59 protein-coding genes and 1 other annotated feature are annotated in these 57,671 nt (G+C 27.3%); of the genes, 10 read left to right on the forward strand and 49 right to left on the reverse strand.

Annotated features, from left to right (window positions below):
• Nucleotides 1–454 precede the first annotated feature (454 nt).
• The 6 genes from ACY1IQ_RS10595 to ACY1IQ_RS10620 form a co-directional block, all read right to left on the reverse strand.
• On the reverse strand, nucleotides 455–1,429 hold the full coding sequence (locus tag ACY1IQ_RS10595) for a DUF2087 domain-containing protein (protein ID WP_461613888.1): 975 nt from the start codon (nucleotides 1,427–1,429) through the stop codon (nucleotides 455–457).
• Between the two features lie 227 nt (nucleotides 1,430–1,656).
• A complete protein-coding gene (locus ACY1IQ_RS10600) occupies nucleotides 1,657–2,151 on the reverse strand; it encodes a hypothetical protein (protein ID WP_461613889.1) in 495 nt (164 codons plus the stop codon).
• Between the two features lie 1,047 nt (nucleotides 2,152–3,198).
• Nucleotides 3,199–3,456, reverse strand: a complete 258-nt coding sequence (locus tag ACY1IQ_RS10605) for a hypothetical protein (RefSeq protein ID WP_461613890.1) — start codon at nucleotides 3,454–3,456, stop codon at nucleotides 3,199–3,201.
• Between the two features lie 83 nt (nucleotides 3,457–3,539).
• Nucleotides 3,540–4,109, reverse strand: a complete 570-nt coding sequence (locus ACY1IQ_RS10610; RefSeq protein WP_461613891.1) for a hypothetical protein — start codon at nucleotides 4,107–4,109, stop codon at nucleotides 3,540–3,542.
• Between the two features lie 848 nt (nucleotides 4,110–4,957).
• Nucleotides 4,958–5,278 (reverse strand): hypothetical protein, encoded by a 321-nt coding sequence (locus ACY1IQ_RS10615; protein WP_461613892.1) that lies wholly within the window; start codon nucleotides 5,276–5,278, stop codon nucleotides 4,958–4,960.
• Nucleotides 5,279–5,551: 273 nt separating this feature from the next.
• Complete coding sequence (locus ACY1IQ_RS10620) at nucleotides 5,552–6,082, reverse strand: hypothetical protein (protein ID WP_461613893.1); 531 nt, start codon at nucleotides 6,080–6,082, stop codon at nucleotides 5,552–5,554.
• Between the two features lie 195 nt (nucleotides 6,083–6,277).
• Between ACY1IQ_RS10620 and ACY1IQ_RS10625 the strand changes: the two genes are divergently transcribed.
• Nucleotides 6,278–6,700 (forward strand): hypothetical protein, encoded by a 423-nt coding sequence (locus ACY1IQ_RS10625; protein WP_461613894.1) that lies wholly within the window; start codon nucleotides 6,278–6,280, stop codon nucleotides 6,698–6,700.
• 879 nt (nucleotides 6,701–7,579) lie between these two features.
• On the opposite strand, the gene ACY1IQ_RS10630 is transcribed toward ACY1IQ_RS10625, so the two are convergent.
• A complete protein-coding gene (locus ACY1IQ_RS10630; protein ID WP_461613895.1) occupies nucleotides 7,580–7,789 on the reverse strand; it encodes a hypothetical protein in 210 nt (69 codons plus the stop codon).
• 652 nt (nucleotides 7,790–8,441) lie between these two features.
• On the opposite strand from ACY1IQ_RS10630, the gene ACY1IQ_RS10635 reads away from it, so the two are divergent.
• Nucleotides 8,442–9,068 (forward strand): hypothetical protein, encoded by a 627-nt coding sequence (locus tag ACY1IQ_RS10635; RefSeq protein ID WP_461613896.1) that lies wholly within the window; start codon nucleotides 8,442–8,444, stop codon nucleotides 9,066–9,068.
• A 104-nt stretch (nucleotides 9,069–9,172) separates the two neighbouring features.
• Here the strand turns inward: ACY1IQ_RS10635 and ACY1IQ_RS10640 are convergent, their stop codons facing one another.
• The 10 genes from ACY1IQ_RS10640 to ACY1IQ_RS10685 all read right to left on the reverse strand — a co-directional run bounded on the left by ACY1IQ_RS10640 (nucleotide 9,173) and on the right by ACY1IQ_RS10685 (nucleotide 14,654).
• Nucleotides 9,173–9,580, reverse strand: coding sequence for a cysteine peptidase family C39 domain-containing protein (locus ACY1IQ_RS10640; RefSeq protein ID WP_461613897.1), 408 nt, complete (start codon nucleotides 9,578–9,580; stop codon nucleotides 9,173–9,175).
• Between the two features lie 62 nt (nucleotides 9,581–9,642).
• Entirely contained in the window at nucleotides 9,643–10,044 is a 402-nt protein-coding gene (locus ACY1IQ_RS10645) for a bacteriocin (protein WP_461613898.1), read from the reverse strand.
• Between the two features lie 178 nt (nucleotides 10,045–10,222).
• Nucleotides 10,223–10,447: a BhlA/UviB family holin-like peptide gene (locus ACY1IQ_RS10650; RefSeq protein ID WP_461613899.1), complete on the reverse strand. Its 225-nt coding sequence runs from the start codon at nucleotides 10,445–10,447 to the stop codon at nucleotides 10,223–10,225.
• Nucleotides 10,448–10,470: 23 nt separating this feature from the next.
• Nucleotides 10,471–10,713: a sigma factor-like helix-turn-helix DNA-binding protein gene (locus ACY1IQ_RS10655; protein WP_461614011.1), complete on the reverse strand. Its 243-nt coding sequence runs from the start codon at nucleotides 10,711–10,713 to the stop codon at nucleotides 10,471–10,473.
• A gap of 9 nt (nucleotides 10,714–10,722) precedes the next feature.
• Nucleotides 10,723–10,977 (reverse strand): hypothetical protein, encoded by a 255-nt coding sequence (locus ACY1IQ_RS10660; RefSeq protein WP_461613900.1) that lies wholly within the window; start codon nucleotides 10,975–10,977, stop codon nucleotides 10,723–10,725.
• Nucleotides 10,978–11,502: 525 nt separating this feature from the next.
• Nucleotides 11,503–11,658: a hypothetical protein gene (locus tag ACY1IQ_RS10665; RefSeq protein WP_461613901.1), complete on the reverse strand. Its 156-nt coding sequence runs from the start codon at nucleotides 11,656–11,658 to the stop codon at nucleotides 11,503–11,505.
• A 26-nt stretch (nucleotides 11,659–11,684) separates the two neighbouring features.
• Nucleotides 11,685–12,425 carry a hypothetical protein gene (locus tag ACY1IQ_RS10670; protein WP_461613902.1) on the reverse strand — a complete coding sequence of 247 codons (741 nt, stop codon included), beginning with the start codon at nucleotides 12,423–12,425 and terminating at the stop codon, nucleotides 11,685–11,687.
• A complete protein-coding gene (locus ACY1IQ_RS10675) occupies nucleotides 12,422–12,955 on the reverse strand; it encodes a helix-turn-helix domain-containing protein (protein ID WP_461613903.1) in 534 nt (177 codons plus the stop codon). Before ACY1IQ_RS10675 ends, ACY1IQ_RS10670 begins: the two co-directional genes overlap by 4 nt.
• A gap of 473 nt (nucleotides 12,956–13,428) precedes the next feature.
• Nucleotides 13,429–13,782, reverse strand: a complete 354-nt coding sequence (locus ACY1IQ_RS10680) for a group II intron maturase-specific domain-containing protein (RefSeq protein ID WP_461614012.1) — start codon at nucleotides 13,780–13,782, stop codon at nucleotides 13,429–13,431.
• A 275-nt stretch (nucleotides 13,783–14,057) separates the two neighbouring features.
• Nucleotides 14,058–14,654: an FMN-dependent NADH-azoreductase gene (locus tag ACY1IQ_RS10685; protein WP_461613904.1), complete on the reverse strand. Its 597-nt coding sequence runs from the start codon at nucleotides 14,652–14,654 to the stop codon at nucleotides 14,058–14,060.
• A gap of 286 nt (nucleotides 14,655–14,940) precedes the next feature.
• Here ACY1IQ_RS10685 and ACY1IQ_RS10690 point away from each other — a divergent pair, with 286 nt between their 5' ends.
• The gene (locus ACY1IQ_RS10690; protein WP_461613905.1) at nucleotides 14,941–15,303 is read left to right on the forward strand and encodes a hypothetical protein; all 363 of its coding nucleotides are present in this window, start codon (nucleotides 14,941–14,943) and stop codon (nucleotides 15,301–15,303) included.
• Between the two features lie 208 nt (nucleotides 15,304–15,511).
• Here the strand turns inward: ACY1IQ_RS10690 and ACY1IQ_RS10695 are convergent, their stop codons facing one another.
• The 21 genes from ACY1IQ_RS10695 to ACY1IQ_RS10795 all read right to left on the reverse strand — a co-directional run bounded on the left by ACY1IQ_RS10695 (nucleotide 15,512) and on the right by ACY1IQ_RS10795 (nucleotide 36,876).
• Complete coding sequence (locus tag ACY1IQ_RS10695) at nucleotides 15,512–16,909, reverse strand: hypothetical protein (protein ID WP_461613906.1); 1,398 nt, start codon at nucleotides 16,907–16,909, stop codon at nucleotides 15,512–15,514.
• Between the two features lie 276 nt (nucleotides 16,910–17,185).
• Nucleotides 17,186–17,431, reverse strand: a complete 246-nt coding sequence (locus ACY1IQ_RS10700) for a hypothetical protein (RefSeq protein WP_461613907.1) — start codon at nucleotides 17,429–17,431, stop codon at nucleotides 17,186–17,188.
• 461 nt (nucleotides 17,432–17,892) lie between these two features.
• Nucleotides 17,893–18,543, reverse strand: a complete 651-nt coding sequence (locus tag ACY1IQ_RS10705; protein WP_461613908.1) for an L-fuculose-phosphate aldolase — start codon at nucleotides 18,541–18,543, stop codon at nucleotides 17,893–17,895.
• A gap of 376 nt (nucleotides 18,544–18,919) precedes the next feature.
• Nucleotides 18,920–19,687: a formate/nitrite transporter family protein gene (locus ACY1IQ_RS10710; RefSeq protein WP_461613909.1), complete on the reverse strand. Its 768-nt coding sequence runs from the start codon at nucleotides 19,685–19,687 to the stop codon at nucleotides 18,920–18,922.
• A gap of 713 nt (nucleotides 19,688–20,400) precedes the next feature.
• Nucleotides 20,401–20,727 carry a DUF6054 family protein gene (locus tag ACY1IQ_RS10715; RefSeq protein ID WP_461613910.1) on the reverse strand — a complete coding sequence of 109 codons (327 nt, stop codon included), beginning with the start codon at nucleotides 20,725–20,727 and terminating at the stop codon, nucleotides 20,401–20,403.
• Between the two features lie 316 nt (nucleotides 20,728–21,043).
• Nucleotides 21,044–21,769 (reverse strand): hypothetical protein, encoded by a 726-nt coding sequence (locus tag ACY1IQ_RS10720; protein ID WP_461613911.1) that lies wholly within the window; start codon nucleotides 21,767–21,769, stop codon nucleotides 21,044–21,046.
• Nucleotides 21,770–22,001: 232 nt separating this feature from the next.
• Nucleotides 22,002–23,318 (reverse strand): D-alanyl-D-alanine carboxypeptidase family protein, encoded by a 1,317-nt coding sequence (locus ACY1IQ_RS10725; RefSeq protein WP_461613912.1) that lies wholly within the window; start codon nucleotides 23,316–23,318, stop codon nucleotides 22,002–22,004.
• A gap of 548 nt (nucleotides 23,319–23,866) precedes the next feature.
• The gene (locus ACY1IQ_RS10730; RefSeq protein WP_461613913.1) at nucleotides 23,867–24,577 is read right to left on the reverse strand and encodes a lysoplasmalogenase; all 711 of its coding nucleotides are present in this window, start codon (nucleotides 24,575–24,577) and stop codon (nucleotides 23,867–23,869) included.
• Between the two features lie 396 nt (nucleotides 24,578–24,973).
• A complete protein-coding gene (locus ACY1IQ_RS10735) occupies nucleotides 24,974–25,693 on the reverse strand; it encodes a GntR family transcriptional regulator (protein WP_461613914.1) in 720 nt (239 codons plus the stop codon).
• 79 nt (nucleotides 25,694–25,772) lie between these two features.
• On the reverse strand, nucleotides 25,773–27,326 hold the full coding sequence (gene citF, locus ACY1IQ_RS10740) for a citrate lyase subunit alpha (protein ID WP_461613915.1): 1,554 nt from the start codon (nucleotides 27,324–27,326) through the stop codon (nucleotides 25,773–25,775).
• A 12-nt stretch (nucleotides 27,327–27,338) separates the two neighbouring features.
• Nucleotides 27,339–28,217 (reverse strand): HpcH/HpaI aldolase/citrate lyase family protein, encoded by an 879-nt coding sequence (locus tag ACY1IQ_RS10745; RefSeq protein ID WP_461613916.1) that lies wholly within the window; start codon nucleotides 28,215–28,217, stop codon nucleotides 27,339–27,341.
• Nucleotides 28,210–28,491, reverse strand: coding sequence for a citrate lyase acyl carrier protein (gene citD, locus ACY1IQ_RS10750; protein ID WP_461613917.1), 282 nt, complete (start codon nucleotides 28,489–28,491; stop codon nucleotides 28,210–28,212). Before citD ends, ACY1IQ_RS10745 begins: the two co-directional genes overlap by 8 nt.
• A 79-nt stretch (nucleotides 28,492–28,570) precedes the next feature.
• Nucleotides 28,571–29,899 carry a citrate/sodium symporter CitS gene (gene citS, locus ACY1IQ_RS10755; protein ID WP_461613918.1) on the reverse strand — a complete coding sequence of 443 codons (1,329 nt, stop codon included), beginning with the start codon at nucleotides 29,897–29,899 and terminating at the stop codon, nucleotides 28,571–28,573.
• Nucleotides 29,900–30,391: 492 nt separating this feature from the next.
• Complete coding sequence (locus ACY1IQ_RS10760) at nucleotides 30,392–30,922, reverse strand: chromate transporter (RefSeq protein WP_461613919.1); 531 nt, start codon at nucleotides 30,920–30,922, stop codon at nucleotides 30,392–30,394.
• Nucleotide 30,923: 1 nt separating this feature from the next.
• Nucleotides 30,924–31,460 (reverse strand): chromate transporter, encoded by a 537-nt coding sequence (locus ACY1IQ_RS10765; protein ID WP_461613920.1) that lies wholly within the window; start codon nucleotides 31,458–31,460, stop codon nucleotides 30,924–30,926.
• Nucleotides 31,461–31,572: 112 nt separating this feature from the next.
• Nucleotides 31,573–32,457, reverse strand: a complete 885-nt coding sequence (locus tag ACY1IQ_RS10770; protein ID WP_461613921.1) for a LysR family transcriptional regulator — start codon at nucleotides 32,455–32,457, stop codon at nucleotides 31,573–31,575.
• 428 nt (nucleotides 32,458–32,885) lie between these two features.
• Complete coding sequence (locus tag ACY1IQ_RS10775; RefSeq protein ID WP_461613922.1) at nucleotides 32,886–33,671, reverse strand: MBL fold metallo-hydrolase; 786 nt, start codon at nucleotides 33,669–33,671, stop codon at nucleotides 32,886–32,888.
• A 222-nt stretch (nucleotides 33,672–33,893) separates the two neighbouring features.
• On the reverse strand, nucleotides 33,894–34,157 hold the full coding sequence (locus tag ACY1IQ_RS10780; RefSeq protein ID WP_461613923.1) for an ATP cone domain-containing protein: 264 nt from the start codon (nucleotides 34,155–34,157) through the stop codon (nucleotides 33,894–33,896).
• A 173-nt stretch (nucleotides 34,158–34,330) separates the two neighbouring features.
• On the reverse strand, nucleotides 34,331–34,687 hold the full coding sequence (locus tag ACY1IQ_RS10785) for a carboxymuconolactone decarboxylase family protein (RefSeq protein ID WP_454053002.1): 357 nt from the start codon (nucleotides 34,685–34,687) through the stop codon (nucleotides 34,331–34,333).
• A gap of 444 nt (nucleotides 34,688–35,131) precedes the next feature.
• On the reverse strand, nucleotides 35,132–35,680 hold the full coding sequence (locus tag ACY1IQ_RS10790; RefSeq protein ID WP_461613924.1) for a YcxB family protein: 549 nt from the start codon (nucleotides 35,678–35,680) through the stop codon (nucleotides 35,132–35,134).
• Nucleotides 35,681–35,874: 194 nt separating this feature from the next.
• Nucleotides 35,875–36,876 (reverse strand): M42 family metallopeptidase, encoded by a 1,002-nt coding sequence (locus ACY1IQ_RS10795; protein ID WP_461613925.1) that lies wholly within the window; start codon nucleotides 36,874–36,876, stop codon nucleotides 35,875–35,877.
• Nucleotides 36,877–37,375: 499 nt separating this feature from the next.
• Here ACY1IQ_RS10795 and ACY1IQ_RS10800 point away from each other — a divergent pair, with 499 nt between their 5' ends.
• Nucleotides 37,376–37,858, forward strand: a complete 483-nt coding sequence (locus ACY1IQ_RS10800) for a tetratricopeptide repeat protein (protein WP_461613926.1) — start codon at nucleotides 37,376–37,378, stop codon at nucleotides 37,856–37,858.
• Nucleotides 37,859–38,078: 220 nt separating this feature from the next.
• Here ACY1IQ_RS10800 and ACY1IQ_RS10805 read toward each other — a convergent pair whose 3' ends face one another.
• The 4 genes from ACY1IQ_RS10805 to ACY1IQ_RS10820 form a co-directional block, all read right to left on the reverse strand.
• Complete coding sequence (locus tag ACY1IQ_RS10805; protein ID WP_461613927.1) at nucleotides 38,079–39,158, reverse strand: M24 family metallopeptidase; 1,080 nt, start codon at nucleotides 39,156–39,158, stop codon at nucleotides 38,079–38,081.
• A gap of 131 nt (nucleotides 39,159–39,289) precedes the next feature.
• A complete protein-coding gene (locus ACY1IQ_RS10810; RefSeq protein WP_461613928.1) occupies nucleotides 39,290–40,600 on the reverse strand; it encodes an ABC transporter permease in 1,311 nt (436 codons plus the stop codon).
• Nucleotides 40,593–43,010 carry a COG1361 S-layer family protein gene (locus ACY1IQ_RS10815; RefSeq protein ID WP_461613929.1) on the reverse strand — a complete coding sequence of 806 codons (2,418 nt, stop codon included), beginning with the start codon at nucleotides 43,008–43,010 and terminating at the stop codon, nucleotides 40,593–40,595. The genes ACY1IQ_RS10810 and ACY1IQ_RS10815 overlap by 8 nt, the downstream gene beginning before the upstream one ends.
• Before the next feature lie 2 nt (nucleotides 43,011–43,012).
• Entirely contained in the window at nucleotides 43,013–43,729 is a 717-nt protein-coding gene (locus ACY1IQ_RS10820; protein ID WP_461613930.1) for an ABC transporter ATP-binding protein, read from the reverse strand.
• A 654-nt stretch (nucleotides 43,730–44,383) separates the two neighbouring features.
• Between ACY1IQ_RS10820 and ACY1IQ_RS10825 the strand changes: the two genes are divergently transcribed.
• The 4 genes from ACY1IQ_RS10825 to ACY1IQ_RS10840 all read left to right on the forward strand — a co-directional run bounded on the left by ACY1IQ_RS10825 (nucleotide 44,384) and on the right by ACY1IQ_RS10840 (nucleotide 45,940).
• The gene (locus ACY1IQ_RS10825) at nucleotides 44,384–44,623 is read left to right on the forward strand and encodes a hypothetical protein (protein ID WP_461613931.1); all 240 of its coding nucleotides are present in this window, start codon (nucleotides 44,384–44,386) and stop codon (nucleotides 44,621–44,623) included.
• Between the two features lie 15 nt (nucleotides 44,624–44,638).
• Nucleotides 44,639–44,824: a LytTR family DNA-binding domain-containing protein gene (locus tag ACY1IQ_RS10830; protein ID WP_461614013.1), complete on the forward strand. Its 186-nt coding sequence runs from the start codon at nucleotides 44,639–44,641 to the stop codon at nucleotides 44,822–44,824.
• A 215-nt stretch (nucleotides 44,825–45,039) separates the two neighbouring features.
• Nucleotides 45,040–45,327, forward strand: a complete 288-nt coding sequence (locus ACY1IQ_RS10835; RefSeq protein ID WP_461613932.1) for a DUF3021 family protein — start codon at nucleotides 45,040–45,042, stop codon at nucleotides 45,325–45,327.
• Between the two features lie 193 nt (nucleotides 45,328–45,520).
• Nucleotides 45,521–45,940 (forward strand): bis(5'-nucleosyl)-tetraphosphatase, encoded by a 420-nt coding sequence (locus tag ACY1IQ_RS10840; protein ID WP_461613933.1) that lies wholly within the window; start codon nucleotides 45,521–45,523, stop codon nucleotides 45,938–45,940.
• Between the two features lie 221 nt (nucleotides 45,941–46,161).
• On the opposite strand, the gene ACY1IQ_RS10845 is transcribed toward ACY1IQ_RS10840, so the two are convergent.
• From ACY1IQ_RS10845 to ACY1IQ_RS10855, 3 genes are all read right to left on the reverse strand, one after another.
• Complete coding sequence (locus ACY1IQ_RS10845) at nucleotides 46,162–46,812, reverse strand: Fic/DOC family protein (RefSeq protein WP_461613934.1); 651 nt, start codon at nucleotides 46,810–46,812, stop codon at nucleotides 46,162–46,164.
• A gap of 49 nt (nucleotides 46,813–46,861) precedes the next feature.
• On the reverse strand, nucleotides 46,862–47,050 hold the full coding sequence (locus ACY1IQ_RS10850) for a hypothetical protein (protein ID WP_461613935.1): 189 nt from the start codon (nucleotides 47,048–47,050) through the stop codon (nucleotides 46,862–46,864).
• Nucleotides 47,051–47,357: 307 nt separating this feature from the next.
• The gene (locus ACY1IQ_RS10855) at nucleotides 47,358–50,000 is read right to left on the reverse strand and encodes a valine--tRNA ligase (RefSeq protein WP_461613936.1); all 2,643 of its coding nucleotides are present in this window, start codon (nucleotides 49,998–50,000) and stop codon (nucleotides 47,358–47,360) included.
• A gap of 191 nt (nucleotides 50,001–50,191) precedes the next feature.
• Nucleotides 50,192–50,409 (reverse strand) — a binding site (T-box leader).
• Nucleotides 50,410–50,602: 193 nt separating this feature from the next.
• Here ACY1IQ_RS10855 and ACY1IQ_RS10860 point away from each other — a divergent pair.
• Nucleotides 50,603–50,968: a tetratricopeptide repeat protein gene (locus ACY1IQ_RS10860; RefSeq protein ID WP_039636646.1), complete on the forward strand. Its 366-nt coding sequence runs from the start codon at nucleotides 50,603–50,605 to the stop codon at nucleotides 50,966–50,968.
• A gap of 68 nt (nucleotides 50,969–51,036) precedes the next feature.
• Here the strand turns inward: ACY1IQ_RS10860 and ACY1IQ_RS10865 are convergent, their stop codons facing one another.
• The 4 genes from ACY1IQ_RS10865 to ACY1IQ_RS10880 form a co-directional block, all read right to left on the reverse strand.
• A complete protein-coding gene (locus ACY1IQ_RS10865; RefSeq protein WP_461613937.1) occupies nucleotides 51,037–51,885 on the reverse strand; it encodes a polysaccharide deacetylase family protein in 849 nt (282 codons plus the stop codon).
• Nucleotides 51,886–52,055: 170 nt separating this feature from the next.
• Nucleotides 52,056–53,231: a transglutaminase-like domain-containing protein gene (locus tag ACY1IQ_RS10870; protein ID WP_461613938.1), complete on the reverse strand. Its 1,176-nt coding sequence runs from the start codon at nucleotides 53,229–53,231 to the stop codon at nucleotides 52,056–52,058.
• 294 nt (nucleotides 53,232–53,525) lie between these two features.
• The gene (recX, locus tag ACY1IQ_RS10875; RefSeq protein WP_461613939.1) at nucleotides 53,526–54,344 is read right to left on the reverse strand and encodes a recombination regulator RecX; all 819 of its coding nucleotides are present in this window, start codon (nucleotides 54,342–54,344) and stop codon (nucleotides 53,526–53,528) included.
• Nucleotides 54,337–55,596 carry a M16 family metallopeptidase gene (locus tag ACY1IQ_RS10880; protein ID WP_461613940.1) on the reverse strand — a complete coding sequence of 420 codons (1,260 nt, stop codon included), beginning with the start codon at nucleotides 55,594–55,596 and terminating at the stop codon, nucleotides 54,337–54,339. The genes recX and ACY1IQ_RS10880 overlap by 8 nt, the downstream gene beginning before the upstream one ends.
• A 257-nt stretch (nucleotides 55,597–55,853) precedes the next feature.
• Between ACY1IQ_RS10880 and ACY1IQ_RS10885 the strand changes: the two genes are divergently transcribed.
• The gene (locus ACY1IQ_RS10885) at nucleotides 55,854–57,422 is read left to right on the forward strand and encodes a DEAD/DEAH box helicase (RefSeq protein WP_461613941.1); all 1,569 of its coding nucleotides are present in this window, start codon (nucleotides 55,854–55,856) and stop codon (nucleotides 57,420–57,422) included.
• Nucleotides 57,423–57,671 lie beyond the last annotated feature (249 nt).

Here is a 57,671-nt window from a genome sequence, read left to right on the forward strand (position 1 = left end):
TGACTTCATGGTGTACGTCTTTTCCCTTTTCTATAACACTTATAGAATTATAGTGAATATCTATATCACCATTATGCTCTTCACATGCTCTATTAAATTCACCAGCTATTTCTAGCTTATCTCCTATTTTGTCATAGCTTGTGTAGTTTACAAGTATAGACCCCTTTTCCTTTTAAAAAGTGAAATTTCTCATCTTATGTCCCGCCATTGCAAATAATACCCTAATATAACATATTTTTATTATACCTATACTGAAAATACTTCCTATATAGTTTATCCTATAACACTCTAATTTCTATTGTCACCTTATCAATTAAATATTTCAAAACGATATATCATGAGAATTTTTATTGCTTTTTTATAAAAGTTTTATGAATAATAATATTTACTAAACCAATTTAAAAAGAGTGGAAATAGATTTTATATAGTCAATCTATTTCCACTCTCTTCTTCCCTATATTTTACTATATAATTTTAAACTCTCTCCTTGACTCTCAATCCACATATGTAAAAGCTCTTTTAAATCATCTAATCTTTCTTTATCTGTAGAACCTTCATTAGGTTTTAGTTCTTCTACAACTTTAAATTCAAAAGTATTTTCTCCATAAGTATCCCAATCTTTTTGCAGCTCTTTTAATTTAAATCTTCCCATATTTAATTTAAACTTCATTCCTTCAAAAGGCTTATATAAATTAGTGCATACATCTACAAAAGAATATTCTGTAATAGTGTTATATACTTGAATTATTCCCATTTTTATTTCTTGCTGCTTATAGTTATTTATAAGTTCTTTCTTACTCATATTTTTCATAATATTCCCCTCGCAATTCTTATAATACTTACTTCCATCATTGGATCTCTTTAGATATCCGTAGTCTACTAAATATCGTCGTATAGTTGAATCATCTTCATATAGAGTTTTAATAATCTTTTTTACTTCCATTTCCGTATATTCTTTATGTGGTTCAAACAAAGCAGCAAACCTAGGCAATAAAGCCTTTCTTTTCTCTTCCCTATTAGGAAACCTTCGAAGCTTAGGTTGTGTTATTGTTGACATCTCTTCCTCAGCTAATTCCATAATAGCTAGAAATGCTCTTGCTTGCCTTGCCCTTTCCCTTAAAGCGAATCTCATATTTCTTATTGTTGATTCTGCACAAAGAAGTCTTTCAGCCATTTCCTTATCACTATTTTTATTTGATATCATTGTGAGAAACTCTTTTTGAATTTCTGTAAGTCCAGTATATTTTTTATCTAATAATAGTAACCTTTCAATAGAATTACCATGGCTTGAAATATGAATATTTATTTCATTATCATTCTCACAGGTATGCTTTCCACAGATTAAACAAACAAATTTTGTATCTTTACTACTCCATACATACCCTCTTTTAAAATCATCTATAGTTGCATTACGAATTAGCTCATCCATATCTTCACCTCATCTATTAAATTCATAGACATAATAACATTTTTTTCTTATTATAGTCAAATTTATTTTACAGTAAATAGAAAAAGGACATATCCCACAGCATATGAGTTGTGTCCTTTTTACTATTAAATTATTTTATCTTAAGCTTTGTTTTTAATAGTAGTTCCGATTTCCATACTAAATCCACACTGTCGTATGTCCAATTGATGGCTAGGTTTCTCAAAACATTATCTTATTCTTCTATAAGTTACAAAAGAAATAGCTGCTGTTACTATAAATAGCGCTAAAGATGAGTAAACCTTATATTTTTTAACCTCATGTTGCACATCTCTTCCTTTTTCTAAAACTCTTATAGAGTTATAATGAATATCTATATCACCATTATGTTCTTCACATACTCTATTAAAATTACCAACTATCTCTACCTTATCTCCTACTTTGTCATAGCGTCCTAAAGTTTCAATTATAAAAGCCTTTTCTCTCTTACCATATATTTTAATAATATTTTTACCATCACTTATATTTATCTGACAGTCTTTTCTGTTCTTTATAATTTCATCAATAGCCTCACCTTTAACTTTTATAATCTTTTTGTCAAAATCCTGCGCATTAAATATTAAGTCTGTTATTTCTATATAGCTTTCACCATAACATATTCTACTAAAAATTAAAGATGATACTAATGTCAATATTAATATTAATGCGATAAAGTTTTTCCACATATTATCTTTATTCCTCCAATAAAAAAAACAATTAGAACAAAGGTTAATAAGATTTGTAATCTATCTAAGCACATAATGATTAAATAGTAATCTTTCATTAGTAGTACTATCACATATATTGATAGTTTTAAGTTTTATGATACAAAATTAGATTGAAAAGTTAAATGAATTAATTCATATCTTTTTTCCTTTATCCATTGAAATCAATCCTAAATTTTCAGGATTTTTTCATTATGATTTATAACTACGACCTTATCATAATTATTGGATAATACCTTTGCAATACTTCCCTCTTACCATAATCTATAATTATGATATATATTTAATATCAATCAAATATATTCCTAATAGAAAAACTATTCAAACCACTAAGTGCGTTGTAAATAAATTATTGTTGATGATTTATTGAGGAGTAGAGGAATAAATTTAAAATTCTCGTCTAAACAATTTAAATATTAGATAAAATAAGCTAAAATTAAAATTCCCCCTATTTGTTAAGAAAATTTAACATAAAAAACCTAACCCTTAACATAAAAATAAGAGTTAGGTTCTAAGTATAATATCTGCAATAAACAAGAGAATTTTGAAAAGTAACGTATCTGGAATAGAAAAGTATTCTTTTTAAAAGCTTAGGGTTTAAAAAGAATCCTAGTATTAATGAATTAAGTGAGAAAATATATGACCTGATGACAAGATCAAAAGGGTTCGAATATGTTATAGGACTTGGAAAACTTACATTACTTAAAAAGCAACTTATACGATACCATATACCCATGAATAAATAAAGCCAACAGAGGAGATTCAAAAGGCTGCTGTATTAGCATTTTCGAAGTATATAATAAATAAGTTATAATATAAAAAATAGTATTGCAGAATACCTTTAGGTTCTACAACACTATTTTTGTATAAACTCAGATAACATAGTATTTTACTCAATTTTTTTATATAGACATATATTAATATAAGTATTATAGGCATAATAGGTAACGTAGATAATATAAACTCAATTATACTTCTTTCATACCACATTAAATAAAACAAATACACCTAAGGTATAAAAACGAAAATTAATCCAATCAAAACAATAAAAGAATTATATTTCTTATTTTTTTCTTTATTCTTACAGAATAAAACAGTTAAAGAAATGAGTCCTACGTCTATAATAAGAAGTGTTAATAAATCATTAAATTCTGTAGAGTAAGAACTATAAGCAACACGAAGAAGTGTAACAATTCCAAAATAAAATATATCAAGTATAAGTAATATTAAGCATAGAACTCTTAAAATTTTAAGAAATTTTTTCATAAAAACCTCCATACAAAATAATTAAAAGTATAGCATGGATATTAATAATATGTTCTTATAATAACAGATTTATTAATAAGTGTTTATTCTATTATCTCTTTCATATAATCTATGCCTACTACTATATTTTTATCTTCTGTGCCAGATTCATCAACCATATATCTATGGCATAATCCTAATACAAAATTGCCTTGACTAGATGAATATACTATATAAGTTTTTTTTACAGTCTCATCGTATTTAGTCCGTTGCTCTTTTATATCATCAGGTAATACCTTATATGCTAATTTTATTGCATCATTGTAAGATACCTTTGTTGGATTTACCTCAGCTGCATACATATATTCACTTAATATTTGTCCATATTTTTTATTGTCAACATTAGGCAATCCTGCTTCACTACTTACAAAACTGTTTTTAGTTTCATAATAGTGATAATCAGAAGATTCTATTTCATATGATAAGGTTTCTTTTTTTACTTCTTCGTATCTCTTTGAAATTTTATCATTAACTGTTTCATTTTTAGTATATGACTCAAAATTTCCTACTGCAGTTTTATCTATATCAGGTTTCTCTTTTCTGTTAGATTGGCAGCCAATTAATACGAAAAGTATTAATATCAAAATAGATAATATAAATTTAAATTTTTTCATAATAATTCTCCCTTTAATTGAAAAAATGCAATTTATCCATTTAAAAGAGTATTCTATAATAACTATAAATATCCTTCAATACGTCTTAATAGAATAATAAAATCTCTCATCTTATGGGTATGCAAGGATTAGCACCCAAGAGCAAGATTTAGGCAGCAGATAGATTCTTTAAAAGTATCAAGACTAAAAAATAATACGGAAAAAATCTATGTAATGTATTTAATATAAATAAATATTAATAACCTTAGCAGAAATAATATCTTCATCATTTTATACAAAAAGGAACTAGCACTAATTATTTAGTGCAACAGCTCCAAACAAAGTCTAGCTTTGGGATTACAGTACAAAGTTCAGGTTATTTTTATTAATATGTTGCTAATCCTTCTTGTGATAAAACTGATTCTAAAAAAGAACCATCTAGATTATGAAAAGTTGCATAAACTTTAAATCTTAGCTTTCCATCAGCACCTCTTACTATATATCTATTGAGTTCTATGTTTACGATTCTTGTTGTTTGAATAAGATTGAAAACATGATCAAATAAAAATGCTGCTATTTCTGCTCCAATAGCTTTAGCTACTTGTTTTTCAATTACTTTAATAAGTCCACCTCCACTTATTGCAGCTACAATTAAATTTAATGCAACTCCATATCCTGTTTTTTATTCTACTCCCTATAAATATTTTGTCTTATCTTGTGATACAATGTCCTCAGTTCCTTCTACTATTGGTCCTCCTGGCATATTAAATTCCTCCTATATAATTTTTTTGAATACAGTTAACTGACTCTTATACTATATAAAGAAATTTAACTTGATTTTAGCACCCTATTCTAAAAATTTTTTTATATTATTTATTTTCATTTATTTGTTTATATTTCTTTATATCTTTTACAAGTGATATAATAAATGATATTACGCCTAAAGTTGTTATAATAATTAACTTAGGTCTATCATGTGGATAATAAATTATAGCAATAATACCTGTTACTAAACATATGATTATCCAAGCTATATCTCCTACGATAATCTTTTTAGTAACCATAACATCTTTTTTTCTTTTTAAAATAACTTTATTTTCTGACCATAAGTTTCCACCAATATTTGAGCCTATTAAAAATATAAGATAGCCAATGCATAAATAAAAAATTAAATTTTTTATATATTCCATAAATACCGTTCCCTCCCTGTAAATTATAAATATACATTTGCAATACCATTTTATAATAAAATTAACTAATATTACCTAAATATATCAAATATTATATCTTTTCTATTTGAAAAGATATACCTTTGTAACCCTCATATTTTATGACATTTTTCAAATGAAATATAGACTACTGATATTTAATCAATAGTCTATATGAATTAGTTTATATATAATATAACATTAAATTAAATATTAAAATTAGAATATATAAAAAAATTTGTTATATGATTTTTTCTATATATAATCAACAATATAATTCATGTTAATTGTGATTTTGTAAGTTTTAAGATATCCCATAATTGTTGAGTAATATGCAAGATTATTCGCCATGTCGCCAAGTTTATTTATAAAAGCTTTATCTTTAGCAAGAAGTCCAACATTATTATAATCAAAGTCGTATATGTCGGTAACCTTTATATCTAAGCTTAGACTTTTACCATTATTAATCTTTTTCCCTACAACCCATGCTGAAACTCTATGCAAAGAAGCATAAAGGTCCAAATTATCACTTGATGTAAACTGCATTTCAATTGTTTTTGCAAATTGACTGTTACCTTGAATTGATCTTCTAGCCTCTGATAAAAGATTAGCAAAAGCCCTAGATTGCCTAATCTTACTTGCAACTAAAGAAGTATCAGAGTAATACTTATCTGCTCCTGAATCTACAGCATTTCTTATACATTCAGCAGTAAAACCACAATTTATAGCTTCACAAGCTGTTGCAAAAATTCTCCATGCTTGTTTTGGATCTGGATTTATTGGCATTATTCATTCCCCCTTAAGATTTTTTATTGAAATAATTAATCGATTAATTTTCCGTTACACTATATAAAAAGAATAAAGCCTTAATTTTGTAACCCTGCAAAATAAAAATTAGTAAATATTTTTAATTATTTACTAATTTTCACAAGTATGCGAAAATAATAATAGATAATAAATGAATTAAGGGGGGATGAGTTAATGAAGATAAATATTAAAAAAATTTGTATATTTATTTTAGTTATTATATTGTTAATATTTATTTTTATAAGTATCCTTACTCCAAAAGGAAAATATTCTTCTTCTGTAGGAAAAGATACTATAGCATACTTTGGAAAAGACTACAGGTACCAAATATGTACAGTATACTCTTATAAAAAAGAGTATAATTTATATGATTTAGAAACATCAGATACAATTGCTAGAAACATAACTAAATATATAGATATAGATAAAATGAAAACAGCATTTATAGTTGGGCAAGAATCATTCAAAGACATCTATATCGTAATAGATTATGAAAATAATAAAATAGAAAGATTTAATGATTTATCCGAAATGAGCACTATTTATAGAAATACATTTACAGAAAAAGAGTTCAAAATAATAAAAAGCCATTCATAATTTGTAGTTTTTTAAAATTCTATTTTATAATGAATATTAAAAAAATAAATTCAAAGCATTAACTATTGATTTATCTACTTTTATAAACATATAATATAATCTTATTAGTTCAAGAGGAGGTTTGACATGATTAGAGGTTTTTTATTATTTCTAGTCTTATTTTTACAATTTGTTTTAGGTATTCTCTTTAAAGGAGATATTCCTATGAATGTAAATATGGAAGATTTCTTTTATATTGGGTTATTTTCTATAATCTCATTTTTAATTGTTTTTATAAAAAACAAAAGCTTAACATATGGAATTGTTATTATATCTTTGATATTCTCTATTCTATGGTTAATTTCTTTAATAAATTTAATTTTATATCCATGTGATAAAAGTTACGTTATAGATATCTTAGGTCTATTAGGAACAATTAGCTGCACTATCTTCTCATTTTATAAAATAAAAACCAGGGAATAACCCCTGGTCTTTTTTTATCCTGCAATAGTTCCACCAATTAATTCGTGAAATGGAGCAAGTGCACCCCAAAGCCATCTTTCACTATCATTTTCTCCACAATCAATTACCGATGTATGAGATATCATCTTATCTGCTAAATATGATATTAATAGAATATTTCTAACAACTTGAGCTACTTTATCTGGATAAACATGTCCTAATATTTCTACTGCTAATGAATTTGTAGAAATGTCTATTGGTTTTTTAAATGTTTTGTTCTACTCCTCATAAATATTTTGTCTCGTCTTGTGATACAATGTCCTCAGTTCCTTCTACTATTGCTCCTCCTGACATATTAAATTCCTCCTATATAATTTTTTTGAATACAGTTAACTGGCTCTTGCACTATATAAGGAAATTTAACTTGATTTTAGCACCCTATTCTAAAAATTTTTTTATATTATTTATTTGTTTATATTTCTTTATATCTTTTACAAGTGACATAATAAATGATATTACACCTAAAATTGTTATAATAATTAACTTAGGTCTATCATGTTGATAATAAATTATAACAATAATACCTGCTACTAAACATATGATTATCCAAGCTATATCTCCTACGATTTTTTTTAGTAACCATAACATTTTTTTCTTTTTAAAATAGCTTTATTTTCTGACCATAAATTTCCACCAGTATTTGAGCCTATTAAAAATGTAAGATAGCCAATGCATAAATAAAAATTAATTTTTTTATTTATTCCATTTTATAATAAAATTAACTATTACTTCCCAATGTATCAAATATTATATCTTTTCTATTTGAAAAGGTATATCTTTACGAATATAGGAAAATGATCTTTTTGTCCACTTTAATTAATAAATTTAATTAGGATTAGAAAATAAAATTAGATAAATTAAAATGCTTTGTAAATATTTAACTTTAAATTAATATTATGTATAATGTATGGTTATTATATGTATAAAGTTTTATAATAATTTTAAGGGCTATTATCAAAGCATGTGTTTAATGCAGGAAACATATCATATTTAAGTTAGGAGTGAATATATGGATATGCAGTTTTTATTTATATGTATCATAGCAGCACTGTATTCTATCTTCTTTATCATTATTGGTTTAAATATAAGAGAAAAAGGTGCTTATATAATTCATATAACATACCAAGATAGAACTGTATTTCTTAACGTGAGATTTGTCAGTTTTGTTGGCTGCACCCCTATTATAAGATCAGTAATTTAAAAATGTAATAATTATTGTAATTAAAGGGAGAATGAATAAATGAAAAAGATAACAAAGATAACATTAATTTTTTCTATTATACTAATTACGTTGACGCTCGGTTTTTGTGCAATGTGGGTAGAAAGAGATAAAACTACTAACATACAAGATTATAATAAATATTTTGGAGATAGTGGTAAGCATAGACAAAAGCATGATAAATCCTTCGGAAATAATAGTAAGAATACCGATGATATATTCCCCAAAAGTATTCCTGATTCAGCAAAAGTTGAAAATTTTTATTATTATTATTATAATCCATTTGACCCAAACTTTGTATCATACCTTGTATACACATGCAGTGATGAAGATTTTATCGAAGAGACAGAGAGATTATCAAAGATAGATTCTTCTAAAGATTATCTTATATATGGTGCAACTGGATTTAATTATCCAGTAAGTGCAGTTTATGCAAATGAGAGTGGTTATACTTATGCTTTGGCTGACAAAGAAAATAAAAAATTAATTTATGTGGAAATTAATTTTTGTAATTATTTTACTGATATAAACTATAAAAAAATAATTAATGAAAAACATCTTCCAATTAACTTTGATGCAAAAAAAGGAAATTCAACTCAAAAGAAAAAACATGAAGAATTTATGAAAACACAAGAAAAGAATAGATAAATGGAGAAATTTACAGAAAACAGGATAAAGAGAATGATGCTTAATAATTTCTTGATTAATAAAAGTAATCTAACATGGCTAAAAAGTTAAACCTTGTCACCTTTTTAATATATTAATAAAACTTTATTTGTAAAACATTTTGAAAATGTTTTAAAAGATAGTTCTCGAAGTCCTTTTGCAGGATCTGCTATTATGATGACGTTTCTCTTTACTTTATAAATAACAACAAAGTGCATAGTTTCTGTTGAAAATCGTAATTGTGCTATGCAGGGCAAATTAACATCATTAAGTATTTTAGTATTTCTCAAAGTTACGGCAGTTGCTATAAATCCAAGGTTAATCGCTATGCTATAAAGCTGAAAAAAATTTGTTCCAAATTTGTTGTTGTATTTTGCCATTTTTTTTAGATGGTTAAGTGAATACGGTTTATTGTAGTACAACAATATAGTTGCTAATGATGCTAATCCACAATCCATAGCTTCTTCTTGCCTAACGTAAAAATATTTACTCATATATATCCCCCTATTTAATATCTCTATATTTTAAAATTGAAATACTTGTTGTGATAACTATATTAAAACATTATCCAAACACCCTTATATACTAGCTTTCTAAAACTTGTATATCCACCATCTTCAATATTTATAACTTTACCCTTAGATATAAGTATATCTGCAATTGAACTAGTCAAAGCAGCAGATAGTGTAAATCCTGGAAGACCTGATTTACTTAAAGCTTTTGCTATTTCATTAGCAGTTAGTCCTTGGTAATAGAATACAGCATGAGCATATATTTCCTCTGCTATTTCTTGTAAGGACATGCCTGATACACCTCTATAGTGAACCAGCGCTTTTGCTTCTTCTAAACATATATTTTTGTCAAGAAATCTTCTACTAACTGGTATATTTGCAGCTCCTCCTGTAATTGACTTCATATCATTTTCGTTTAAAACTTTAATACCTCTTAAACTTTTCATAATAAATCTCTCCTTTTCTTTTTTACATAATTTTTAATATTTAGTTTGAATAAATCTGTATGTTAAGAAATTTTAACCGATTTATTTTCTATAAGACCTTTAGTCGACTATGTTGTCTTACATACTATATAAAGAAAGTTGTGTGCTAAATGTCACCCTGCCTTTTAAATTTATTTTTCTACTTTTTAAATACATGATTTTTTATTTCTTCTACATCTTTTTTTACATCTTCAACTATGTTTAATTTATCTGTTAGTTTAGAAATTATATCTTGATAATTTTTCTCTCGTTCCTCTTGCTTTAAATCTCTTTTTTCTTGCATTTTTAATATATAAAAAATAAGAATTATACTTAAAGCACTCCATATTCCCTGTGTTGAAGCTAATTTTATAAACTCATCCATTGATGACCTTTTACTTTATGCGCTTAAATATTTTTTAATGTTACTAAAGCTCTATTCTTATCTCTATTTACAGATTGTCTAGATATTTTTAGAATACTGGCAATTTCAGTTTCACTATAATTTTTTATAAATTTTAATATTAATATCTTTCTTTGTAATTTAGTAACTTGATTTAGTATATCTTTTACAAATACATAATTATATAATTCTTGTGATGTTATAAGACTTCTACATATATCTAAATCTAAACTTTGCTTTAATAAAATTGATTGTTTTTAGACAGTTAGTATATACTCATTTTTTAATGAGTAATGAAGATAAGATGCAATATACTTATTAGGATATCCTATTGGAATTTGATTTAGGGGGAACTTGTATACTATTTTAATAAGTTTCACTATCAAATCTTGTTCAGCATCATCATAATTTAATAAGTAACTACATTTCTTTATTAGAGGATTAAATCTATTGATCATTTCTAAAATGTATTTAAGATCTTTAGTTTTACATTTTTTTAATAGTTCATACAAACTATCCCCCATAATTATTCACCTACTTTACACTTTTAAGGGTAAAAAGTGATAAAGCTATATTTTGTAATTATTTGAATTTAATGCTTTATTATACGAAAATATACATTTTGTTAATATTATAGGATAAAAGTACAAATATACTTTTATATCAAAATAAAAATATCATTAATTAATGGTCAGACTATAGACAAAAGGCATGTTCTCACTCATGAGAACATGCCTTTTGTCTACAGTCTGAGGCAATATAACTTTTATTATATTGCCTGTTTGCATAAAAGAAGATTTTTAAAAATTTTTAATAGTTCAAGTAATATACTTTATTATATGATAATTAATTTTTATAAATAGTATTTAATAATTAATATTATTTATCTATACCAATATATTATTACAATGAAAGAGGTCAATAGAATCTAAAAAACAGACTCCTGTAAAATACAGAAATCTGCTTCTAGTTTCCTAGTCTTTTTTAATTTGTCCTTGACAAGGGGTCCACTTTAAATTGCATAGCTCTTATTTTTATTACCACGGCATAGGATCTTCGTCCGCAAATACCATAATGGTTTTATTACAAAAGTCTTTACTAATAATTTTTAATTCTTTTGCAAATGCAGTAGTGTAAAATGTATTGACAGCTACTAATCCCATTAATACTAATATACCAATTCTTTTTTTCATTTTTAAATCCTCCAACATTTATTATTTTAAAAATCTATATAATTAAATGCTCTTACATAGATTTCTCCTAGCTCCTTTTTCTTATCATAATTCTTAGTCTTTTTATCTATAATTTTTAGTATTTCTAAATTCCTATCCGTGCTGTTTTTTGCTTCAAAATAATCAAATATTTTGTTCATTGCATCTAGTATTAGCTCATTATTACCTATTAACAATGCTTTATCCAGTGTTTTATTAAAATAATAAAGCATTTTATCTTCATCAAAATGTATGTAAATGCAGAAAGCTTCATGAAAAACTATTGCTAATAATCTATTGTCAATATTATTAGTGTTAATAACTTGTATAGCCATATCAATATTAAATTTAGCTCTACCATAATCTTTTAATAAACAATAATGATATGCTAAGTCATTGTAACCAACTACTATACTTCTACTACATTTCATTTTCTTACTTAATTCTAAATATTCATGTAGTTTTATTTCAGTAAGTTTATAATCTCCGTTTTGCCTATGAAATTTACCTTCTAAAAGGGTAATATCATTAAGCTGACCTTCAGTAAACTGAAATTCTGATTTAAGCTTATTTATATAGTACAGCCCTTCTTTGCTCTTATTCAGTTTTTTACATGATAATGCTATGTTAAAATAGATTCTTTTTCTATACGTTTCGTCATTTATTTTATTCTTATTAATAATATCTAATATATATTCACCTAGATGTATTATACTCGAATTTTTGTTTAACATTATACATATTTTCATCTTAGTAAATATGATTCAATGTATTCTATCTTATTTTGCCCTATTGATGATAAATCTAACTTTTTTAATATATAAACTTCAGCCATATCATAACAGAAATTATTATAATAAAATTCAATAACAACTTCAAAAAAATCATACATTATGTCTTCTGGTATGTTATATAAATTAATTATCTTTTCAATATCATCAACTTTTAATTTAAACTGTTCCATTGATTCATTATCATATTTGCTTAGTTCTGCCATTCCATTTTTTATGATTCTTATAGCCTGTTCTTCTTCACTTAAAAGTAGTTCATCTGAAGTTATATGTGGTAAGGTATATGCTCTATCGTCTATTATTTTATTTAAGTTATCAGCAATAACCTCAGCTGCATTAATACTTAATGCAGCTTTCTTATTTTCAATTGCACTAATGAAATTTCGGCTTATGCTTTTGCTAGAAAGTTCTTTTTGTGCAGCATGTAGCATTATCCTTAGTTTTTTTACTTTTTCTCCTGGATGTAAAATTTCATTTTCAAAGTACATTGTAATTCTCCTCATTTTTCTGTAAGAAATCTAAAATTCAATATATAATTTAATACTTTTTAAAAATGTTCTTTTAACCCTTCTCTATAACCCGCATAATATTTACTACTTTCGCTTACTGCTAATTTTACATAAATTCATCTAGTTATATCTAATTTATTACATTCATTTAATATAATTCTATATTAAGGGACACAACCCTTTATTTTCAGAATCAATGAATAATTGTAAAACATCGAGTAGGAGCTGAATAATTATTTTATTCAGCGACCTCTCACACCACCGTGCGTACCGTTCGATACACGGCGGTTCAATAGAAATTAATGTAATAATGAATACACTTCAGATATAGAGATTAAACCTATTTCTTTGAGGTATTTGTTAGTTAAAACTTTGGATAGTATAGGGCTGTTGGATATTCTTCAATAGCCTTTTCTTGTGTCAGCATATTCCCACGCTTTGTTATTGGAGATTCATAATTTTATAAGATTATCGTGTTTTGTTTTAATCTTTTTCCATTGTTTCCAAAGACACATTCTTATCCTTGGCCTTAGCCATTCATCAAGTGTTTTAAGAATATTTCTCATATCGGCGATAACGAAATAGTTTATCCACCCCACTATTGCTTGTTTTAACTTTAGAAGCCTATATTCCATATTCATTGCATTACTTCTTGAAGTTAGCTCCTTAAGTTTTGCTCTAAATTTGTTTAGAGACTTCTCATGAACTCTTATTCTGTATTCATCTTTACTTCTGTAAAAAGAAAATCCTAGAAATTTAAGTTTCCAAGGTCTATCTACCCCAAAAGCATATGCCTTATATGTGATTTCTGTTCGTCAGACCAGAGGTTTGCCATCCGACTTCCTTCAGATTCCACTTCACAATGGACACCCTTGTCATTGACTATATGTTTCCCACTATTAGGGCACATTACGGTCTTTCACCGATTAGATTATGCCCATGCTGGGCGAACTTAAACAAAAACCGTACCTATTTAAGGTACGGTTTTCCGCAACACTAGTAAGTTGAGTTTTATTATAATATCGTAAATTTATTGTTAGGTATTTTTATTAAATTTTGTTGCCTTTTATCTTCATAAACTCTAAAATTCTTGTGCAATTCTCTTAGCTTCTCTTATTCCTTCCTCAATCTTTTCTTGAATATCTACACCAACAACGTCTAAACTTTCTATAGCAATAGTTTCTATTTCTTTAATTCCGAAGAACCCTAATATAGTCCTTAGATATTTATCTCCCATCTCATATGGAGCATTACCATATTCTCCACCTCTAGCTACTATGTGTACAGCTTTTTTATTATTTAAAAGTCCAGTTGGACCTTCTGCAGTATATTTAAAAGTTATTCCTGTTACACTTACATAGTCTATATAAGCTTTTAATATTGCAGGGATGCTTAAGTTCCACATTGGTGCTGCAATTATATATTTATCTGCTTCTGCAAATTGATATGCATATTTTAATATTGGATTATTCTTACTTTCCTCATCTTTAGGTTCAAATATTTTTCCTATATCCTCTGGTCTTAAAAAGTCTATATTTTCTTTATATAAGTCTAATATAATTACCTCATCTTTTGGATTGTTTTTTTTGTATTCTTCTACAAAGCTATCTGATACTTTAAAAGTTCTTGATTCTCCATCATTTTTGATGTTTGCTTTAATATATAATACCTTACTCATATCTCTTACTCCTTTACAATTTAGTATTTTTATGAACATTAATCTTCAGTGCTGTCAAATAAAATATGTTGCAAATATTCTACCTTTAAACTTCATATTATTCAAGGAAAGTTTATTTTTTAACATTTATCTAAATATCAAATTTTTTAAAAAGAAAGTTAATTTTGTTTAGTTATATGCATTATATTGGAACTAATATTATAATTATCTATATAAATAGGCTGCAATTTAGTACATACTTGTAATATTATGTTTGTGAATTACAATATATTAAGAGGTGATATACATGAAGAAGAAACTTATCATTATATCATTAATTGTAATCGCCCCAGTATTATTTATGATTAATGCATCATATATCAAATATGATGGAAAATTATATGTTGCAAATTCTGGAGGTGGAGAGGGTTATTTAGTTGGAGAACAATTAGGATCTGTTCGAAGCAGAGTACCTAATATAATTAAACCCTTTAAAAATAACCAATCAAACGGTTTCCCATATGGAACAGAAATTTATGCCTATGCAAATCCTTCACAAATACTTTTTAAATTCGATAATAAATATTATTTTTTACAAGATATTAATAGAGCAGAAAACTGGGGAAATGGAATTAAATTTAAAATTAAAAATAATAAAATAGTTTATTAGTAATATTGTAAAATAATTTTCTTATAAGAGCGAAACAAGGAAAGCCAAATGGCTTTCATTAAAAATTGATATATTTTCAATATTGTTCTAAAACATAGCCTTTTAAAAATAAATAATTTTAACTCTTAACTACTTTATATCTATTTAACTGAGAGATAAAAAAACCTAACCTTTCATATAACTACAAAGGTTAGGTTATAAATATAAACTACAATAAAAACATCGTAAAAATTGTAGTTATTAATAATCCTATAATAACAGGTTTCATATTTTTTCTTGCAAGTTCATATGGACTTACTCCACATACTACTGCATAGGGTATAATTGTCCAAGGTACTAATGCTCCTCCCCCTACCCATATGGCAGATACTTGACCTAATGCAGCTAATGTATCTATTCCATGTCCAAGGGATGTTCCTAAAAGCCTTGCAATTGCTCCTACAAGGCCTAAGCCTGAAAAGCCTGACCCATCTAATCCTGTTATTCCTCCTATAATTGCAGTAGTTAATGATGTTACTATACTATTCATAGGTACTAATTGCGCTAAGGCCATGCCTAAATCGCTTACGATTCCATCTGCACCTACTGAAGCAATTTCTCCAAACAAATATCTAAATCCACCTGTTCCCATATAAAAAAATGCTGCTATAGGAATTACTGGACCAAATACAGTAAATCCAAATTTAAATCCCTCAACTAAAAAATCTGGTATTTTATCAAGTCCTTTTTCTTTATAAGATATTAGAGAAATTATTATAATTAATGCTATTGATGTTCCACCAATTAAAGCCGTTGCCTCATTCCCTTGAAGTTTAAAAAAATAAAGAATTAAAATATCGATTATATATGCTATAACTATTATTGCTGCACTAATATTTTTCATTCTTTTACTCAAACTTACTTCTTCATATTCTTCATCAAAAATAACTTCTTCCACTTTTTCATTCATATCTAAGGAAATATTTTCTTTCTGCTCTTTTCTTATATAATAATAAGCTAATACTGTGGTAGTTACTCCCATTACAATTACGATAGGTATACTAGCAGAAAGAACTGCCTGCACAGATATACCTGCTGCTTCAGAAGTTAGTTTTGGAGCTCCTTGAATTACATAATCTCCTGATAATGAAAGACCACTACCAAAAATATTAAGACAGATTGCTACTGACATAGGAGTAAGTCCCGCTTTAATCATAACAGGAAGTACCACTACTCCAATTAAAGCAACTGCAGGGGAAGGCCAAAAAAACCAAGAAATTATCATAAAAAATATTCCTATTCCCCAGTAAGCCACAAAAGGTGTTTTTACAAATTTCTCAAAAGGTTTAACTATTACAGTATTAATTTTAGTAACTGTAAGTAACTTACTAAATCCACTGATTACAGAAATAATTAATATAGTTCCACCTAGTTGCCGATATGCATATAGAAAGCTATCAAATATAACTTTTATAGAATCAATTATAGAATTTGTAGCTGAAAAAGCTATTAGCACAATTCCAATAATACAAGCTAAAGAAATATTTTTCTTAAAACCTAAAGATAGTAATATTATTATTACCATCACCAAGTATATTATATGAACTATCCCTAATTGTATCTCCACATTTTCACCTCTTTTACATAATGTATACTGAAAACATAATTAATAAATATTACTAGTATATTTATTTCAGTCTCCTAAAAGTGCTTACTGTATAATATGTAAAAAGAAGCATTTGGTCTTAAAATATTATATTAAATAAGCCATCTCAAGAAAATAACAGGTCACTATGTTAGTCTATTTTGTATCATATTACTTTACCATATATAAAATAAACTATCATTTTTGACTTGCTATTTTCTTTCACATTTCTAAATAAGATACTATTATAATTTTTTATTATTTATTACTTTGATCTATTACATAGGCTATTAATGCTACAATTATTACTGCTATTATAATCTGGGGCAGGAAGACTAATATACCAGCCACTGCGCCTCCTATCATTCCAATTAACCCTATACCAACTGCTATAACTAATAATAATAACAATGCTATTAAAATTATGCTGCCTACAAATTTAAAAATAATAAATATTAAAGCAAATACCGCAAAAATTATTAATAACGTAAGGGCTGTAATCATAATTCTCACCTCCTAAATCTATTCAAATGAATAATTAGTTTTTTGTATATTTATTTTTCTTTATTAATTCTCTGAAAATATATTCTTATTTTTATATAACTATGTAATAACTTTCAATAAAGTTCTACACAAATAAGCCAGCAGTTTTTAATTATAAAGCTGCTGGCTTATTTATAGATATAGGTATCCAATATGAAATTTTAAAATATACTCTAAAAAATAGCTTAAATTCTTAAGTATTAAGGATTAACAATTAATAATGAAGAATTCAGGAAAAAATTCACTAGAGGTGAATTTCTTAAAATAAAATTTATTTTTAAAAAACTCCAAAGGCTTTAGCTGTGGAGTTTTAACCATAATTCTTCATTCTTAATTTTTAATTCATGGCAAAAATTTTATTATGGAAATTAAAATCATGCATAACTGAATTTTCATTTTGGAACTCTATATTTACTTATAAGCTAATCCTCCTTTTTCTGTCCGTAGATTTTGAATTTTTTAATCATTAAGTCCATCTCTTCTTTTTGTAATATAACTGGATCACCTATTGATTTAACACGACAATATATTTCTGAGCAATATTCTATTTCTTCTGTAATATTAAATGCATTTAACAAATCATTAGCTCCAGCTAATAATCCATGATTTGCTAATATAACTGCCTTTCTATCTTTCATAGCTTCAAGTGCATTTTCTGCTAATTCTTTTGTTCCATAGGTTGCGTATTTTGCACATCTTACATTATGTCCAGCTAAAGCTACTAAATAATGTACTGGTGGAAGATCCCAATTCAAACAAGCTAATGTAGTAGCGTACACTGTATGAGTATGAATTATTGCGTTTATATCTTCTCTATTTTCATAAAAAATCTTATGCATCTCATACTCACTTGAAGGCATACGATTACCATCCACTATTTCTCCTTTTAAATTCATAACAATTATATCTTCTGGTTTGGTTTTAAAGTAGTCTATTCCTGTAGGTGTAATTGCCATAAGCTTCTCTTCTCTATTAAATATGCTTATATTTCCACCAGTCCCCCTAGTTAATCTACTAGTAATTAACTTTTGTCCATATTCTACAAGTAACTGTCTTTCTTTCTCCATTAACATAATATATAACCCCCTTATATTATAAATTTTACCTAACGCTTATCTTATATTCTTTATAATATCTTTTGCATTCTCAATACCTGCTAATATTCTAACTAATCTATTATTAATCTTTTAATCAATTCATTATTCTAAAATTTTTTAAAGAGCCTATTTATCTTATTTGTTATTTTATATTGGATAATATTTAATGCATAATAAGCAAATTTATTTTATATTATAAAAATTTACATATCTATATTTAAAATATATAATTATTACGCTGGCAAGATTATAGTTATAAATAAAAAAACTAGCAATACACTACTAGTTTTTTTATTTATTATATAAGTCGATATTGTAAATTATTAAACTTTAAATATTAAATTAGAATTTACTATTTATCTTTTGATATATACCAATAAGCTAAAGCTACAAACACAATACCTCCTACCATATTTCCTATAGTTACCATTAATAAGTTATATCCATATCCACTAATTGTTATTGATGCTGGATGAGGTATTAATAATCCTATTGCAAGTAATGACATATTTGCTACACTATGTTCAAAACCAGATGTTATAAATACAAATAAACACCAAAATATCATTATTAACTTTGAAGTTTCTTCCTTTAATCTAAAAGAACACCATATAGCAAGGCAAACTAATATATTACATAAAATACCCCTTATAAATAATTCTAGTGCAGGTGCTGCAATTTTAGCAGCGGAAGTCTTAACTATAAATTCTGCAACTGGTCCAGTAGCAAGTCCACTATAAGCATATAAAATAGCAATTAATACTGAGCCTATTAAATTTCCTAAAAAGCAAAAAATCCAAACTTTAACTGCTTCTCCTAAAGATACTTTTTTCTCTAAGCTACCTATGGTCATAACCATATTGTTTCCAGTAAAAAGATCTGATCCTGCCATAACTACTAAGCTTAATGCTACGCCAAAGCTAATACCCATAATTATCTTTGTATAGGGTGAATTGGCAGCATTTAAAACGCCTCCAATAGTAAAGATTAAAATTACTCCTAATCCAACAAAAATTCCAGCTAAAGTAGAACTAACTAAATATCTCCCCTTACTTTTCTTTAATAAATTACTTTTACTTAAAGCCGCATTACTTATTTTTTCTATTACATCCATAAACATATAATAATCCTCCTTAAGTTATCGTTAATATAATAACAATATTCCTTTAAAATGTATGTGATTATTATCACATATTCTTTGAATTTTGTTATTTTTATTAATAGTATGAATATTATGTATTTTAAGTTACACATACATAATGCTTATATCAAGTCTAAAATTCATATATGTGAAAATAATTAATGTTTTTTTAAAGTTACAAGATAATTTCTTATAAAAAACTAGCAGCTGTAGTATCTCTTCAGTATTAGTTTCCACCCCTGGGATATATAACAGATTAAAAGAATCTTAGATAAATTAAAGTACATGAGCAAACTTAATATATAAACTAAACTCTAAAATATACCCCTGAGGATGCAGTATGGCGCCACACAACATCTATGTTATCAAACAATTCTTTAGTTATATTGCATATTTTCATTAATACTGATTCAAGCTTTCGGTCTTGCTCCGAATTTTACTGCATCTTAGAGGACTCTTATACAATTGAGAATTAACAATTGAGAATGAAGAATTATTGATACTTCTTCTTTATAAAAGAAGTTTTAAATTAATTTATTTTTAAGTGATACAGCCATTTCTTATAAAGAACTAATAATACATTGGTGAAAAATAATGTATAGAAATTAATAGTCAATTTTTCTGTAAATAAAAAAAACATCTAAAATCCTTAGATGTTTTTTTCTCTAACTTTGCATCTTTTTATAGCATTTCTAAATAATATATTTCTCCATAATATCCTTCACACTATAAGCAAAATCTTTTGATGCACCCCAGTCAAATTTTAAAAATAATCCTTCTGAACTTCCTGTAGAAATAGATTTTACAACAGTATCCCCTTTTAAATTATCTATAAGTACTACAAGCGCCACTCTATTGCTTACTCTAAAAAAATATTTTTCAAAAATTAAAACCCCTGTAGCTTTTTCATGATCTAAACTATTAAATTCACTATAAACTAAATCAGCATTCACTAGATCTTGTATAATATCAAAAGCTTCTCTAGGTGATAACCTAACTTTAAAATTACAGCTTCCCATAGCCTCTCCTTTTCCCTATATAAAATTTAATATTTTGTTAAAATATTTTGTATATATTTTTATTTTAAAATTGCTTCTTGCTATTATATTATTAAGAATTACTACTAAAAATACTTGATTATACACTAGTTTTTGGAGTAACATAATCTAAATTTTAACTATCTTCTCTCTTTCTATCAAAACAGATAAGTGAAATTCAGCTTAAATATATATAAAAATAACAAAGATAATATCATTTTTTTAATAAATTATTCTTAATGAATTTTATATCATTGTATATAATTTTACAATTTAATTTTCTAGGAAATAATTTTAATTAATTATTTAAACATAATCTTATTATGAATTGATCATAAAGTTCATATAATTCTTCTCTAGAAATATTTCCATCATAAGAAAGCCTAATTAATTCTTTTCTCTTTTTAGTTAACTCTAAAGCTTCTTTATCTTCATAATTAAGTTTATCTATAAGCGGCTTTATTTCTTTAGCAAAACTGTTTCCTATAATCATATTAATCCCTTCGTAGTATTGTATTAATGTATCTTTTCTTTCTTTTAAAGAACCAAATTCCTTATCATAGCCATCTATTTTCTCTTGGGATATTTTTTTATAGCTTTCAATTGCCGCCTTAGCTTCATCAGTTGCATTTTCTAAAAGAATGACTTTCTCTTCACTCTTTTCTTTATTATTACCTTTTTCCCCTCTAAGCTTTTCTACTCTCTCCATTAAAGCCATAAAAGTAGTGTTAGGGTATGAATAGCTTTTATTATCATAATGAAGATAAATATTTTCTGGATTTCTATATATTATGAGAGTGCAATTTTGTGAATCTTTTTCATAAAGCTCAAGTGAAATTCCTTCTTTACCTTCTACAAAGTCTTTACTTATTTCTTCTAAGGTTATGATAATCTTATTAGATTTTTCTATTATCTCTATTCCTTTTTCTCCCCAAATAAGTTTTATCCCATTTTTAAAATTTATTACATAATTATCACTGCTTATATTTTTATTATTCCTAAATATACTTTTTAAAAATCCCATTATAACACTCTCCTTAATAAGCAATATAAAAAACAATGCACAATTCACAGTTGTGGATGAAATTATTTTTGATAAAAATAATTTCTTTAATGGATTTTTAACTAGCAATGCAATTGCTAGTTATTCTGCGTCGAACACTGTTCGCCGCTACAATTAATTAATTTAAAATTTCTCAGTTTTTACTGAGAAATATCCATAATTGTGAATTTTGCATTGTGCATTGTGAATTAAATTATTTCTTTCTTCTCTTGATTTTTTCCATTCTTTTTATTCTCTTTTTTCTTTTTCTTACGTTCATTAATACACGAATAACTAATATAACAATAATTAATATAAATATATATGTTAATAAATTTGCTTTAATTATGCTCCATAATGTTATGGTAGTGGTTATTTCTGAGGATTTTGAAGCATCCCTTGTCTTTAATGTAACTGTTCCAAAATTCTCTTCTGATTTTCTCTTAAATATATCTCCTGTAATATCAAATTCTATTTTTGCTTCTTTATTATTTGGTTCATTATTATAGTAAGTTAAGTCTTTAGAAATTATTATTGGCGCTTCTATAGTTTTTTTAGGACCAAAATATTTAAATAATTTGTATTCTACAGGCAAAGTTTCAATTACATTTTCTGCCTTTAACTCAACTTCTTTATTAACATTATTTTTATACTTATATATTGTAGGTAGTACATCATAGCTATAATCTATTATTTTTTTCATATCCTCAAAAACTACAGTATCAGCATCATTTAACTTAGAGTTTAAAACTACTCCTATAATTTTTCTTCCATCTCTTTCAAAAACAGTAAGAAGACATCTTCCTGCCTTATCTGTATATCCAGTTTTTCCTCCTATACAGCTTTTATCATAAAATTCACTATCTTCCCTTACAAATTTATTAGTATTCTTTATGGTAAAAGGTGCTCTTTCCCCTATAGCTAGTTCTGTACTAGATGTTTTCACTACTTCTAAAAACTCTTCAATAGTAAAAGCTTTTCTAGCAAGTTTTGTAAGATCATAAGCTGTACTTTTATGCTTATCAGTATAATCATCTAAACCATTAGGAGTTATAAAATTAGTATTATTCATACCTAGTTCTTTTGCTCTTTTATTCATCATTTTCACAAAAGCTTTTCCGCCATCATCCTTATTAGGTATATTAGTAGCTAATGCGGTAGTCATATCATTTGCTGAAACTATCATCATACTTTTTAAAATATCAGATGCTAATATTTCTGCACCAACGTTTACATATGTATAAACTCCATTAATAGCTGTAGGTTCTTGTTCAGCTGCCTCTTGAGTGAAAATCAATTTTTCATCCATATTTACATTTTCACAAAGAAGCAACGAACTCATAATCTTCGTAATAGAAGCTGGAAAGGTTGTATTATCACCTTCTTTATAATAAATAATTTCTCCACTATCAAAATCTACAGTAATAGCATATTGGCCAACAATTTCTGGCTTTTCCAATGCAAAAACATTATAAGTGCTACTAAATATAATGATAATAACCATTAGCAAAGTCATAAATTTCTTTCTCATATATACACCTTCCTTTAAGAGATATAAAAAATTAACCAAGTAAAAATTTTACTTATGTTTTATGTAACATAAGAATATAGATTTCTTTATTTTCGCCATTGAGTTTTAATGAAATAATATAACATAATTTACATACCAACTGGTTATCTTTTGAATATGTTTTGTATTATATTTAATTTATTTTTAGCTAAGAAACTTTCCAAAGAAAATTTTACTTTATTTAATCATAACATTAGTTACAATTTAGTAAATTACTTTTATAGAAAATTATAATAATAAAGAACTGGAGAAAAGTCTCTAGTTCTTTATTATTATAATTAATAATTTTATACTAAGATTATAAAGTACACTATTTTTCTAATAGAAAAATAGTCTTGTAATTATTGAATAGCTATTTTATTTTGGATATAAAAAACAAGTCTGCTACAAATAGCCCCTTTAATATTGATTGTTTTATTATAAATATAAATAGCTTATATTTATTTATTAGTTTTTAAAGCTTCTCATATTTCAAATACTTTAAGTATTTCATATGCACTAATCAAAGTTTACAATAATACCAAGGTATAAATTATACATATTTGTGCTGGTACATAAGTTAACCATACCCAAACTGATTGATTTTTAGGGCCTTTTTCTTTTATCTCTGATAGTCCTATTAAAAAATCTGAAAGAATAAAAAGTAGTGCTCCTATAGTAGTCATCCACCATGCCCCACCTACAGTTATAGATATATTTATTGCAAAGCTTGCCATAGTACAAATAACTAATGCATATACTAATGCTATTACATTTAGCGTTAAACTCTTGGTAGAATTAAATACAAATATTCTCCAAAGAATTATACAAAATATATACATTCCAATTAAGATAAAAACTAGATAATTCAAATTTTCCTTATAGGCAGCTATGGCTTTAAGGTATGCTAAAATATAAAAAATATGGGCAAATAAAAAAAATGCCATACCTTCAATTAACCTATTTTTTAATTTTATTATACTAGCCATAATCATATCTCCTATAGCAGAGAAACACATTCCTAATAAAAGTAGTAACGAATAGTTTCTTAATACTCCTGCGTTATTTCTCCATAATAAAAATGCCACAACTATCATAGAAAAACTAAAACACATTTTTATTACTAAATTAAGTTCTCCATCTTCTTTCTCTATTTTATTCATTTTCCTCAACACATAAATTCCATCTAGGATTATCATAAGTAGCTGTAAAATTGAAATAATAATTAAAAAACCTCTCACTTTTACCCTCCATGCCATATTTATAGAAATTTACAGTGCTATATTAAGTTAAAAATTTATTTAAAGTAGAATTTAAATAGTGAAAATAAAGAGCTATAAGAGTTTTGTAGCAAAACTTGAAATAATGCAAATTTAACAATTATGGTTGAAACTAATTATTATAAATTAGTTTAAAAATTCTCATGCTTTGCTGAGAATTCACCAAAATTGTCCATTGTCAATAGTCAATTCTCAATTTCATATTAATGTAAACTTAAACAATTTAATAATGCAATTCTATAAATACATAAATTATATTTAAAAGTAATGCATCTATATATTATTATATCAAATCAAAGTAAAAAGATGGTAACAAATTCATTAAGTTACCATCTTTTAAAAAACTTTTTATCTAACTTATATATTATTTTCTGCATTATTAGTTACACATGCCATTTCATTAGATTTTTTATTAAATACTTTTATAAACCTTTTTTTCGCTCTTCTAACATGTTCTCTAGCATATTCTTCTGCTTTTTTGTCATCACCGACTTCTATGGCTTTAATAATAGTTTTATATTCTTCTACAGCTTCTTTTTGAAGTTCTTCATCATATAGTGTAAGCAATCTAAATCTTCTAAGGTGATCATGTAATTCCTTCATATCTTGAGTAAGAATTTTATTTTGACTTTGAACTATCATCATATCATTCCACTGATTGTTCATTTCGAATAATTCTTCACGTCTATGAATTCCAATACATTCTTCCATATTACTAATAATTTCTTTTAAGGTATTTATATTTTTTCTTGAAATATTATTACAAGTAAGCCTTGCTGCTAATCCTTCTAAAACTTCTCTAATATCATACATCTCAAGGGCGTCTTCCATAGATATACCATTTACAACAGTTCCTTTTCTAGGGGCATTAGTTGCCAATCCTTCAAGCTCAAGCTGTCTTAATGCTTCTCTAACTGGGGTTCTACTTATGCCCATAGCCTCTGCAATCGTAGTTTCTACTAATCTATCTCCAGGTTTTAATTTATTGTTAAATATAGCTTTTCTTAAATTATCTAAAACTATCTCTCTTATAGGTCTTTCATCTTTTCCATCTATCTTATCTAAGAATTCTTCCAAAGTTATCACCTCCATATGCAATTATATATTATAAAAAGCGAGAAGAAAACCATCCCCCCGCTTATTTATTAATAATAAACTATCTTTTTACTTTCCTTATTACATCCATTACTGTTCCATCTCTATACTCTATTACACCTACAACTTCATCTTCAAAGTCTATTTTATCTGGTTTTCCTGTAAAACTTTCAGCAATTAATTTTAGCTCTTCAATAGACATTAAAGGTAGTTTTGTATCTTTGAGTGCTTCTATTAAATCAGCTCTCTCTGGATTAACAGCTATTCCTCTTTCAGTTACAACTACATCTATGTTTTCACCTGGAGTAACTACAGTAGTAACATCATCTACAATTATAGGGATTCTCTTTCTAATAAGTGGTGCTACTGCAACGGTCAATTTAGCCCCTGCCGCTGTATCAGGATGTCCTCCCTGTGCTCCCATTATTATTCCTGTGGAACCAGTCATAACATTTACATTAAATTTTGTATCTATTTCTGTTGCTGATAACATCATTATATCAAGTTGATGAGCAATACATCCTTTATTGTGAGGATTTGCATACATAGAAGCAGACATTTCAATATGATTTGGATTTTTCTTCATTGAAGCTGCAGCTGCTGCATCAAAGGTTTGCGTATCAAGCAATGCCTTAAATAAGCCCTCTTCTAATAATTCTACAAGTGTTGAAGTTATTCCACCTGAAGCGAAAGAACCCACTATATTATTTTCTAACATATAGTCTCTTAAATTTCTAGCAACTGCAAGAGATGCGCCGCCACTTCCAGCTTGGAATGAAAAACCTTCTTTAACTAATCCTGAAGCTATTAAAACTTCTGCTGCATACTCAGCTATTAAAAGTTCCGTAGGACTTTTTGTAACTCTAGTTGCACCAGTAGCAATTTTTGAAGGATCTCCTATCTCATCTACTACCACTACATAATCTACTAATGTTTGATCTATGCTAGCAGGATATAATGGGTAATCCACTAAATTGTCAGTAATAGCAATAACTTTATCTGCATGTTTGGCGTCTACCATTGGGTACCCCATAGAACCAAAAGCAGATTTTCCATCTCTTCCATTCATATTTCCCATAGGGTCACAAGCAGGAGCTGCTATAAAGGCTACATCAATTTTAACCTCTCCTGATTCAATAGCTCTAGCTCTTCCACCGTGGGTTCTGAATATTACTGGCTTTCCTAATATATTATTTAATGACACCTCTTGACCTAGCTTTCCTCTAAGCCCACTAGTTTGAAGTCCTGTAACTACTCCATTGTTTATATGATCAAGCAATGGCTCATGTGCTCCTGTCAATGAAGATGCACATATAGTTATATCTTTTATTCCAAGACTAGCAATTTCATCCATAACCATATTTAATATATAGTCACCATTTCTTAAATGATGATGAAAAGATATAGTCATGCCATCTTTAACTCCAGCTTTAATTATTGCTTCCTTTATGCTTGGTAGTATTTTTTCTACTCCTGGAATAGAAAGTGATTTCATAGGTGCATATTTTCTTCCTTCTATTCCCATTTCAAAAGTTCCTCTATAAGGTTTTACTTCTCCATATCCTTCTATATATTTAGGTAATTGTCTTCCAACAGCGTTAACTATTTGTTCCATTGTTCTACCCCCTTATATAATTCCTGCGCCTTTTGCTAATGAAACTACTCTTTCCGCCTTTTGAATTACAGGAACATCAACCATCTTTCCATCTACAGTAATTACTCCAATTCCCTTTTCTTCAGCTTCTTTAGCTGCATTAATAATAATCATTGCTTTCTCAACTTCTTCTTTAGTTGGTGTAAAGATTTTATGAACTTGTTTTACCTGTGATGGATGTATGCAAGATTTTCCTGAAAAGCCTAATCCTTTTGCATCTTTAGCTTCTTCTATAAAGCCTTCCATATCACCTAAATTTGCATAAACTGTGTCAATAGAATCTACACCTGCAACACTAGCAGCTAAAACTATTTGGCATCTTGCAAAGAAAAGCTCTCTAGCGGCTTTAGTTCTATCAACACCTAAAGTTCTTGTAAAATCCTCTGCTCCAATAGATATAGCTACAACTCTCTTACTAGCCTGTGCTATTTCAAGAGCATTTAATACTCCCTTTGGAGTTTCAATAGCAGCTTGTATCTTTATTGATCCTTTTTCTAAATTATTTTCATCTTCTAACTTAGTAAGTAATTCATCCAGTTCTATGATATTTTCTTTGGATTCACTCATAGGAAGTCTTATATTTTTTAATCCAGCCTTAACCAGCTCTTCAACATCTTTTTTACCAAACTCAGTATACAATGGATTTACTCTAGCAAAAACTTCGCTTTTACTATAATCTATAGTTTTTAAAGCTTCACATAATAAATCCCTTGCACTATCCTTCTCGTTATAAGCTACTGCATCTTCCAAATCGAAGACTATACAATCAGCTCCATATATAGGGGCATTCACTAACATTTTAGGATCACTTGCAGGGCAAAATAACATGCTTCTTCTTAATTTCTTATTCATTTTTATTCCCCCTAGCTCTTTTAACTGCTGTTTTTACTCTTGCTTTTATAACAAAATCTAATGCTCCAAAGTCTTCAACTTCAACCTTAGCATTTTCAACATTTAATTCACTTAATGCTTCTCTTACAGCAATCTCCATATGTCTTCCAAAAATCTTTTTAATTTTACTTTTTATATCAATAATTATCCCTTCTACCTCATCTAATTGAACTTTTACCAAAACGTCATCTGATTTTTCATTTCCAGCTATACCTATCATAATAAAACCTACCATCCTTTCCCTCTACTATAATTTATATTATGATTAAAGATTAAAGGTATAAGAGATTACTTATACCTTTAAAATGCTTTATCTATGCAAATAAGCCAAATACTACGCTTGCAATAACAAGCATTATTCCTCCACCAATTCTTGATGAAATTTGAGCAAAAGATATAAGTTCCATTCTCTTAGCAGCACCTAGAACTGCTAAGTCACCTGAACCACCTCTATTAGCCATACATAAACCTGCTGTTATAGCTGTTTCTATTGGATAGAATCCTACTAATATTCCAAGTAAAGCTGAACCTACAACTGCTCCTATAACTATAAATCCGGCAATTATTAGATTTGAAAGAGTCAATGCTGCAATTATTTCTCCAAGGTCAGTATACGCTACTCCAACGCCTATCATAATAACCCATAAAAATTTTGATGCAAAGAAACTTTGAAGAGTTTTAGCACCTTGTTTTAATTCTTCAGGTATTAAGTTAAATATATTAAATATTGAGACGAATAAAACCATATAGGCAAATGTATGAATTTGAACTCCACCAATAGATGGAAGTATTTTTTTAGACATTAACGTTCCTAATATATAAAAACCTGTTGAAAGAACTAATCCTGCAGCAATCTCTTTATGTGTAATTTTAAAGTCTGACTTTTGTTCTTCTGCAGAAAAATTCTTAGTTTTTATTAGATTACCATTTCCAGTTAATGCTGGTTTTTTATCTCCTAATTTACTTAAAAGAGCACCCATAAATATTGAGATAATATTTGCAATTGTTAGTATTGGAAAAGCAAAAGATAAAAATTCTTTTGGATCTCCTCCTGTAACAGATTTATATATCTCTGACATAGGTATTGCACCTGCACCAGTTCCACCACCCATTATAGGTAAAACATACTTCATTGCAACCTCCATTGGTGAAACTCCTGTTATAAGTCCTCCTATAGCTCCAAATATAAATGCTCCTAATATACCTGCTAATATTGCTGGTATATAACCTGTAAGAGCTTTAACTAATAATTTTCTATTAACAGCAAGTATACTTCCTGTAATTAATACTGATATAAATAAGTTCAAGAAGTCTGCATCATCCATAAAGAATTTGATACTTTCAATAGTTGATTCTGGCATAATTCCTTTATAAACTAAGTAAGCTGAACCTAAAAAAGCAAGTATTGCTCCTCCACCAACATACTCTTTCCATATAGGAATTCTATCTCCAACTTCACCAAATATTATTCCTAAAATAAACATTACTGCAAAAGCTCCTGTTATTTCTTTAGGGATAATATCGTACATTGATGCCGCAATTACTATTATTGCAAATATTGCAAATAAATATAGAGGCATTCCAAATACTTTAAAATGTTGTTTTCCATTAATAGTATTATTAATTTTTTCCTCACTTTTCATAGTTTAACCCCCTATAAAATAATATCCTAACCTTTTGTATACATTTTCACTATATTGTATACAATTCTTATGTATACAATATATCACTTGTATACAATTTGACAATAGCTTTATATGAATTTTTTCATAATTTTCTATTTTTCATTAAATGATTTATTTTTGTTAGATATTTTATTTAGTAAGAGAAATAAGATTAAATCACAATTTGATATTGAATTTTAACTTATAAACAGTTTTTTATATTTTAAATTTAAATAAAATTTCATTGTAATTTTAAAACTAATTTAAAGGTTTATTAATTTCTTCTAAATAGATTTCCCTGAAAAATAAAAATTATTTAATAAATAAATGCTGTTTTCTAGAGGTTGTAAATTATCAATATACTATTAGTAAAAAATATAAAAAATAAAAAGCCAGTAATAAAATTACTGACTTTTTTATATTAACAAAACCATTTTCTTCTCAACGATTTATTCTAAATCTGATAATTATTTAAAATACTCCATATAGTATTACTCCTAAAATTCCAGCTACAACAATTACAAGTATAGGATGCAATTTTGATTTTAAACTAATAATTAATATTATTGCTCCAATTATTATAGATTTAATATCTAAATAAGATTGTTTGGCTAGAGATAAAAATGCACTTATAATAAGACCAATTAATGCTGGTCTCATCCCCATCAATGCTGACTTCATAACCAATGAATTTTTAAATTTTAACACACAATGAGTTGCTATTGAAACTAATATAAATGGGAAGGCTACTACACCAAGAGTTGCAAAGAAACTTCCCCAAAAGCCACTAATTGTATATCCAACAAAAGTAGCTGAATTAATTGATATAGGTCCAGGTGTCATCTGTGAAATTCCTATTATATCTAAAAACTGAGAAGAGCTTAACCAATGATTCGTTGTTACTATTTCTCTTTCAATTAAAGGTAACATGGCATAACCACCGCCATAACCAAAAACACCTATCTTGAAAAAACTCATAAATAATTTTATAAGCATATCCATATTAAGCCACCTGCTCTCTTAAAAAAATTATTCCATAAATAGCAGAAATGAAAATCATTATAACTGGGTGAACATTAAAAATTGTAATTGCTAATACACAGGTCACTGTTATAAGAATATTAGTTGTACTCTTTTTTACAGACTTGGATAAACTTTTTACAGCAAGTAATACTAGCACAGGTACCGCTCCTGTAATACCTTTAAACACATTATCTACTATAGGATTTTCTCTAAATTGCATAAAAAAAGCAGCTATAGTGAGTATTATTAAAAATGAAGGTAATATTACTCCTAATAGAGCAAGAATTGCACCTAAAACTCCTCCTAATTTATATCCTATAAATAAAGATGAGTTTACTGGTAATGCTCCTGGAAAACTTTGAGCTATTACAAGTATATCGGTAAACTCTTCTTTAGAAATCCATTTTTTTGATTCAACTACCTCCCTTTCAATTAAAGGAATCATGGCATATCCTCCACCAAAGGTAAAAGCACCAATCTTAAAAAAGCTTAAAAACATTATAATTAACTCTTTCATAAAAAATCCTCCACTTTCTTCCTAAAATAAACAATATAATAAAGAAAGAATATAAAATTTCATTGTTTTTCAATTTTAATTTATAAGTTAAATACATAAAACATTTAATTATTTAATTAATCTCATAACAAAAGTTTATAAAGTCATTTATAAACTCCATTTCCTTTTCATCAATATATATAAAGTTAAATTCTCTAAGCATACTGAAATTTTTTATTGGAACAACTACAATGGTTCCCTGTTCCAACTCCTTTTGTATTGCCTCCCTTGATATGATTGTATATCCTGCATTATATTCTACTAAAGATACCAAAGAAGTAATGCTTCCAACCTCCATGTGGGCATTGATAGTATCAGGACTATATCCTCTCCTAATTAATTCACTTTCAAATATTTCTCTAGTACCTGACCCTTGTTCTCTTAATAATAAATTTCCTTCTAAAACTTCTTCAAGTTCAACAGATTTTCTACTTGCAAAATCATGATTAGGTGAGGCAGCCAAAATAAGTTCATCATCTTTAAAATTCTTAAATTTAAATTTCTTTTTATCAAAAGGTCCTTCTACTATAGCCAATTCAATTTCCCTGTCTATAAGCTTCTTTAAAATAATATTTGTGTTATCCACATGTAAAGTTATATTTACATTGTTGTTAACATTTTTATACTTACCTAAAATATGTGGCAATACATAACCGCCAATGGTCATAGTAGCTCCAATACGATGCCTTCTTATAATAGATGAAGAATCCTTTAGCTTTTCTTCCATATTCTGCGATATTGCATACATTTCTTTAGCATATTCCAAAAGAATTTTTCCTTCTTCCGTAAGCTTTAAATGTCTTCCTTCTTTTTTTATAAATTTTACTCCATAATGTGTTTCTAAATATTGTACTTGCTGATACACAGCAGGTTGAGTTAAATTTAAAATTTCAGCTGCTCTAGTAAAATTATTAGTTTTAGCCACAGTTATAAAAGTAATGAGTCTTGAATCAATCATTTTTATATCACCTTAAAATAGATTTTTACTCTATTCATAAACCTTTCTTATTGATATTTAACGATTTAGTAATGTTTTATTTATTATAAAATTCTTTCTAGAAAAAATTTCAGCCTTTTAATTTTTAGATAGTATATTAAGAAGTAATATTACTTTGTATATTAATCTTTTTAATTATTCCACCATGCCTTTCTCTCTTAATAAAATTGTAGCATAGGTTTATTATAATCAAAACTTATAATAATTTATAAAACTATAAATTTTACTTATAGTTATTTCATAAAATATTTATCTTTACGATTTATTCATTAATGTTGTGGGAACTTATGTAAGAGCTTAAAAAACTAGCATCAATAAAATATCTTTTATGGCAAAAAACAAATGGACAACGAAGAAAAAATTTTCTAACGTTGTCCAATATTTATCTACTAGAACTGAATACTAAATCCATTAAATTTATGTATTCCGGTTCCGTGTTTTATGAAATTTTTTTGTCTAAGCTCTTTAACAGCTTTACTTACCTCATCAAGTATATTTATATCTAAGCCTAATTGATTATGTGCTCCATAAATTTTCTTTACATTTGGAATCTTTGTTATCTTATCTAAAGAATTAATTAAATCTTCTGGACTTGTAGTTGGATAATGAGCATATATTGTTCCTTCATATAATAAATCTCCAGTATATAAATAACCTTTTTTATTATCAAAAATTGAAATATGTCCTGGTGAATGTCCTGGCGTATGATAAATGACTAGTTCCCTATTCCCGATATTTATACTATCTCCATCATGTAATAAAGCTGTTGGTATTCCTTGAAACGGCTTATATGTGTGCGGATTAAAAGTATTAGGTACAGATTTTGTAATATCACGTGCTACGTCTTTCCTTATTTGCTCAATTGAAAGCTTTTTTATTCCATTTATAAGCCAATCTTCTTCTGCTTCATGTACAAATATGTTTTCATATTGGCTGTGACCTCCAATATGATCCCAGTGAACATGAGTAGTAAAAACTAATATTGGTAGTGATGTAAGCTTATCAGTTATTCTTTTAATGTTATCTATACCTAACCCAGTATCAATTAATGCCGCTTTCTCCTCCCCTAATAATAAATAAGAATGAACTTTTTCCCAGTGTCCATATTCACTTATAGCAAATGTCTCACTGTCAATTTCCTCAACTGTAAACCAAGAATCCATGATTTCTATCACTCTAAAATACCCCCTCTTTTTTACTATGTTACTAATTAAATTATATTTAACTTTTATATAATAAAAAAGGTTTATGGCTTAAGAATTAAGACATAAACCTTTATACAATTGATTAAGTTTATCAGTGGTGGAAAACTAGCAATAGAATTGCTAGTAAAAAAATCTATTAAAGAAATTAGTTTGATAAAAGCAATTTCACCCTCAATTGCGAATTATGAATTATTAATAGGCTCCTTTACAGTAGCCATCCGCAATTTTATTAAAACCTTGTTGTTTTAATATTATTATAATTAATCCAAAGACTTCATAGGATGAAGTTAGGTCTCTATTCATACTTTTAAGTTTGCTTTCAATAGCTCTGCAAAGGGATGTTAAATCTCCTTCTGTTAATGGTTGTTCTACATCATCTGAAGCTTTGCTTACCGTATTTTTAATTTTATTAACCTCAAATTCTTCAATTCTACCATTTTTCTTTATAATTTTCATTGGTTTCACCTCTTTTTAAATGTAATTTATTTTAGTATAAAATAAATTATCATAATATTCAACCTAATGAATTTACAATATAATAAAATTCAAATTTTATTTGCTTTAGTCTATAACATAAAAAAGGAAATTCTATATGGAATCTCCTTTTAAAACTATTTTAAACTCGTATATTACTTTTCAAAATCTTTTTTGAATTCATCTATTGAATCTTTTAAAAGAGTTACACTATAAGCAACTGCTGGTCCTCCACCAAAGCCTGTGGCTACTATTGCAGATTCCATAATTTCCTCTGGAGTCGCTCCAGCTTTTAGCGCATTATATACATGAAATACTATACAGTATTCACATCTACTAAATACAGCTATTCCTACACTTATAAGCTCCTTAGTCTTTACATCAATCTCGCCTTCTTTACTTGTCTCTCCTAAAAAATTCATGAAAGCTTTCATTTCTTTTCCATTTGTTTTTGATACAGCTTGTACACCTGACATAAATTCATTTAACATTTTTCTTGGACTTTTACTCATAATACCCCTCCTAGCAATTCTTTTGTGCTTTGAACTCAGTATAACAATGTTTGTATATATTTACAATAAATGTAGTGAAGTTAACTATTTGATATTTATATATACTAGGAAGTATCTATAGACATTTTGTATGAAAACTTAGAATAATACATATTTAAGTCGAAAATGATTCACTTAATTCAATTCATAATTCACAATGAAAAATTCACAATTATGGGTATTTCTCAGTGTAAACTGAGAAATTTAAAATTGATTCTTTTAAAGTTACGAGTAACTTTTTACACAAAAACTAACAATATAAAATTGCTAGTAAAAATCTATTAAAGAAATTATTTTATCTAAAATAATTTCCACATTAATTGTGCATTGTGCATTGCTTTAAGTTTCCCATTAATTAAAAAAGGCTATGAAACATTTGTTATTTAACATTTCATAGCGTAAGATTTACTTGATTTTTATTTTTTCTGCTGTAAGATTTCTTTTCATTATATCTTTTAAAATACCTATATCATCATTACTATTAAAAGCTCTTTTAGGAATTATCATAGATTTAATATTTCCTAAATAGATAAATATACTGTTTTTTGATTCCGTTACTTTAAAAATATTTTTCCAACCTATATTGTTATTACTTGATTTGCTAATCAATAAAATTCCATCATCATTTATAATATAATTTTGTTCTTCCTGTAAAAGCATTTCGCTTTTAAAAACCTTTTTTGAGTAAAAAACAATTAGAAAATAAAAAGCTCCTAAAATTAAACTAACTAGTAAAATTCCTGTAGGTATTGCAATAATAAGTATTTCCTTTAATAATTGAGCATCCATACCATTAGAAAATATTTTAAAAAGTATTGTACCCATAAACAAAATAAAATATAAAATAGCAGCTCCATAAAAATGTTTTTTGCTATGATGAATATTAAAATCTTTATAATCTTTAAATTCTAGCTTAAAGTTAGCTTTTACTTCCTTTTTCTTTAAGTTATCCATAACTCTCCTCCGTATTTTAATCTTATGCTTTTATCATACATTAAGGAATAATTGGTTGTAAACCTTAATTGTAAGTTATAAATATTTATTATTGGAAATTATGTTTATTTTATGAAAAGTTCAATAAATATATTTAATACTAAAAAATTCTCTACAGAACGTTTAAGAACTGTAGAGAATCTTTTAATATGATTTTATTCTTCGAAGTTAAACTCCCTATTTACATATTTAGCTAATAATTCAATAGACGCTTCTATATCCTTCATATTTACAAAGGCATTTGGTCCATGTACATATCTCATTGGTGCAGATATTCCAGTACATCTTACTCCAAAATTTGATCTATTTATAGCTCCTACATCGGTACCTCCAGCATAAATAACATCTCGCTGATATTTTATATCATTTTCCACACAACATTTAATCATTTCTTCAACTAAATATTCATCACAAATTACACTGCCATCAGATATTTTTACAGCAGTTCCAGCACCTAAAGCATTACTTCCTGTATCACTATTAGGATAATCATTAGCTATAGTACCATCTAAAGCTATACCTATATCTGGATTTATCCTATTTGCTGCTACAGTAGCACCTCTTAAGCCGAGTTCTTCTTGGGTGGAAAATACACAATATACATCATTATATGGTTTTTCTATTTTTTTAAGAGCTTCTGCTAATATATAACAGCCTACTCTATTATCTAATGCTTTTGCACATACATTATCATTTTTAAGCTCTACAAACTCCCCTATATATGCTGCTACATCTCCAATTTTAATATATTTTGCTGCTTCCTCTTTAGATTGTGCACCAATATCTATATATAACTTTGTTATATCTTTTTTAATATTTTCAGTCTCACAAGAGTTGGAAATAACTCCTATCGTCCCATTTCTAAACTTAACTCTACTCATAATAGTAGGTATTATAGGAATTCCACCTAAAGCTCTAACTATTATAGTACCTTTATCTTCAATCTTCATTACTTGAAAACCAATTTCATCCATATGAGCAGAAGCCATTATTTTCTTCTTATTTTTCCCATATCCTTTTTTGAACACAATTAAATTACCCAATGGATCAGTAATAATATCATCACCATATTTTTTAATTTCTTCTTTTATAACCCCTCTAACCTCTTTTTCATATCCACTTACACCAAAAGCTTCCGTTAATTTTTTTAGAAACATATATATTCCCCCAATTAAAATTTATTTATAAGGTAACTTCTATAAAATTTATTGAAATCCTTTTTATTCGATTAAAATAAAACCTATCTTTAAGGCTTTACATAAATTTTATAATAAAATATATTTAAATTTTAAAAATTTATTACAAATTAAAATATTATTGTAATACTTTAATATACATTATATATAGATGTAACACTTTCAAATTTAATATATAGATTTATACAATTGTGCTATTAAATTATTTAAATTTACATCAATATGAAATTGAGAATTGACGATTGACAATGGACAATTACGGATACTTCTCTTTTGTAAGAGAAGTTTTAAATTCATTCTTTTTAAAAATCTATTTAAAAAATTAATTTGTAAAAATTGATTTTCACCTTAATTGTTAATTTTCCATTCTCAATTCTCCATTGATTAAGTTGTTTCTCAGATATGAAAAGACATATACCAAAATAAATATTTATTATTAAACCATTAAAAGGAGGGTAACATGAATAGAGATTTGGATTTAGCAATTAACTTAAGAAAAAGTGGTAAGTTAAGAGAATCTAATGAATTGTTAGTTAAGTTAGCAAATGCATATCCGGAAGATGCTATGATAAATTATCATTGTGCTTGTGGACTAGAGGCTTTAGGCTTAGATGCAGACGCTATACATTATTACGAAAATGCAATATATGGAGGGCTACCTAATGAAGATTTACAGGAAGCAATAATAAATTTAGGAAATAATTATAGAGCTTTAGGTAGATACGTTAAAGCAAGACAAGTGTTTGAATATGGATTAAATATATTCCCTAAAAATAATGCAATTAAAGTATTTTATGCAATGACATTGCATAATTTAAAAGAGTATGAAAAATCCATGGAAATTTTATTAAAAGTTTTAGCTGAAACTTCAAATGATAAAAATATAATGAAATATAAAAAAGTAATACAATTTTATTCCGATAAACTAGATATGAGATGGTAATTTACTTAAATTTTATATAAAACTTAAAATCTTTAAAAGTTAGGATTAATAATTAAGAATGAAGAATTTTTGTTATGGAAGTAAAAACATTGAATAAATTAAATTTTTATTAAAGAATTCTATAATTATTCTTCTTTATTAGACATCCTAAATTTACAATAGTGCTTCATGGCTAATTGTAAAAAAAGGTTATGGAGATATTTCTATCTCCATAACCTTTTTATCCAATAACTTTTAATTCTTTATCATATTTATTTAAAACTTCACAGCCGTCCTCTGTTACTAATACCAAGTCTTCTATCCTTACCCCAAATTCTCCTGTCAAATATATCCCTGGCTCAATAGAAAATATCATTCCCGGTTTTACTACATCTGTATTTATAGAAGATACATCACCAAAGTCATGAACTTCTATACCTATAGAATGTCCTGTTCTATGAGTAAAATATTTACCATAGCCTGCTTTTTCTATATGATTTCTTGCTGCTGCATCTATGTCACAAAATCTTACTCCTGGTTTAACTGCTTCTATAGCCTTTTTATTTGCTTCTAGAACAATATTGTAAACCTCTTTTGCTTTATCAGATACAGATTTATAGAAAACTGTTCTTGTCATATCTGAGCAATAAGAATTCTTTAAGCATCCTATATCTATAATTATGCTATCTCCTTCTTTTACCATAGAACCATCTACTTCATGATGTGGATCTGCACCATTAGATCCATAAGCAACTATAGGACTAAAAGAATAACCATCAGCTCCCATGCCCTCATAAATATCTAAAAGCGTCTGAGCCATTTTCTTCTCAGTATATTTTTCTTTAGATAATAAGCCTATTAATTTTTCCATTGCCGTATCATTTGTTTTTGAAGCATCTCTCATTAAATCTTTTTCTTCTTCATCTTTGAACATTCTTACAGTATCAAGAACTGGAGAGCCATTAACAAACTTGCATCCTTCAGTAAATTCCATAAGTCTTAACAAAAATCTTGATGGCCAATTTTTATCAATTCCTATTATCTTTGAATTATCAACATATTTAGAAATTATCTCCACACCATCCTGTGAATCATTAAACCATATCTTTTCAATACCTAAGTCCTCATAAACTGGGAATAATTCATTTAAGAATAATTTATGATTTCCTTCCAAGTTTAAATAAAGAGCAAGTAATCTTTCACCTGGACTAATCCACTTCCCTGTTAAATAAAATATGGATGGTGGATCACATACTATGATTTGAGGTATATTCCTTTTTTCCATTTCCTTCAAAACTTTATTAAGTCTTTCTACTTTCATAATAAAACCGTTGTTGTCAAAACTTTATAAAAATATAGGTATTACTTTAATGGTTGTAATATACTATGTTTTGACAAGCTCCTTTCCCTAAGTATTTTTATACTTTTCATTATAACATATGGAATTTATTTTTATTCTGTTTTAATAGCTTCTAATGCACTAAGTTTCATAGCTCTTCTTGCAGGATAAAATCCTGATATAAGCCCTACCAAGGTACTAAAAATCAGTGCTGTAATTACAAGCCACAATGGAATTATTGAAAGCTTAGCGCCCTCTCCCATATCTCCAAATAAATTTAGATTTGTGCCCACTATATTTAGTACTACGGATAATAGATAGCTTAATCCTATTCCAAAGATTCCTCCAGATAACCCTATCATACCTGCTTCAAATAAAAATATTCTTCTTATATCTTTTAATTGAGCTCCTATAACCTTCATTACACCTATTTCTCTAGTTCTTTCGTATATTGACATTATCATAGTGTTAGCTATTCCAATAGCAGCTACCAATAGTGATATTGCTCCTATTCCTCCCAATATAGCTTGCATTATATTTGTGGTACTTTTTACAGAATCGAGAATATCATTAAGACTGAAAGCACCATATCCCATATCTTTAATTTGTTTTTGAATATCTGCAACCTTATTTATATCATCAACCTTAACTAAAATTTGTTGATATTTATTTTTACTTTTAGGCTTATTTTTATTGGCAGTATCTAATTTTTCCTGCTCTTTTTGAAGTTTTTTAATATACTCTAAACTAGTAAATATATAACTATCTTTTTCATAGTCACCGCCCTTTAAAATTCCTACTGTATTAACTTTTATAGGTTTCTTCATTTTTTTAGGCTTTCCATCTGCATCGTAAATATTAAATTCCATGGTTATATGATCTTTCATCGGATTTATTTCTGGCGGCATTCCATATCCTGAACTTTTTTCATCGTAAAAGTAGTTTTTTAATTCTGCACCCCAAACAAGTTGATTAGTATCTCCAACCTTTAAAATTCTTCCTTCTTCAGCATTAAATTCAAAGGCTTCCATTGCTTTAGTATCCATACCTCTTATAGTTGCATAAGCGTTATATCTGCCTTTAGTTAATTTCACCTGTAAATCCATTACTCCTGTTGCTAGTTCTACTCCTTCGATTTTTGATATAGTTGATATAGCTTCATCATTTAAGTAGACCTTTTTCTTATTAGCTATTAAATTGCCATCTGGTCCATTTCCACCAAAATCTTCCATTACAGTGATAGTATTAAGACTTCCCATCTGACTTATATTATTTTTAAAACTTTCACTCATTCCAAATCCTAAGGATAGCATGGTAATAATAGAGCTTGTACCTATAATTACTCCCAGTATAGTAAGAAATGTTCTAAGTTTTCTTCGCCATAAATTTTTAAGCCCCATTTTGACGATATCTAAACTATTCATCTAAGGTTTCACCTTTCTTTTTCTTTCTTTTCCTCCAAATAATAAATCCAGCTAAAGCAGCTACTATTGTGCTAATAGACCAAATAAGTACAGTTCCCATGCCTTTTTTATTTCCTTCTAGAATTTCCTCTGGCATATTAGGATCCATTGGAGCACCTTCTAAAACATTTATATTAATTTCTTGTATCTGTTCTATATGTTCACCAGCAGTATTGTCATAAGAGAATATTAACTTTCCTTTTAAAGGCCCTGTTTTATTTGGAATAATAGTTCCATCATAATTCTCAGTAGTACCCATTTCAAAATTTCCTAAATAATAGTTTCCATTTTCAGCAGTAAAGTCTCCTTCTAACTTTATCATCATGTTATTTAGAGGTACTTTACCAGTGTTGAAAAATTGTACACTAATTGGTATAGGCATTCCTACATAACCTTCTGCTGGAATATCCATATTTCCAATTTCAAGTTTTGATTTTTGTACTACAGGTATACCTATAAGCTCTGTTGCAGTAATATCTTTTCCTGTTTCATCTTGATATTCAAAATTAGCAGTTATAGTATAGGTTTTTGCCTTTGCATCAGGAACAGTAAAGAACTTAAGTTTTTTCTCTATGGTTCCTTTTGCTGGAATAGATTCTATATAAAAGGTATTACTACTATCAACTGGAGTAAATACATTTCCACTTTGTTCTGTCTTCTCATCAACAGTTAAGAAAATCTTAACATTACTTATAGCCTTATTTGCATTTGTATTAAAGAAAGAAAGGTTTAAATCAAATTTTTCTCCCGCTCTTACTATATTAGGTTCAAAACTATACTTATCTATTATTAATCTAGGAGTTAACTTATTTGAATCTGCTCCATTAACTAATATTCCTACATATTGAGTTATTTTATTGCTTTTACCCTCTTCACCTTCTGCTGCTACTTGATTATCAAACTCTACATTAATACTTATTGGATAATTTTTAGTAGTGGCTTCTGAAGTAGCAAAGAAAGTGAAATCTAATTTAGCTACTTTTCCTGGATCTAGGTTATCTATCTTTTTTACATTTGCAGTTTTAGGTACCATTGCAGGATCTCCACTATCTAGTGTAACCTTTACATTAGATACCTTTGCTTTACTTTGATTTCTAAGATCAAAGGTAATTCGTACATCTTGATTTGGTCTAACTCCCTCTCTAGGGTAGCTAATATTTTGTATAGATAAATCGGATAATGTTGCAGTGGATCCCCCTACAGTTATAAAAATTTTATGGCTTTCCTCATACTTTTGATTTTGAGCATCTTTGTAACTAGTTTTAAGCTCTAGTGCATGACTTCCATTTTTAATGTTTTTTGATGCTTGAAGATCATATTCTATAACAGTTTGATCATATCCAGCTAGCACCTCACTATGTTTGTTATTAGAACCCCCTACTATAGAAAAACCACTTTCTGCAAATCCATCAAGGCTATATTTAACATCTCTAGCTTGAAGGCTTCCTTTATTTTTAATGGTAAAACTAGCTTTAAACTTCTGTCCTGCAGTAATAGTAGCTGGATTGGTCACTACTCTATCAACCACTAATGTAGTAGGAGTATTTTTATTTACTACTTTTACATATACAGTTTCAGAATGAGTAAATGGATTATCGTAAGCATTTGTAAAGCTATAATTTAATTTAATAGGATAACTTTTCTCAGCTGCATCTGAATTTGCTGTCAATTTAAAACTTATATTTTCAGACTTATCTGAAGAAATCTTCTTTATAACTCTAGTAGCACTTGTATCCTCTAAAGTCAATGGAGTGCTTCCGTCTCCAAATTCAGGAGTTACCACTATATTTTCTGCAGTATATCCACCAGTATTTTTTATAGTAAAGGTAATTGTTTCACTGTGTCCTGCATCAATAGTAGGAATACTTTTATTTACTAAATTAAGTCTTGGTACATATTTTGTTGTATCTACAGGTTTTTCTTCTTTTTCTTTTTCTATTTCTGTACTCTTAGGTACTGCCTCTGATATTACAATACTATCGCTTGTAGTCATTTGTTTACCGTCCTGAGTATATCTAATTGTAATTGGCAACCTCGTATTATTATTTCCATTATATTTCAGTGTGATGTCTTTTGTTTCCCATAAACCTTCAATTTTTTCTAATTTATCTATCCATTTATTTTTCTCTTTATATATAAAAGGTGAGTCATCACCAATTGCGATTTTTATATCTTCTATATCTTTATTCACTTCAAATTTAATTTTAATCTTAAATTCATTATTCTCATATATACTTCTATTCTTCTCTAACTTGTATGAATTGATTCTTATTACATTCTTATCCTCAGTTGGTTCAGTTGCCATTACCTCAAAAGGTATACTAGTTAATATCATTACTATCCCCAGTAATAACCCTATAATTTTTTTCATTTTTATTCTTCTCCTTTATCCCCCGTATTGTCTTTGTTTATTTCTATCTTGTCTACATTTCCATCTCGTATATGTATGACCCTATCTGCATAACAAGAAATTTCAATGTCATGAGTTACTATTATTAGTGTTTGATTTTGCTCTTTAGCCATTTTAGTTATTAATTCCATGATTTCTAGAGTGGTCTTAGTATCAAGGTTTCCAGTAGGCTCGTCCGCAAAAACTATATTAGGATTTCCTACAAAGGCTCTTGCTATACTAACTCTTTGCTGTTGTCCTCCACTCATTTGAGATGGTTTATGATTTAGCCTCTTTTCCAGTCCTACAGCTTCTAACATTTTCTTAGCTCTTTCATTTCGTTTTGAAGTTGAAATATTTCTAAATATTAAAGGCAAAGTAACATTTTCTAGTGCAGAAAGAGTTGCCAATAAATTATAAGATTGAAACACAAACCCTATATATTTTTGTCTAAAAGCTGCTAGCTGATTTTCACTCATCTTTTCAATATTCTTGTTTTTTATGATTATTTCTCCCCTAGAAGGCTTTTCTAAGCCAGCCATCATATTCAGTAAGGTACTTTTACCAGACCCTGAGGTCCCTAAAAGACATACTACTTCCCCTTGATATATTTCTAAATTTATATTATCAAGAGCTACAATTTTTTCATCACCCATCCTGTAGAGTTTTCTTACATTTTTTAATTCAATTATTTTCCCCAAAATTAAACCTCACCGTCTACTTTCCTACTTTTCTCCATTTCTTCATTTTTTTAAAAGTCTATTAGCTTTTTCTATATTCATCATAAAAACACCTCCCTTTTTACCAATTATTTTTTTAAAATACTTAATTTTTATTTTGTGAATATAATAGATTTAAATTTGCAGAAAAAATTTTACATTTTTCACTAAAAACCACCATTTTATAGAATAAGTTTATATTTATTATAAATATTGTAAGTTATAAAGTAAAAAAAATTAAACCTGTTTATAAAAAGTTTATAATTTTTTAGCTAAATCACTCTCAAATTTATAAAAAACTAATTTTCTAACATGCTTAAAGTAAAAACTGAAAAGATAATTATGTGCAAATATAAACCCTATATTTATATAATAAATTAAAATATTTTAAAATATTAAATTTAAAAATAATATATCCTTTTAATATTATACCTTTTTAATCTTACAAATAAATTAATTATAGATTACAAAATAGTAAGAAATTAAAAAAATTTATACTTTATATTTAAAAAATTTTTTCTTATTTGTATTAAATTTGTAACTTACCTATTGATAAATGCACCATACTCCTCACTATATTGTAGGTACATATATAAGAACTTATAATAGAATTAGCCTATAGAAAGGAGAGTTTGTATGATATTTAAATTAAAACAAGTTGCAGACCTTAAGAATGATATAGAAATTATATTAAAATATAAAAATTACAATAACAAAGTTTCAAGGTTAGTATCTCAAATAAAACTATATGATAGAACTATTCTTGCCTCTAATACTAAAAATAAAATTTTCATCGATGCTATGGATATAATGTATTTTGATTCAGTTGATAATGTGGTTTATGCTATGACTGAAAATGAAACTCTAAAAACATAACTTAAGCTCTATGAAATTGAAGAAAACTTTAAAGATAGCGATTTTATAAGAATAAATAAATCAGTAATTATAAATATGTCAAAAATAAAAACTCTTCGTCCGCTATTAAATTCTAAAATTGAAGTGACTTTTTTAAGCAATGAAAAGCAAATTGTAACTAGATCTTATATTAAAGCTTTTAAGAAGATGCTTAACTTATAAATATGTACGAGTTAAATTTTAACTAATAACCCCTGTATATTATGGATTTTAAAATTTTGATTTTATATAAAAGGAGGTAAAATATGAGATTTTTAAATCATTTAAAAACAGTTATTACAAATACTTGCTTTACTTTTACTGTAGGCATGATAATTTTATTAATTATCTCTACGCTCCTTGGTTAAAATATACTAAAAACTAAAGCTATACTTTCTATGGGTGGAGCATCTCTTTCTTCTGGAGTCCTACAACTTGTTTGGAGAGAAGGACGTACACTATGGAAACAATGTATAGCTCACTTTGTCTTACTATATTTAACTTTGTTATTATTTGCTTATGCTGGAAATTGGATGTCTTTTAACAAAGCTTCTGCTATTATTTCCTTTACAATAATTTATACTATTATATATATCTTTATATTTTTAGGATTTTATTTTAACCTAAAAAGACAAGAAAAAATTATGAATAATAAACTAGTAGAATATAAAAAAAATATTAAATAGAATCTTAGTATTTTAAAATATATCAAAATGCCACTTTTATAGTGGTATTTTTTTATTCTGTATGCTATTATTAATCACTAAAATAATAAATTCGTAATATTTTTTATTTGTTAAAGGAAATATATCTATAAAAATAGAATATAATTTTAATTATTTTTTAAAATATAAATTTACTTAATAAGGAGGATATGTTATGAAGTTTGAAAAATCATGCGGTGCAGTAGTATATAAAAAAACAGATGAAAATTTAGAATTTCTAGCGGTTAAAAGCAAGCTTTCTAATCGTTGGGGATTTGCAAAGGGACATGTCGAATTTGAAGAAACTGAAAAAGAAACTGCAAAAAGAGAAGTTCTTGAAGAAGCAGGCATAAATATTAATATTCATGATGGATTTAGGATGAAAATAGACTATAATATAAATGAAAATATAAAAAAAGAAATAATATTCTTTCTAGCAGAGTTATCAGAAGAACCAGCAACTATTAATTATAAAGAAATTCATGAATATAAATGGGATAACTTTGAAAACATGCTTAATTTATTAACCTATAATAACCAAAAAGAAATATTAAAAGAGGCTTATAATTTTCTTCAGCATAAAGGTCATAATTAAAAATTACCCACTTATTAATTTGTAACAGATTTTAGAATAATATTTTAAACAACTAGTAGCCTTTGTTTTAATATAATCATTACAAAATAAAAAGCAAAAGCTACTAATTTTTATTTTTAAATTTATAATAAAAGATAATTGCTTGTCCTATATTATTTTTACTCAATATAAGCTTTATATTACAAAAATAAAGTAATCTTTTCAATATATGATTTTATAAGTTATCTTTCATATTCTATCTCTTTATTAAGTATTTTTGAAAGATTTTTATTAGGTTCTTTATTAACAAAACAATCCTTTATCAATTGAGTTAATGGATTTAAATCATACTCTCTTGTCCCAACTATAGTTGCATTTAATAGTTCATTACTATCTATCCTATCCCAGTCTAATTCATATCCATTTCTTAATGCCAATGTTCTTATAAACTCCCTATTTGTTCTTCCATTTCCTTCTCTAAATGGATGTGCAAAATTCAGCTCTGACATATAATAAGCTAATCTCTCAGCCGTTTTGTCCACATCTAATCCTTTTAGGTATTTTTCCTTACTTAACTTACCAAGTAAATCCTTTATACTTTCACCCAAATAATAAGTTGGTGCAAATTCTCCCCCCTTATTTATCTCCTCATTTCTAAATTTTCCTGCAAAAGGATAAATGTCACCAAAAATAAATTTATGAATCTTCATAAGATGATTAACATCAAATTTACCTTTTATAGGATTTTCTTGTAGAAAAGTTATTCTATCTAGTGAAATAACCCCTTCAACTATATCTAGTTTTTCCTTATCTCTTATATTCAAATTGTTTTTTAAAACGTAAGTATCTTCATAACAATAAGGTGATTTATAATCTTTTTCTAAATTATACATCTTTATATATGCCCCCATAATATTTATTATTTTTTAAAAATTATATCGATTATTCTTTTTCCATAGCATATTTACGAACTTTTTCAATAAATTCTTCATCTGAAAGGCTGCCTGTTAAATGCTCTTTTATGAGGTTTTTCTCTTCTTCGTTTAGGATTATTCCTTCATGCTTTGTATTTCCTTGAGCTAATCTTATAGCTTTATCTAATCTTTCTTCATCAATTTTCTTTTTGTTCATATATTATAATCCTCCTAACATTTTATTGATTTTCTTTATTCTATATGTCATTATCTGTGGTATTTCAACATCAAATCTTATGTATATATTTTTTGGGGAAATCTGTCTGATGTGCATTGAAAGGTTTACTAAGCAATAAGTATATTCTAAATTGGGCGTTTTTCATTGGTAATTATATATAATAAATGTATAGTTATAGTATATTATGTATTTAATAGTAAATCTACATGTTTTTTAATTTTGTTACAATTTAATATAATATTCTTAAAATACTTCTCAAAAAAAGCATGGTTTCCCATGCTTCTTCCTATTTTAAGTTTTCTATACTTTCAAGTACAGCTTTATACATTTCTTTATATTTCTCACCTTTAGCTTTTTCTTCTTCAACAACTTCTGCTGGAGCTTTTGATACAAATCTTTCATTAGATAGTTTCTTCTCAACTCTATCTATTTCTGATTCTAATTTAGCTTTTTCTTTGTTTAATCTTTCAAGTTCTTTCTCTACATCTACAAGTTCTAAAAGCGGCATGTAGATTTCTGCACCTTTTGAAACCACAGTAACTACATTTTCTGGAGCTTCTTCTTTAGAAGATAATATTATAACTTCACTTGCTGAAGCTAATTTTTCAAAATAAGTTATTCCTTCTTTAAAAGCTTCTAGTGCTTCTGTAGCATAGATGTAAGTTTTAGCTTTTCTTGAAGGTGGTACATTCATTTCACTTCTAGCATTTCTAGTATTTTTTATAGCATCTATAATATAATTCATATATTCTTCTGCTACTTTATCTTCAAGTTCCTCTGTAAATTCTGGCCAGTTAGAAATAGTTATAGATTCAGATTCTACTTTTAAATGAGTGTATATTTCCTCTGTAATGAAAGGCATTACAGGATGAAGTAATTTTAACCCTGAAACTAATACTTTATTTAAAACATTTAATACTACACCCTTAGCTTCATCATCTTCACCATATAATATTGGCTTCACTAATTCTATATACCAATCACAGAACTCTGTCCACATAAAGTCATATACTTTTTGAAGTGCTATTCCAACTTCAAACTTCTCTATATTTTCAGTAACTTCTTTAATAACAGTATTTAATCTTGATAATATCCACTTATCCGCTATTGAATAGTTTTTATTATCTTTAAATTTCTCCATTAACTCTTCATCAAAATTCATCATAACAAATCTTGACGCATTCCAAATTTTATTAGCAAAATTTCTAGCCGCTTCAACTCTTGATTCATAGAATCTTATATCATTTCCTGGTGCATTTCCTGTAACTAATGAAAATCTTAGTGCATCTGCTCCATAGTTTTCAATTACTTCTAGTGGATCTACACCGTTGTCTAGAGACTTAGACATTTTTCTTCCTTGATCGTCTCTTACAATACCATGAATAAGTACAGTATCAAAAGGTACTTCTTCCATATTGTATAATCCTGAGAATATCATTCTAGCAACCCAGAAGAAAATAATATCTGGACCAGTAACTAAAGTACTAGTTGGGTAGAAATATTTTAGGTCTTCTGTATTTTCAGGCCATCCTAATGTTGAAAATGGCCATAGTGCTGAACTAAACCAAGTATCTAAAACATCTTTATCTTGTTCTAAATTTGTAGAGTTACATTTAGTACATTTTTCTGGTGCATCTACTTTAACTATTATCTCACCACAATCTTTACAGTACCAAACTGGAATTCTATGTCCCCACCATAACTGTCTTGAAATACACCAATCTTGAATATTTTCCATCCAGTTAAAGTAGATTTTTTCAAATCTTTCTGGAACAAACTTAGTTTTCTTTTCTCTAACCACTTCTATAGCTGGCTTTGCAAGAGATTCCATCTTAACATACCATTGTTTTGATAACATTGGTTCAACAGTTGTATTACATCTATCATGAGTTCCAACGTTATGACTATGAGGTTTTATCTTTACTAAATATCCTTGTTTTTCTAAATCTTCTACCATAAGCTTTCTAGCTTCATATCTATCAAGTCCTGAATACTTTCCATAACCCTCACTTATAGTTCCATTTTCCTCTAAAACAACTACCTGTGGAAGATTGTGTCTTTTTCCTACTTGATAATCATTTGGATCATGAGCTGGAGTTATTTTAACTGCTCCTGTTCCAAATTCCATATCAACATAATCATCTTCAACTATTGGTATTTCTCTATCTACTAATGGTAACTTAAGCATTTTACCAATTAAATGACTGTATCTTTCATCTTTAGGGTTTACTGCAACTGCTGTATCTCCTAATAGTGTTTCTGGTCTTGTAGTAGCGATTTCAACTTTTTCATCACTACCTACTACAGGATAGTTAATGTGCCAGAAAAATCCTTCTTGCTCTTCATGTTCTATTTCAGCATCTGAAAGTGCTGTCATACATTTTGGACACCAATTAGTAATTCTATTTCCTCTATATATAAGACCATCATTATATAATTTTACAAAAACTTCTCTAACTGCTTTGTTTAAGTTTTCATCCATAGTAAAGGCTTCACGAGTAAAGTCTGCTGAACATCCCATCTTTTTAAGCTGTTCTCTTATTCTATCTCTATACTCATCTGTCCATTCCCAAACTTTTTCAAGGAAAGCTTCTCTTCCCATTTCTTTCTTTTTTAATCCTTTTTTAAACAGTGAATTTTCAACTCTTACTTCTGTTGCAATACTAGCATGATCTTCACCTGGAAGCCAAAGAGTGCTATATCCTTGCATTCTTTTAGTTCTTATTAAAATATCTTGAAGGGTATTATCAAGAGCATGACCTAAGTGTAATTGACCTGTTATATTTGGTGGTGGCATTACTATTGTATAAGGCTTTTTACTTTTATCTACTTCTGGAGTAAAAAATTTCTTTTCTTCCCACCATGCATATAATCTTTCTTCAAAGTCTTTTGGATCATAATTTTTAGCTAAGTTCTTATTATCTTCCATATTAATTCCTCCTATCAATTTTTATTCGTCACGTAAATGAAAATACACTTAAATGGAGCCATAAAAGGTTATGGTATTGTTCCTAAAAGTTGTGCTTTCATAATGAATTTAAAATTAAAATATTTCTTCATAAGGCAAATATTTAACAATTATTTAAAATTTATTAAAAATAAAAAAGAGCCTTTCATCCCCAAAAGGACGAAAAGCTCGTGGTACCACCTTTTTTCCCTGCAAAATTACAGGCTCATATAAACTAACGATTTGACAACCGGCTTTATCTACTAAGAATATTTTCGATAAAGAAGCTCCAAAGCTACCTTCAGATTATTCCATATAGAAGACCTCTCAGCCGCAGAGCCTTCCTCTCTTAATACTTCCAAATCCTACTCCTCTTCTTCAACGCTTTTATCACTCTTTAATTATTAGTACATTATATAGAATAACTAATAAAAAGTCAATACTATTTTAATTAATTATCATATAAATTAATTAAAGCATCTTAATTAAAAATAAAATGTAAAGATTTTTCAAATATAGTATAAAAAATCTTTTTTGTGGTAATTATTACAAATAATAAAGAACATTTTATTGGAGGGTTATAAATGAGCTATTTTGATAAAGCAAATGAGCTTTATAATAATAAGAAATATGAAAAGGCAATTTCTATGTATACAAAAGCAGTAGAAATGAAAGAGAATGAAGCGGCTTCGCTATATAATACAGCAGTGTGTTTTATTAAGCTTAAAGATTTTCAAAAAGCTATTGCCACTCTGCACTGTGCTATAAGATTAAAAAGAGAAAGCTCTTACTTTTTTAATTTGGGTTATTGTCATGCGATGCTTAATAATAATAATAAAGCTCTGAACTACTTCAATACTGCTTGGGCCTTAAATCATGGCGATAAAGAATGTGAAAAGGCTATAAGTATAATACTTGAAACCTATTACAACAAAAATAAGACTTCCTAGTTAGGAAAGTCTTATTTTTTATTATATTAAAATAATTATAATAAGTAATATAATTTATACTCATATTATTATTTATAGTTATCTAAAGTTTCAAAAGAATATCCTTCCTCTATTAAGTAATCAATTATATCTGGTAAGGAATCTACAGTAGTTTGCTTTGTCCCGGAATCATGCATCAATATAATAACTTTATTTTTATCGCATACTGTCTTCTTAACATTACGAATTAACTTATTAGCTGGAACATTAAGCGCTTCAGCATCTCCATTTAATGCATTCCAATCATAGTGTTTATATCCTTTATCTTTAACCGCTTCAATAAATTGATATTTTTTAAAGGATCCAGTTGGAAATCTAAAAAGTCCTCTTTCATAGTTTGGAAGTATACTCCCTAATACTTCATCAGCTTTATCTATGTCCTCCATGAATGTATTAACAGAAGAATAAATTAAATCATAATCATGACTATAAGTATGGTTTCCTATAGTATGACCTCTTATCTCAATGTCTTTTAATACTTCTTTATTAACTTCTGCTAAAGAGCCTATCACAAAAAAAGTTGCTTTTATATTGTACTTATCTAATATATCTAATACTTGAGGTGTAATATTAGTTGTAGGTCCATCATCAAAAGTCAAATAAGCAGTTTTTCTCTCTATAGGTTTTTCTATATTTTCTCCATCAACTTCAGTTTCTTCCCTTATCTTTTCTTTAGGAGTATTAGAGTTCTCTTCTTTATCTAGTCCCCCATCTGCAAAATTATATTTCTGATCTTTTTCATTAATTTCACTAGATGTATTAGTGTCAAAATGTGCAGCTTTTACCTTATTAGTATATAATCCTATGAGCCAACCTAAAGAAAAAAATCCAATTATAGCTATTACTATAATTAAATTTCTTTTAACATCACTTTTCATAGCGCCCCCAAAAAATATTAATTTTTTATATTTTAACCTTACTTAATAAGGACTCACATTTATTAAATTTTAATTGTATAAGTTATTTGTAACTTGAAAACAATCAATTGAAGACTTCTCCGCTTAAGAAGAAGTCTCCTCAATTGTCCACTGTCAATTCTCAATTGCATTTACCATTCTCCAGCAACAGTAGCATTCCTATGATCTCTATCAAAGTTATTATTATCAAAATAGTTCCCTCCACTATAAAAAGTAGGGTCTACACTTATCCATCTCTGTTCTTTCTCATCATAAAATTCATTCCAAGAATGATTCACCCACTGTTTCCCATTAAAACCTTCACCTATAACCATTCTCACTTTTATATCATTTGCTCTACACATAGCAATAAAAAGACATGCATAATCAAAGCACACACCTTGTCTAGTGTTAAAAGCTTCAATAGCTCCAGATTTTATGTTCATATTATTATTTATAACGTTCAGTGCTTTATTATCATCATATTCTATCTCTTTACCAACCCATTTATATATAGCCTTTGCTTTATCATAGTTCATATTATATTGACTTACTAAATTTATAGCAAAATTATCAATTTGCTCATTTGACTTTATACCATCTTCCAAAGTAACACCATTATAATAAACTATGACATTTTTATTAATATAATTACTAAAAGGTAGTTTTTGCTTTCCTTCTTTATCTTCAACTATTATTTTAAATGAATCATTTAATGCATTAGGTAAATTTTTTATAACCTCAGAATTAGTTATTGGTGTTATCACTTTATTAGATATAGAAGTATAAAATTCTGATTCACTAAGTGCTTTTAAATAATTTTCATTTTTATTTATCATAGCAGCAAAGCTTAGTAAAAAAGCTAAAATAATAGAATAGCATATTCCTTTTGGAATTTGAAATACTCCGCCAAAAACTCTTCTAGTAAAATTACTTTTTCTTTTTAAATTATTATCTATACCATCAAAAAGAGGATATAAAGTTATGTTACTTATAAGGTGAAATATAAGAATAATAATACTATGAATTATAAGAATTAAGGCTATTCCTATTAACCATCTAACTATTATAGGATTTTTTTCTCCAAAACTCATTATAAAATTAGGCATATATTTATATATATTATTGAATGCACCTTGATTATGTAATGTGAAAATCTTATTTATATAATGTCCACCTATAAAAATTGAGGCAACAAAGGATAAACTTCCTATTATAGAGTTAATAGTATCTTTTAAAGCAGAAGTAGAATATTTAAATAAAAAGCCTTTTAAAATAGGATATAATAACGCAGCAATCAACCCTATTGTAATTACATTATATTTCACTTTATTCACCGTCCTTTACTTATAGACATCCCAGTTCACAATTCACAATGCACAATTCACAATTTTGGACATTTCTCAGTAATAGCTGAGAAATTTAAAATTGATTAACTGTAGCGGAGAACACTGTTCGCACCTACAATTGTGAATTGTAAATTTTGATTATTCATTAATGTATAGCTATATTAGCTATGCATTAAGTCTTAAGATAGAATATATATGTGTACTTAAAAATTTAATATAAAATTAAATATAACCATCTTTTAGGGAAATTTCAATTCACAATTAATGGTAATTCTAAAAAATCTCCTTTAAGGCTGCTTTTATTTCATCATATTTATACCCTCTTCTCAGCAAATAATCATGAAGTTTTTTATATTGCTTTTTACTGTCACTTTCAGATTTTATGATTATATTAAGACGTTTAGAAGCAATATTTACCAGCGCATCAAAATTTTCTTCAACTTCTTCTATTACTTCTTTTTCTTCTTCCTTAATAACTTTATTTAATACTTCATTCACTACCTCAAAGTTATATCCATTTCTTAAAAGATAATCTCCTAATTTCTTCTTTAACTTAGGTATACTATTTTCACTTTTACACAATATCTTATATTTCTTTTCTCCTAATTTATAAGCTATATCTCTTTCTTCCTCAGAAGAAATATTATTTAAATAAAAATTTATTTTTTCTTCATCTATTCCCTTATTTAAAAGTGAATATCTTATCTTGCCTTTTCCTTGAACTTTAATTTTTTCCTTTATATATAGTTCTACATACTTATCATCATTTATAAATGAATAGCTCTTTAAAAATTCTATAATTCTATTTATAGTTTTTATATCATATTCTTTTTGTAATAATTTATCATACATTTCCTTTTCAGTTTTAAAGCTCTTTTCTAAGATTTTTAGTGCAGAGTTTTTTCCCTTTATATAATTGTCTTCTTCAACTATGTCAGAAAGTTTTTCTAAATCAACTATCATACCATTTTTAAGATTATGGTAATAAACAAGTTCACTACTACAGGCAAAACTAAAATTACCATCTAAATATACATTTACTCTATCTTTATTTTTCTTTTGAACTTCAATTTTAGTTATAACATTACTCATCATTTTCACTCTTTTCAGGTAATAAAATATGAACTGTAGGTTTTTGTAAAACCTTTCTAGCCACATTATAAAGATCTTCTTTTCTTATTCTATCCATATTTTTCATGTCTTCTACAAATTGATAAATATATTCTTCTTCCATAGCCTGATGAAGTACATAGTTTCCTAAGTCTGTTGAATCTTCAACTGTAGAAGCTACCGCAGTTTTAAATACTTTTTTCATAAGATTTATAGTATTGTCATCAAAAACTATTCTCTCTTCCACAATATCGCAAATACAATTATCTATAGTATCTATAGCTTCTTTTACATACTCTTCTGACACAGAAGTATATATGTATAAAGTTTTTATTTTATCGCTTAAATCTAACATTGTATAAATATCATAGGCAAGTCCTCTTTCTTCTCTCAATTCTCTAAACAATATAGAATTAGAGCTTTCCCCTAGCTTATGATTTAATACTTTAAGAGCAAGTTCTTCCTCTGCTGTAAGATCATTAAAAGAATAGAGGTATACTATGGTACTTTGCTCAATATCTTTTTTATAGGATATTTTAGTTTTATGAAGGTTTTTTTCTAAGATTACTGGAGGTTTTATAAAATCTTTCTCTTTCCAATGTCCAAAATATTTTTCTACCAATGATTTTATATATTCATGCTCGTGATCAGAAACAACAGTTATATAGCAATTGTTTGGTACATAATACGTATTATAAAATGTAACTAATGCTTCTCTAGTCATTTTCCTTATATATTTTTCCTTACCTATAACGTCACATTTTAAAGGACTATTTCTAAAGGCTGCCTTGTTAACTTCTTCAAAGCTAAGCTCTTCTAAATCATCCTTCACACTTTTTATTTCCGCAACAATTACGCCTCTTTCCTTTTCAATCTGTTCTTTTGGGAAAATGGAGTTTGATACCAAATCTCCTAAAAGCTTCATAGAATTTTCCACTTCTTCACTTAAGGTAGTACTACTAAATACGGTACAATTATAATCCGTATAAGCATTATACTCTCCCCCTAAATTTTCAAGTTCATTATTTAAAGTTTCATTATCTCTGTTTTTAGTTCCTTTAAAAAGCATGTGCTCAATAAAATGTGCAATTCCTCTTTCTTCTTCCCTTTCATATAATGCTCCTATATTTACCCCTACATGAATTGAAGATATTTGAGTATCTCTTTTTATAGTAATTAATTTTATTCCACTTATTAGTGTTATTTCAGAAGTATCAAAAATATGCTTTTTCATATTTGCTCCTTTTTTAAAATTATTATAATCTCTCTAGAATACTATAATATATTAGTTTTTGTAAATCAAATTAACCTTTAATTAAAATTATTTATTTCTTTTTTATTTCCTACTTTATGTATATAATTTTATAACTTATGTTTTTTTGGTTTATCAATTGCTATTATGGAAATACTATGTTACTATTAGATGTATTTTAACGTAACGAATATGTAATATACACACATTTAAACCAAATAATAGAAAGAGGAATGTTAATGAATAAAATAAAATTTGACGATTTAGGTCTTGAACCTTCTGTATTACGCGCAATAAATGACTTAAAATTTGAATTTCCTTCAGAAATACAAGCTAAAAGTATCCCTGTTAGCTTAGAAGGATATGATTTAATAGGTCAGGCTCAGACAGGAACAGGTAAGACGTTAGCTTTCGGAGCTCCACTTTTAAGCTTAATGGCTCCTTCAAATGGAAAGGTTCAAGCTATAATATTAGCACCAACAAGAGAACTTGCAATACAAGTTAGTGAAGAATTATCCCGTATAAATAAATATGAAAAATATAAAATACTTCCTATATATGGAGGTCAATCCGTTGAAAAACAATTAACTCCATTAAGAAAAGGTGTAGATATAGTAGTTGGAACTCCTGGAAGAGTTTTATACCATATTAATAGAAGAACTTTAAAACTAGAAGATGCTAAGTTTTTAGTTCTGGATGAAGCTGATGAAATGTTAAACATGGGATTCATAGAGGATATAGAAGCCATAATAAGTAGTTTAAAAGAAGATAGGCAAACTTTATTATTCTCCGCTACAATGCCAAGACAAATAAAAAATTTAGCTAAAAATTATATGAAAGCAGATGCAAAACATGTGGCTATAGCTAAAAAATCTTTAACAGTTTCTAAAATTGAACAATACTATTTTGAAGTTAACCCAAAGAATAAATTTGAAGTTCTATGCAGAATATTGGACGTAGATGCACCTAAAAGTGCTATATTATTCTGTAAGACTAAAAGAGGGGTAGACGAGTTAGTAGAAGCTCTACAAAGTAAAGGATACGTTGTAGAAGGAATGCATGGTGATATGAAGCAAACTCAAAGATTAAATACCCTTAAAAAATTCAAAACTGGACATTTAAATTATTTAATCGCAACAGACGTGGCTGCACGTGGTATTGATATTGAAGATATAACTCATGTTATCAATTATGATCTTCCACAGGACAGTGAATCTTATGTTCACAGAATAGGAAGAACAGGAAGGGCAAATAAAGAGGGTACTGCTTATAGCTTTGCCACTCGTAAGGAAATGTCTATGATAAGACAAATAGAAAATGATACTAAAAGTAAACTTTTAAGAAAACAAGTACCTACCTTAGCTGAAATATTTGCTTCAAAATCTGAAGGTATACTAGACTCTATAAGAGAAACCTTAGAAGAAAATTCCTATGAAAACTTTATCCAAATATCTAAAGATCTTATAAATGAGTTTGGTGCAGAAGATGTTGCTGCATCCTTAATTAAAATATTATTTGATAGAGAATTAAATTTTGAATACACAGAAGATAATATGAAAAATGATGAAATGTCTAGATTATTCTTCTCTGTTGGAAGATTAGATAATGTATCCACTAGAGATTTAGTTAAATTCTTAGATGATACTGCTGAAGTTAAATCTAAAGAATTAGGCCGTATAGACATATTAGATAAGTTTACATTTGTAGATGTACCAAGTAATTTAGTAGATAATATAATTGAGAGAAGTTCTGGAAGAAAAATTAATCAAAGAAAAGTTAGAATAGAATTATCTACTAGAAGAAAATAAAGATTAGCTTTTTTATTTTAGACTATTAAAAACCCTTGTTATTACTGAATTTAAGACTTGAATTTAGTAATAACAAGGGTTTTAATTTGTACTTTTTAGTTACTATTTTAAATTTTTCATTATATTTCTTTACATATATAGATATATCAACTCTAAATTTAATATATACGTGAAAATAATCGGTATTTTTTGGTGTCATAGCTGTAACTATTGAATTCACAATTTTAAATTTCTCAGCATTAACTTTCA

The organism is Clostridium sp. Marseille-QA1073 (assembly GCF_054863625.1).

Bases quoted from the DNA above. Each gene is read 5' to 3' on its own strand.
- ACY1IQ_RS10810 (WP_461613928.1), bottom strand. From the start codon at position 40,600: ATGAATAGTTTAGATATCGTCAAAATGGGGCTTAAAAATTTATGGCGA.
- ACY1IQ_RS10745 (WP_461613916.1), bottom strand. From the start codon at position 28,217: ATGAATAAGAAATTAAGAAGAAGCATGTTATTTTGCCCTGCAAGTGAT.
- ACY1IQ_RS10625 (WP_461613894.1), top strand. From the start codon at position 6,278: ATGAAGATAAATATTAAAAAAATTTGTATATTTATTTTAGTTATTATA.
- ACY1IQ_RS10805 (WP_461613927.1), bottom strand. From the start codon at position 39,158: ATGAAAGTAGAAAGACTTAATAAAGTTTTGAAGGAAATGGAAAAAAGG.
- ACY1IQ_RS10815 (WP_461613929.1), bottom strand. From the start codon at position 43,010: ATGAAAAAAATTATAGGGTTATTACTGGGGATAGTAATGATATTAACT.
- ACY1IQ_RS10715 (WP_461613910.1), bottom strand. From the start codon at position 20,727: ATGGGAAGCTGTAATTTTAAAGTTAGGTTATCACCTAGAGAAGCTTTT.
- ACY1IQ_RS10800 (WP_461613926.1), top strand. From the start codon at position 37,376: ATGAATAGAGATTTGGATTTAGCAATTAACTTAAGAAAAAGTGGTAAG.
- ACY1IQ_RS10635 (WP_461613896.1), top strand. From the start codon at position 8,442: ATGAAAAAGATAACAAAGATAACATTAATTTTTTCTATTATACTAATT.
- ACY1IQ_RS10880 (WP_461613940.1), bottom strand. From the start codon at position 55,596: ATGAAAAAGCATATTTTTGATACTTCTGAAATAACACTAATAAGTGGA.
- ACY1IQ_RS10725 (WP_461613912.1), bottom strand. From the start codon at position 23,318: ATGAGAAAGAAATTTATGACTTTGCTAATGGTTATTATCATTATATTT.
- ACY1IQ_RS10650 (WP_461613899.1), bottom strand. From the start codon at position 10,447: ATGGATGAGTTTATAAAATTAGCTTCAACACAGGGAATATGGAGTGCT.
- ACY1IQ_RS10705 (WP_461613908.1), bottom strand. From the start codon at position 18,543: ATGTTAATGGAGAAAGAAAGACAGTTACTTGTAGAATATGGACAAAAG.
- ACY1IQ_RS10770 (WP_461613921.1), bottom strand. From the start codon at position 32,457: ATGATTGATTCAAGACTCATTACTTTTATAACTGTGGCTAAAACTAAT.
- ACY1IQ_RS10610 (WP_461613891.1), bottom strand. From the start codon at position 4,109: ATGAAAAAATTTAAATTTATATTATCTATTTTGATATTAATACTTTTC.
- ACY1IQ_RS10645 (WP_461613898.1), bottom strand. From the start codon at position 10,044: ATGAAAAGTTTAAGAGGTATTAAAGTTTTAAACGAAAATGATATGAAG.
- ACY1IQ_RS10760 (WP_461613919.1), bottom strand. From the start codon at position 30,922: ATGGATATGCTTATAAAATTATTTATGAGTTTTTTCAAGATAGGTGTT.
- recX (WP_461613939.1), bottom strand. From the start codon at position 54,344: ATGAGTAATGTTATAACTAAAATTGAAGTTCAAAAGAAAAATAAAGAT.
- ACY1IQ_RS10640 (WP_461613897.1), bottom strand. From the start codon at position 9,580: ATGAGTAAATATTTTTACGTTAGGCAAGAAGAAGCTATGGATTGTGGA.
- ACY1IQ_RS10845 (WP_461613934.1), bottom strand. From the start codon at position 46,812: ATGTATAATTTAGAAAAAGATTATAAATCACCTTATTGTTATGAAGAT.
- ACY1IQ_RS10840 (WP_461613933.1), top strand. From the start codon at position 45,521: ATGAAGTTTGAAAAATCATGCGGTGCAGTAGTATATAAAAAAACAGAT.
- ACY1IQ_RS10865 (WP_461613937.1), bottom strand. From the start codon at position 51,885: ATGAAAAGTGATGTTAAAAGAAATTTAATTATAGTAATAGCTATAATT.
- ACY1IQ_RS10595 (WP_461613888.1), bottom strand. From the start codon at position 1,429: ATGGATGAGCTAATTCGTAATGCAACTATAGATGATTTTAAAAGAGGG.
- ACY1IQ_RS10720 (WP_461613911.1), bottom strand. From the start codon at position 21,769: ATGGGATTTTTAAAAAGTATATTTAGGAATAATAAAAATATAAGCAGT.
- citF (WP_461613915.1), bottom strand. From the start codon at position 27,326: ATGGAACAAATAGTTAACGCTGTTGGAAGACAATTACCTAAATATATA.
- ACY1IQ_RS10605 (WP_461613890.1), bottom strand. From the start codon at position 3,456: ATGAAAAAATTTCTTAAAATTTTAAGAGTTCTATGCTTAATATTACTT.
- ACY1IQ_RS10615 (WP_461613892.1), bottom strand. From the start codon at position 5,278: ATGGAATATATAAAAAATTTAATTTTTTATTTATGCATTGGCTATCTT.
- ACY1IQ_RS10600 (WP_461613889.1), bottom strand. From the start codon at position 2,151: ATGTGGAAAAACTTTATCGCATTAATATTAATATTGACATTAGTATCA.
- ACY1IQ_RS10835 (WP_461613932.1), top strand. From the start codon at position 45,040: ATGGGTGGAGCATCTCTTTCTTCTGGAGTCCTACAACTTGTTTGGAGA.
- ACY1IQ_RS10700 (WP_461613907.1), bottom strand. From the start codon at position 17,431: ATGATTACAGCCCTTACGTTATTAATAATTTTTGCGGTATTTGCTTTA.
- ACY1IQ_RS10850 (WP_461613935.1), bottom strand. From the start codon at position 47,050: ATGAACAAAAAGAAAATTGATGAAGAAAGATTAGATAAAGCTATAAGA.
- ACY1IQ_RS10785 (WP_454053002.1), bottom strand. From the start codon at position 34,687: ATGAGTAAAAGTCCAAGAAAAATGTTAAATGAATTTATGTCAGGTGTA.
- ACY1IQ_RS10825 (WP_461613931.1), top strand. From the start codon at position 44,384: ATGATATTTAAATTAAAACAAGTTGCAGACCTTAAGAATGATATAGAA.
- ACY1IQ_RS10710 (WP_461613909.1), bottom strand. From the start codon at position 19,687: ATGTTTATGGATGTAATAGAAAAAATAAGTAATGCGGCTTTAAGTAAA.
- ACY1IQ_RS10620 (WP_461613893.1), bottom strand. From the start codon at position 6,082: ATGCCAATAAATCCAGATCCAAAACAAGCATGGAGAATTTTTGCAACA.
- citS (WP_461613918.1), bottom strand. From the start codon at position 29,899: ATGAAAAGTGAGGAAAAAATTAATAATACTATTAATGGAAAACAACAT.
- ACY1IQ_RS10790 (WP_461613924.1), bottom strand. From the start codon at position 35,680: ATGGATAACTTAAAGAAAAAGGAAGTAAAAGCTAACTTTAAGCTAGAA.
- ACY1IQ_RS10860 (WP_039636646.1), top strand. From the start codon at position 50,603: ATGAGCTATTTTGATAAAGCAAATGAGCTTTATAATAATAAGAAATAT.
- ACY1IQ_RS10675 (WP_461613903.1), bottom strand. From the start codon at position 12,955: ATGTACTTTGAAAATGAAATTTTACATCCAGGAGAAAAAGTAAAAAAA.
- citD (WP_461613917.1), bottom strand. From the start codon at position 28,491: ATGGTAGGTTTTATTATGATAGGTATAGCTGGAAATGAAAAATCAGAT.
- ACY1IQ_RS10665 (WP_461613901.1), bottom strand. From the start codon at position 11,658: ATGAAAAAAAGAATTGGTATATTAGTATTAATGGGATTAGTAGCTGTC.
- ACY1IQ_RS10690 (WP_461613905.1), top strand. From the start codon at position 14,941: ATGAAGAAGAAACTTATCATTATATCATTAATTGTAATCGCCCCAGTA.
- ACY1IQ_RS10795 (WP_461613925.1), bottom strand. From the start codon at position 36,876: ATGTTTCTAAAAAAATTAACGGAAGCTTTTGGTGTAAGTGGATATGAA.
- ACY1IQ_RS10670 (WP_461613902.1), bottom strand. From the start codon at position 12,425: ATGAAAATATGTATAATGTTAAACAAAAATTCGAGTATAATACATCTA.
- ACY1IQ_RS10855 (WP_461613936.1), bottom strand. From the start codon at position 50,000: ATGGAAGATAATAAGAACTTAGCTAAAAATTATGATCCAAAAGACTTT.
- ACY1IQ_RS10780 (WP_461613923.1), bottom strand. From the start codon at position 34,157: ATGAAAATTATAAAGAAAAATGGTAGAATTGAAGAATTTGAGGTTAAT.
- ACY1IQ_RS10685 (WP_461613904.1), bottom strand. From the start codon at position 14,654: ATGAGTAAGGTATTATATATTAAAGCAAACATCAAAAATGATGGAGAA.
- ACY1IQ_RS10765 (WP_461613920.1), bottom strand. From the start codon at position 31,460: ATGAAAGAGTTAATTATAATGTTTTTAAGCTTTTTTAAGATTGGTGCT.
- ACY1IQ_RS10630 (WP_461613895.1), bottom strand. From the start codon at position 7,789: ATGTTATGGTTACTAAAAAAAATCGTAGGAGATATAGCTTGGATAATC.
- ACY1IQ_RS10885 (WP_461613941.1), top strand. From the start codon at position 55,854: ATGAATAAAATAAAATTTGACGATTTAGGTCTTGAACCTTCTGTATTA.